The following is a 57671-nucleotide window of genomic DNA, read 5'->3' as shown; positions in this document are numbered from 1 at the left end:
ACTGGTCAGGCAACTGTGCCCTTTGCCCGCCGGGGTTATCGTATACTCTGCATTGAATTGGGTGAGAATCTTGCTACAGTTGCCCAAAAAAATCTGGCTGCTTATCCGCAAGTAGAAGTGCGTAACATCGCTTTTGAGGATTGGGCGATCCAAGAAAATGCTTTTGATTTAGTGATTTCGGCGACTGCTTTCCACTGGCTTGACCCAAGTATTGCTTACAAAAAAACGGATCTTGCCCTCACATCTAAAGGAGCGATCGCGCTATTTTGGAATGAACATGTATATAGTGATGCTAGTAATGGCTTCTTTGAAGAAGTACAGGAGCTATATCAAAGTTTAGCTCCTCAACTGGTTAAAGACGATGAGCCTCCTTTGCGCGAGCAGAAAGTCCCTAATAAAACAGGTGAGATTGAGCAAACAGGTTTGTTTGGTGAAGTAATTTATCGCTCTTATCGATGGGATACAACATACAACAGTGCAAGTTATCTCAATCTCTTAAATACTTACTCCGGTCATATAAATTTAGATCGCATTACAAAAGCGCGTTTTTTTGATGCGATCGCTGAATTAATTAATACCAAGTTCAATGGTAAAATTACTAAAGGTTACTTAACTACTTTATACGTAGCCCACCGATTGTAATCTTATCTAAATCATTTTGCAGATATGATTAAACAGTTACGTTTTGTAAGGGGGACTGTTACCCAAACACAAACACCTGTTGTGTATGGGATTTTAAATCCCTTGAGTAGAATATTCAGTTTTCGGTTCCTGTCACAGCTAACTCATCGGAATTGCAAACTCTGTTCGATTTCATTGCTATAGGAGCAAGTGAGCGCGATCGCATTTTGCCTTCAGCAACGCCCACAAAATTAATAAACAGAAGTCAACAATTTATCGATCGCAGCGCGAAACGCCGTTGCTGCACCTGCACTCATATCACGAGGAGCGCAGATGCGATTTCTCAAATATGCGAAAGTAATAGCACCCACAGCAGCGAAGATGGGATCAACGCTGCTATTTTTACCACCAGTCCTTCCACCCGGTAAAGTTTCGCCATTGCCATGAATGAGATAATCAGCTAGTTGTCGCAGGTGAAAATCAACAGCGTCCTTAATTGTGGTAATATCACCGTCTGCGGCTATTGCTTGGACTCCAGAATTTTTGATAATATCTGCGATCGCAACTTCCCGATTATCACTCAATCTCTCAGCTGCTTCGGCTCGATATTGAATTTGCTCACTATCTGCCACATCCAGAGGTAAGGGATTTCCAATCGGTTCTACACCCCATCTGCGACGCAACAGTAAATTATTGGTAATATTATCCGATTTAACTCTATGATAAGCAGGACGCTGATTAAGTGCGTCAAACCAAGCATTAATTCGAGGAAAGCGAGGATTTCCTTTGAGGTGATATCCCCGATATACAGGTAAATTAGCCGCCAATCTATCTAAATGGGGGCTATACAGAATGTCTACTAAGCTAAATGTACTGACAAAGTAGGGGCCGGGGTATTTAGCCAAAGCTTGCTCAAGTTCATCTAACTTCGCCTCAAATGCTGCTTGTAATGCCAACTCATCAGCATCTACAAGTGTTTCTCTCAGGAATTTGTACGCAATCTCTCTAAAACCGTTAGTCTCAGCTTCTTCAACCAACTGCCTAGCAACAGCGTTTTCCTCTGAATTCTCAGGCAATAATGCTGGATGTGGAAACCTTTCTTCTAAAGCTAAGAGAATATCCTTGGATTCATATACTAACTTTCCCTCAATTTTGGCTGCTGGGACAAGAGTTGTGGGAACTAAGTCAGTGTACCATTTGGGTTTATTACTTAAATCAATAAACTCCGTTGCAAAGGGAATTTCCTTTTCTTCCAGAGCAAACCAAACTCGTTCGCAGAAAGGACACCAGGAATTAGTATCTCGATAAAGCAAGACTGGCGGTTCTGCATTTGGAGGAAGTTTATGTAAACTGCTGGGTATTGGTGCAGTAGAAGGAGATTGTCCTGTCCTCTTTACCCTACGCGCAGAGGTATTTTTTCTAGCAGTTTCTAAAACTTCTTCCCAAGTTGACACTGTGTTTTGAATTGACATTTTTTACCTCGCTTTACTAGGAACGCCGGAAAACACAAATAACTGTTGTTCTTTGGGTTGAGGTAAATTCTCACCAAGGTATCGATGAAGACCAACACCCATATCTCCTGTAGCCGTAAGCTTGAAGTTTACTTCTTCAAATCCAGATGCACTTAAAATTTTCCGCACATTGTCAGAGTAGGTAATACCGTTGGAGTGTCCACGAGTCCAAATGACAAAAGCATCCGGTTTACTCAGAAAACTCAAGTTATCTAGTAAGCGATTGAGTTCAGCTTCCTCAAGATTGCCAAAGACACCACACACAATCACAATATCTGCTGGTACTGCTCCTACATAGTTAGTGGCAAGAGTTGCATCACCATTGATAATCTCAATTTGCTTGGCTAAACCCAAAGACTCTATAGTTGCTCGTCCACGCTCAACTAACTGGGGGCTGAGTTCAACAAGTCGTGCATATACGTCATTTCTTCGAGGGTGATTTTTTAAAGTTCCTAGTAAATCTCGTCCATCACCCGCGCAAACACTTACGACACGGATAGTTCCAGATGGCGACGCATTCAAGCTGTAAGCAATATATTCCTGCACGATTTCTAGACGCTGCTGCAATTTTGGCTCAGTGTCGTAGAGGTCGTGCCATTCATACCAATCTTTTGGCATAATGCGTGATTCCCGTTTAATGCACACTGTAAACTCAAAACTACGGTTAGTGTATCAGATAACTGTAGTTTAAGGATGAATGAAAGATTATCATAGACGTTTGCATAAAATCAAGTCTTATTCTGCATGATTACCTTTGGACTGTTAGAAATGAAAAAAGAGTTTGAAGTTGTGCTATCTTTACTATCGAGATATTATAACAGTACATAATTACTATTTAAAAGCATGGCTCAAGCAGGCTCCAAGCAATTAGGGTTATTTCAGAAGCAAAAAATAACTAGACAATCAGAGGTAAACATTCAACCCTATTACACTCAGACTTATGGAGCAGCGTACTTAGGAGATAGTCTTGAGCTTATAAAAAATATTAAAGATTGTAGTGTAAATCTCATTTTGACATCTCCTCCATTTGCACTTACCCGTAAAAAGGAATATGGAAACGAAAGTGCAGAGAAATATGTTAACTGGTTTCTTCCATTTGCATATGAATTTAAAAGAATACTTACTCAAAATGGTTCATTTGTTATTGATTTAGGAGGTGTTTATCTTCCTGGTAATCCAGTTCGTAGCATATATCAATACGAATTATTGGTTCGCCTTTGTAAAGAAGTCGGTTTTTTCTTAGCGCAAGAGTTTTATCATTACAATCCAGCAAGACTGCCAACTCCGGCAGAATGGGTTACTGTTAGGCGTATTCGAGTTAAAGATTCAGTTAACGTAGTTTGGTGGTTGTCAAAAATTGAAAATCCGAAAGCTGACAATAGGAAAGTCTTAAAGCCTTACAGTGAAAGCATGAAACAGTTAATCAAAAATGGCTATAAGGCTAAGTTGCGTCCTAGCGGTCACGATATTTCTACAAAATTTCAAAAAGATAATTCAGGAGCAATTCCACCTAATCTTATTGAGGCTGCTAACACAGAATCAAACAGTTCTTATCTGCGTAAATGCAAAGAAACAGGGATGAAACCTCATCCGGCACGTTTTCCCGCATCTTTTGCCGATTTCTTTATTAATTTCTTAACTGATGAGAATGATCTTGTACTAGACCCGTTTGCAGGTTCAAACACAACAGGGTTTGTTGCAGAAAATTTACAGAGACGATGGATAGCTTTTGAGTTAAACGAAGAATACTTGATCGGAAGCCAGTATCGTTTTGAAGAATAATCTGTCTCAGGGGAAACTGTGGCTAAACTCAGTAAGGTTAACCTTCTCAGTATCATTACTCTCTTGGAGCCTCATAGAATTAAGACAGATATTCAATATTGTATGTAACCAGTTCACAAAATTATAAGCAGTCGGCATTTCTAGCAGCTTCAACGATTTCTGAGTTTCATATTGCAATTAGACAATTTATTAATTAGCGATCGCTCTCACAGATGTACTAGTTTAATGTCTGATCCAGCCTTATCACTTGTTATAATTATTAGGACTTACGCACAGGTAACGGAAAACGAACCACAGAGGCCGCAAAGGTCACGGAGAAGAGATACCGCAGTCAACTTTCCTATTTCGGCAATTTTTTGACCCTGTAACTAGTAGTTATACTTACTTAATTGGCGATCGCCAGACAGGAGATGCTGTTCTAGTCGATCCTGTATTAGAGCAAGTTGACCGCGATTTAGGATCATTGGATGAACTGGGATTAAAGCTACGCTACTGACAAAAGCCGATCGCTCCCTTGTTGGTGGCGAAATCCTAGAGGTGGGATCGGTAATCATCGAAACAATTTCCACGCCAGGTCACACCGCCAGTCACATAGCATATTTGGCGAACAAAAGCCATCTGTTAACTGGTGATGCCTTATTTATTCGTGGTTGTGGACGCACAGATTTTCAGGGAGGCGATGCTGGAACTTTATACGATGTGGTGACACAACGCTTATTCACCTTGCCAGATGATACTTGGGTATATCCTGCCCATGACTATAAAGGACGTACAGTTCCCACCATTGGCGAAGAAAAGCGGCTTAATCCCAGATTTAGCGTTCGCGGAGCGACTCGGAACGAGTATCGCAGCCGCAGTCAATTCATTACCATCATGAATAATCTCAAATTGAGTTATCCCCAAAAGATGGATGCAGCTGTACCTGCGAATGAATACTGTGGTGATTTTATTCCTCAAGAAAGCTTAGACCAGGCTACGAGTTCGGCAACAGATGAAGAACAGAAACAAATAGAACTCACAGTCATGACTAATACAGAAATTTACAATGATTACTATGCTATGTATATCTAGAGCAGAGTGAAAATCAAAATTTTTCTACCCAAGGTCGCAATTCAACTTCCCAAGTCCAAGCATTGCGAGGTTGGCGGAGAATGCTGAGATAGGTTTGAGCGATCGCATCTGGATCGAGTAAACTATCTGGTTGATTATCTGGTTCTATCCGGGTGGCAGAACGAATTGCTCCATCAATCACGAAATGCGCCACATGGATATTCTGAGGAGCCAATTCACGGGCAATGCTTTGAGCCAAACCCCGTAAAGCAAATTTACCCATTGCAAACGGTGCAGACTGAGGATAACCCTTAACACTGGCGGAAGCACCTGTAAAAAAGATCGCTCCTCCACCCGCAGCTAACTGACGTTTTGCCGCCGCTTGTGCTACTAAAAAGCCACCATAGGCAGTAATTTCTAGTGTTTTGGCAACATCGGCTGGGTCAAGTTCCACAAAAGAACCCCGAACGCGCCAGCTAGGATTATACACAACTAATGTTGGTACTCCTAGTTTTTGTTCGACATCTGTAAATAGTTGTTCAACTTCATCTAGTTGAGAAGCATCAGCAGTAAAACTGACGGCTCCAATTTCATCAGATAATGCTTTGAGCTTATCAATTTGCCTTGCTGCTAAAGCAATAGTAAAGCCTTCTTTTGCCAATAAACGGGCTAGTGAAGCACTGAGTCCACTACCAGCCCCAACAATTAATGCAATATTTGCCATATCCTCAAGTTCTCCCTTGTGATTTGAACCATATGACTAAACGATCGCGAAATACTTCAAAAGCAGTTAGGACATTCCCCCTTTTCGAGGGTACATACAAAAAAACCTGTAAAGACATCAAGAATTGCAAAGGGTTAAAACAAAAGTAGAGCCAATAGCCAAAGGCAGACTTAATTTTTTTGTTGCAGTTGTTCTATGAAGCTTTCGGCATTAAATAATTAAGCTAATTCCTTGCCATAAGGGATATCAGTAAACTGCCTAGTATAAGCTACCATCAAAGCTGTTGGACTAATTGCATCAAAAGAGCTTGCTTGTGATTGAACCATCTGCTACCTCACATATAGTTTTTTATCCGATCTAATATTTGTGTATCTAATACATAATACGGTAAACCTATTGGTTTGTCGTATGTTACAAGCACATTTATTAGGGAGAGTTTCAACCCTCTACCTGTTTTATCTCTACACTTGTTCCTTGGTCTAATTCTATGAACTTTGGCCCGGCGATCAAAACTACGATCATCATTAAAATACTTGTCACCATGATGATGCTCACGACGCTGGGATCTTCAAAATTACTTGTAGCTACTAATAATGCTGCGGCAAAATTACGTTGAGCGGTTCCGACTCCTAGCACTCGTTGGGTATCGATACCAGGGCCGCCCAAAAGATAACCGACGCTAAAAGAGAAGACTATGAAAACGGCACAAACGAAAATTGCACCTGTTTGTAATAAGCCAATGATATCGTTAGTGTGAACTATCAGCCTGACTACTAGACCTAAAAGCAATCCAGCATTAGATAATTTGAACAAAATCGGCTGGATAATGGGGGCGATCGCACTCAATTTTGCTTTGATGAATAACCCAACGATCAATGGGCTAACCATCATTAACAATAAGGGTTTGGCAATGTCCCAAGAGTTAATTTGCACGCCTTCCACCACTAAGGGCAGTACAATCGGCATATAAAAAATTGTGCCCAGCATTAGCAACATCATTAATCCCACCGAGAAAGCTATATTGCCTTTGACTATATGGGCAAGTTTAGGTAATGCTGGAGGCCCTGATGCTACTGCCATGATCAGTAAGCCATCTCTGAGTGGTTCACTGAAATGTACTACTTGTAGTAACAAATATACAAAAACTGGCACTAGCACAAAATTTGTTAGCAGCGATGATATGACTAAGCGGAGGTTGCGGAGTGGTTCCCAAATCTGTTGTACCGTGAGACTTAACCCTGCACCCAGCATGGTGAACACGATAAATGTGAAAAGTGCGAGTTTATCAATTAGTGATAAGATTTCGTTCATGATTTTTTTTTCACGCAGAGGGCAAAGGGGCAGGGGAGCATACTTCGACTACGCTCAGTAACCAGGGGGGCAGCACTTCGGCTACGCTCAGTGACCGAGGGGCAGCACTTCGGCTACGCTCAGTGACCGAGGGGTAGGGGGGCAGAGGAGAATAACCAATGCCCACTTGCCCTGAGCGAAGCCGAAGGGATGCCCAATCCTTATTACTTCAATTCCAGGGTGACTTGCTGTAAGTTACCGGTGAATGCAAAGGGTGTTTGGTAAGTATCTACCGCAGGTGTGCCAGTATCTTGACCAACATCAAAGGTTTCATCTAAACCAAATCGATAGCCTACGGTTTTATCAATGCGGCCTTCGGCAACCTGTCGATCGTCGATCGAGAGCTTACCAGTACCGCCTGCTCCCGGAGCGCCACCGTCATAAGTAAAGTCAAATTTGATTTGGGATTTGCCGATCGCAATTGGTTGAGAAGATTGAATGATTGTGCGACTGCTATTTAAGAAGTTGTAAGCAAAGGTGGGTTTACCTTCTTGCAAGAAGAAACTCCAACCCGCAAAACGTCCGCCTTGGGTAACTAAAACGCCTTCAGTACCATCTTTGGCAATATCCACATCGGCAGTGATGCTAAAGGAGCGATTCTTGATATTGGGAGCGCTACCTTCGGGAATCCCTGCAACAGATGTGTAATAAGTAAAGCTATTGCGTCCTGTGATTAGGTTGGAACGGATTTTGACATCAAACCGTTGAAGTAAGCGATCGTCCAAAGGTAGAACTTTATATTTCTTTGCTTCCTTCAGAAATAGATTTTGTAGTTGCGCTAACTTGTCAGGGTTCTGCTTGGCTAAATCGTTGGCTTCACTGAAGTCTTTGGTAATATCGTATAGTTCCCAATTATCCTCATCGAAGGTGGTTTTGGAGACACGCTCCCAAGGTAAGCGTCCATGACGGGCGGCTGCTACCCAACCTCGATCGTAAATGCCACGATTGCCCAACATTTCAAAATACTGGGTTTTGTGATGGGATGCTACAGCCGGATCGTCAAAGCTATAAACAAGGCTAGTACCTTCGATGGGTTGTTGTTTTACACCGTTGACTACCTCTGGTTCTTCAATCCCCACAGCTTCTAGAATTGTAGGCGCAATATCAATTACATGATGAAATTGGCTCCGCAGTCCACCACGATTTTTGATGCGATCGCCCCAAGCTACAACTAAACCATTGCGAGTTCCGCCGAAGTGAGAAGCAATTTGTTTTGTCCATTGGAAGGGGCTATCCACTGCCCAAGCCCAAGCTGCATGAAAATGATTGAAGGTTTTTGGCCCACCTAAATCATCAAAAGCCGCGAGAACTTCTTGAGGACTTTCTGCTACGCCATTAAAGACTTTTAATTCATTAACACTACCTGTTAAGCCGCCTTCAGCACTCGCACCATTATCACCGGCGATGAAAAAGACTAAGGTGTTATCCAATTCACCCAGTTGGTCTATGGCATCAATAACTCTACCAATTTGTGCATCGGTATGGCTGAGGAAACCTGCAAAGACTTCCGCCTGACGCGCATAAACTTTCTGCTCGGTGGGAGTGAGGGAATCCCAAGCCGGGAGTTCCGCCGGGCGAGGAGTCAGCTTAGTATCGGCGGGAATTACACCCAATGCTAGCTGACGAGCAAAGATGTCTTCGCGTAATTTATCCCAACCTCGATCGAATTTACCCTTGTACTTGTCGATCCATTCCTTGGGCGCATGGTGTGGGGCATGGGTTGCGCCAGTGGCAAAGTAGGTAAAGAAGGGTTTATCAGGAGCGATCGCTTGCTGGGTGCGAATCCACTTAATCGCATGGTCTGCTAGATCGGGAGTGAGGTGATAATCAGGGCGATTTGGTTTTTGAATATGTTGGGTATTTTCCACCAAAGCTGGACTCCATTGATTGGTATCACCGCCCAGAAATCCATAGAAGTACTCAAAACCTAAACCTGTCGGCCAGCGATCGAATGGACCTGCTGCACTGGTTTCATAGTCTGGGGTATTGTGCCATTTGCCAAAGGCCGCTGTGTTATATCCATAATCTCGCAATACTTCAGCGATCGTTGCCGCACTTCTAGGTAAAATCGCTGTATAACCTGGATAGCCTGTGGCTAACTCCTCAACCACACCTGTATTCACAGAATGGTGATTGCGTCCCGTGAGCAATGCAGCTCTGGTAGGAGAGCAGAGTGCTGTAGTGTGGAATTGGTTATAACGCAATCCCCTTTCTGCTAGACGGTCTAAATTAGGCGTATCGATCGGCCCGCCAAAGGTGCTGGGTTGTCCAAAACCGACATCATCAAGCAACACCAGCAAAATGTTTGGTGCATTTTCTGGAGCCTTAATTGGTTTGGGGAAGTCTGGTTCGGATTCTTTGTAAGTAAGGCCAATTTTGCCTTGAAAAGATGGTTGGGGTAATGGCAATTTGTCGCCATAGTCCGCCCAAGCAGGTAGAGGTAAGAGACTGGAAAATATTAGCGTTAGGGCACTCAAAAAGGCGATCGCACCAGAAGTTAACTTCAGAGATGCATAAGATTTCTTGCAGAAGTGGGGGAAAGGGGAAAGGGGAAAGGGGAAAGGGTAAGAAATACCCAGAGGCTTTAACCTTTTTTCTTTCCCTATCTTACGCTCTCTTACTTTTGCAAGAGGTCTATACAAAGAATCTCTTTTGTGAGGATCAGTCATACAATTTTGGATTTTAGATTTGGGACTTCGGCTACGCTCAGTCGAACGATTTTGGATTTATGGCTAGTGTGCTGTCAGGCAAATTTTTAACTAGCCGAAACCCGATATGAGTAGTTCCCGTATCGGGTGATTCTGACTCCCGCGCCGCCGGACGGAAGCGGCTACAGTAATTGGGAGCGCAGAGATACGATCCCCCTTTAATTACGTGTAAGTTTGATTCATCTGGCTTTTTGGGATCAAAGCTTTGATTTAAGGCAATAGGATTAATTCGATCGGATTTGCGTAGGCGTAGCCCGCCGTAGGCATCGCGTCCAACTTGAAAGAAATCAGTAGTCCATTCCCATACATTGCCGGTCATGTCATAGAGTCCATAACCATTGGGCGCAAAAGAACCCACGGGAGCAATGCCCAAGTGACCATCGGCTTTGGTGTTGAAAAAGGGAAAAATTCCTTGCCAAGTGTTGGCTCTATGTTCAGAATATTCATTACCCCAAGCATAAATTGCACCATCCAAGCCACCACGGGCGGCATATTCCCATTGGGCTTCGGTAGGTAAGGATTTTCCTGACCATTTGGCGTAGGCTAGGGCATCTTCGTAAGCTATGTGAACAACTGGATAGTTGGATTTGCTAGCAATTGCACTGTCTGGGCCAAAGGGATGTTGCCAATTCGCGCCAGTAGTCCAATGCCACCAACTCAGAAAGGAAACTTGTTTGACACCCGGTTTTGCCATCTCAAACACTAAGGAACCCGGTAATCGCTGCTCATCGGGTAAATCGGGAAACTGTTCTTCAGATAAGGGACGCTCTGCAATTGTCAGATATCCTGTAGCTTTGACAAATTCACCAAATTGTGCATTTGTTACCTCAAATTTATCAATACAGAAGTTAGTCACCGTTACGTCTCCAGGCGATCGCTCTTCCACAAAACCGGAATTATCAGACCCCATTTTGAACGTTCCTCCTGAAATCATCGCCATACCTTGGGGACAGTGATTGACTGTGGCTGCCAATGCGGTTGTATTAATGAATAAGAGTGCGATCGCTATTCCTTGAATGAATATTAGTGTGAGAAAGTAATATTTTTTTACATCTCTAATATTCTCAATTTTGCTAGTTCTAATTGAATGCCTGTAGTTCATCAATAAGATTCAACTTTGCTTCAAACTTATATCATTTTGGTTTTAGATGAAAAATTCCCTTTTCGTTGTAGTTATCAGTAATCTATTTTTTGCATGGCATTAGTTGTGGTGAAAAAATCCATATTTTCAGAAGATTTTCAATGTTCGATCCTATGCAGAAACTGTTAGCTCTAAACTTCGGCTAATTGATAACAAAGATATTCATTTTTTCCCAAAATACTAAAAACCGATTAATTTACCGATGTTTTATCTAATATTGATAAATTACATCTTGTGAAAACATAAGTCAAGCACTATATATATTTAGCTACGAAAAAGCTTAATACCACCTCAGTCAGATATTGGTGTAGCCACAAAACCAGTTTTGATACCCTTCTTAAACCCAGTTTTTTCGTAAAACTGGAGTACTTCCTTGGTTTGCCTTCCACTTCAGAGCATTACTTTGTAACAATTATGACTCCATGCAGATTGGAACGCATGATGTATCAGGCGCTTTCCTACACCTTGGCGACGATAATCAAGATGAGTAATTACATTCTCAGTAGCCCATAGGGACAAGCGCCAAAATACAAAAGGCAATTAAGTTTCCCTTCCAGTTTGCTACAAAGCAATTAATCTTGCGATTAGCTACGCTGGGCAAAACGCCATCGCTCAATATTTCGTTCTATATTTTCTCAAGAGTTGATGCGTCAGGTAAGGGAGCATCCGTTGGGTTTTGTTAGGGTGACATTTACATAAATGCAAGGGATTTTTTCGATGACTTCAATCTTTCCTTGATGATGTAATTTTCACTAATTATCTGCTGAAAAAAAATGTAGAAACGTAACAGTGCTACGTTTCTACAAAGGTTCTGGATAATGCATATTTAATATTTGGAGATGTCTACTTTACAGCTAGGATCGGCAGCGAAGCTTTTATCAAAAATGAACTTAACATAGATATTCCCACCACCTCGTGAATAGCTGCCACCCAAGTAACGCCATTTATTATCTTGGACGCCTGCATCTCCGGTTTTAAATACTGTAGCGGGTAGATTTCCGTTGTCAACATACGTAACATTTGCTTTATTACCGCCGCGATTACTTCCCTTGTTAATTTTGTAGTTGATTCTTATTATTGAGCCTATTCTTCCTCCTAAGCCTTGATTGTAATCGATTTTAATTGTGCCTGTAAAACCTCCTTTACTACATGAATAGTCACGAATAACGGCATCAGCATTAGCTGGAGTGAAAGCAATGCTACTGCAAGCAATAGCCATTGCAGTAGTACCAATAACAAAACGGTTTGTTGTCTTTCTAATTTGACGAGCATTCAAAGTATTAACCATTAGAGACTTCCTTTTTGATTGAGTTATACTTTGCATTGAGTCAACTAAAATCTGATTTGCTGATTAAATGTCTTAATCTAGGGTCGAGACTAGCAATTACTATTCTCTACAAAGACTTTTAAATCACGCAAAATCATTTTTATACCTGAATTTCGCAACGCCTGAATTACACCTATTTTGGTCTAATTTTTGTTTGAAGTTAATGACACTCAATCTAACTTCTACCTATGACTCGGCTTAAAAAATACAAGTTTTATGCAAAACTCTCTATATGTTCACAAAACTTAATAATTGCTTATGCGATCGCCCAAAGCGGTATGTAGGCTATTGTAGCAAAGGTAGTAAGTGTAGAGGGACAAATTATTTGACCAAAACGACAGATTTTTTGTCAACAATCCAAATTCTTCTTGCTTGTTCAAGCAATTTCTATAGCTTTAGATCAGAAACGCACTCAAATCAGATTCCTTTAGAGCGAAGCTTACAAGCTTGAAGAACTTGATAAGTTATTTGTCGCTGTGGTCAAATAATTCGTCGCTGTAAAAAAACACTATTTTTTTATAGGGGATGGTGCTAGTAATCCTGATAAAGCACCCAAAGAACCGGTTCCAAGAGCGGTTAGAAGGTCAGGAATTGGTTGCTTGTTGTCCTTTGCTTGTAGACCAATTGCACCTATAAGGCAAATTAATACTGTAGAGGTAAGTGTACCAACAATTATGCGGTAAATCCAGGGGTCTGTTTGTATATAGGTTTGTGGCAGATTAAAAGTATTATTTACTGCCTCAGCATTTTGTTGTACACCTTGCTGACCTTTTGAATCATTGAGAGTTGATGGTTGTTTACTTTCCTCAACTAAAGACTGTGTTTCGACTAAAGAGTTTTTTCCATTCTCTGTACTCATAGTTAGTGCATCCTTTTTATTTAATAAAAATAAGCATTGGAAGTTTTCTATAATGGTAATCACATTACGATTCCTCTTTTTCGGAAAAGTAGGAACAATCAGCAAAGTTTTTTTGGCACTCAAGTGAGATCGCCCCTCTGTCCCTTGTGCCTCGATCGCTGTAGAGGATTGTGGAGTGTGTAGTAGGAGCGATCGCGCCCAATACCCAATGTCTCACTCCAAGATAAGTAATAAGCCATCTGAGTAATGGTAGCAGTCGGTTTTATCAATACAGTGGTTGAAAGTGTGATTTCAGTTAACCACCGCCAGTCAATCGCACATCTTATCATTGTTAACGCAGATTTACACTTGCCCAGATACCCTCACCATCAGCAATGCCGACAGTTCTGCTGATGTATGGGCTTCTTCCTGATGAAAGAGAATCTAGCCATAGCCATCAACGTTTTCTAAAGTGGGTTATATTTTTGTAGCTAAAATAACATTGAAGTCATAGTTTTTTTACTTACAGCACGGGGTCTGTGATTTGCTACCTCAGCCTCATCTAATGCCAGTTGCTCTGTGTCCAAACCTTGAGAGTGAGCTTTTCCACTTGTTCTGTGCGGTATTAAGGATAAATCTTTAACCGGACACTAAATGATAGATTAATGGTGCTGAACTACTCAAATTGATTTGAGTTAACCCGCAAATACACGTATGCAGCTAGATTAAAATTAGATTAGTATATAACCGAAATATTACTGTAATTTTTGCAGGTTTTTATATATGTAAGTGGTTGATTTCAGAGGATATACGGTAACGATAACCAAAGCGATCGCGGTACTTTAATTTTAATAAATCTTATATTATTCAGATTAAAAAACTCAGAAAAGATGACGAACACAGAATGTAGAAGCTCAAGCTAGTAATCAATTCTAGCCTAAAACTAGTACGGTAAAACTTTGACAAATGCCAAACGTAGTTCTCCTTGAGAATATGAGAGCCACTCTCTAGGTGTATACGCATTTACAAAAGGTCTGAGGCTAAAAACCTCTTCTTTCGCACTTCAGGCTTTGGTGAAGACTCGTGCAATATGTAGGTTTTTATGATGGAAATTTTAAATAATTTTTTCTCTACTAGCCAGTTTATTCCCCACGGACATTGCTATCTCTGGAAACCAGAATTGGTATGGTTGCATCTGATTTCAGATGTATTAACTGGACTTGCTTATTATTCAATTCCAGTGATGTTGGTTTATTTTGTTGGTAAACGGCGAGATATGCCTTTCGGCTGGATATTCCTAATGTTTGGCACATTCATCGTTGCTTGTGGCACAACTCATTTAATGGATATATGGACGCTTTGGTATCCTACCTATTGGCTATCAGGGTTAATCAAAGCTATCACTGCTTTTGTATCCGTATTAACCGCTATAGAGCTTGTGCCATTACTGCCACAGGTGCTAGCTTTACCGAGTCCTGCCCAACTAGAGGCTGCAAACTACCAACTAGCAAAAGAAATTGCTGAACGCATACGGACTGAGGAAGTGTTGAGGGAAAGCGAACAACGCTGGCAATTAGCTTTGCGAGGCAATAATGATGGAATTTGGGACTGGAATGTTAAAACCAATGAAGTTTTCTTCTCGGCTCGCTGGAAAGAAATGCTCGGTTACGAAAACCACGAAATTTCTAACCATTTAGATGAATGCGTGACACGAGTGCATCCAAACGATATTGAGCGGGTTAAACAAGCGGTTGAAGATCACTTTGCTCAGAAAACACCGTTTTACATTAGCGAGTATCGAGCTTTATGTAAAGACGGCACCTATAAATGGATTTTAGATCGAGGGCAAGCACAGTGGGATGAAAATGGTAATGTAGTACGAATGGCAGGCTCACATACTGACATTACCGATCGCAAGCAAGCAGAGGAGAGACTAAATAGCCTACTTAACCAATTAGAAAGCAAGGTTGAGGAAAGGACAGCAGAGTTAACAAAAATCAACGAATCGCTACAGACAGAAATTACTGAACGCCAGCGAATAGAAGAAGCATTGCGAGAGAGCGAACAGCGATTTCGGGCTGCATTCCATCAAGCTGCTGTTGGCATTGCCCATGTGGCAATCGATGGCAGCTGGTTGTTAGTTAATCAGAAGCTTTGCGATATTCTCGGTTACACACTCGAAGAACTACAGTTGTTAACTTTCCAAGATATTACTCACCCGGAGGATCTTAAGACTAACCTGAAATATGTTGAGCAGATTTTAGCAGATAATATTCAAACTTACTCGATGGAAAAGCGCTATTTCCGCAAAGATAATTCCTTAGTTTGGGTTAATCTTAGTGTGTCTTTAATGCGCGAATCTAATGGGGAGCCAAAATATTTTATTTCTGTAATCGAAGACATTAACGAACGGAAAGCTGCGCAGCGCGAACGCAAGCAGTGGGAGGAGCAAATTCAAGCATCACTATTAGAAAAAGAGGTGTTATTAAAAGAAATTTACCATCGGGTCAAAAACAATTTACAGGTTATTTCTAGTCTGTTAAACCTGCAATCTGCTTATATCAAAGACAAAGATGATTTGGTAATATTTCAACAAAGCCAGCAGCGGATTGCATCAATGGCTCTCGTTCACGAAAAATTGTATCAGTCTCAAGACTTAGCAAGGATTAATTTTGGTGAATATATTCGAGATTTGGTAACAAGTTTATTTACTGCTTATGAAGTCAATGAAGATGCGATCGCTTTGACAATAAATACGGAAGATTGTATTTTTCTCGGTTTAGATACAGCAATTCCTTGTAGCTTAATTATCCATGAACTTGTATCTAATTCTTTAAAATACGCATTTACCAAAGGTAGGACTGGTGCGATCGATATTGAAATAAAAAAAATAATTAATCATCATTTAATGCTCATAGTTCGTGATAATGGGATTGGCTTACCACCAAACTTTGATTTTAAAAAAATCGCATCATTAGGATGGGAGTTGGTAGATGCTTTAACCCATCAGTTAGCAGGAAATATAAATATTACAGGCTCCACTGGAGTAGAGTGTCAGGTGACATTTCCTTTACCATAAATACACAATTAATCAAAGATGACAAAGGCAAAAATTTTAGTTGTCGAAGATGAAGCTATTGTTGCTAAAGACTTACAATATCGGCTTAATAAATTTGGTTATATAGTGCCTGCTATTGCTTCTTCAGGAGAAGAAGCGATTAATATAGCAATAGAAATATCTCCAGATTTAGTACTGATGGATATCAAGCTTAAAGGCTCAATGGACGGGATAGAAGCTGCTGAAGAAATCTATAAGCGTTTGGATATTCCAGTAATTTATTTGACTGCTTATGCAGATGAGAACACATTGGAACGAGCTAAGATAACTGAGCCGTTTGCCTACCTACTGAAACCTTTTAAAGAAAGAGAACTACAAACAAATATTGAAATAACTTTGACTAAGCATGGTTTGGAAAAGCAATTAAAAGTTAATAAAAAATGGCTGGATGCACTGTTAAAAAGTATCAGCGATGGTGTAATTGCTAGCGATTTACAAGATTTAATTACTTTTATGAATCCGGTTGCGGAAAATCTGACTGGATGGAAACAAGAAGAAGCTTGTGGCAGAAATTCCTCAGAGATATTTAATATTGCTAATGGCGAAACTCATAACTCTATTGAAAGTCCGATTATAAAAGTTCTTCAAGATGGTACTATCTTTCATCTCCCCCCAGAAACAATTCTGATTAATAAAGATGGTGCCGAAATACCAATTGATGACAGCGCTGCACCAATTAAAGATGACAAAGATAATATTACAGGTGCTGTATTAGTGTTTCGAGATATTACTGAGCGCAAACGAGCGATTGAGGCGCGTCAAAAGCAAATCGAGCAAGAGCAACTTGTGGTGCAATGGGAAGAGATAAATCAACTCAAAAATGACTTTTTGAATTTAGTTTCTCACGAACTGCGATCGCCTCTGAGTAATATCAAGATGATGATTCAAATGATACAACTATCTAATAGTACTGAGGATACTCAACGCTATCTAAAATTAATCGAAAGCGAGTGCGATCGCGAACTAGAATTAGTTAACGATCTACTAGACTTACAACGGCTAGAAAGCTCATCCTATCCAGTTATTACACCTGATGCGTTGCTCTTACAACAGTGGTTACTTTGGGTTATCGAGCCGTTTCAAATTCGTGTTCAACAACATCAGCAAACTCTACAGACGAATCTCCCTGCAAATCTCCCGCCGCTATTGTCAGATGGCATTAGCTTGGAACGCATTATAGTAGAATTGCTCAATAATGCCTGTAAATACACACCGCCAGGTGGTGAAATTGTCTTAAGTGTAAGTCACAATTCCTCGGAAACACCTGCAAAAACAATTATTACTGTTAGTAATTCAACAGAAATTCCGATAATAGAGTTACCACGGATATTTGATAAATTTTATCGTATACCCAATGCAGATATCTGGAATCAAGGTGGTTCGGGTTTAGGTTTATCTATAGTCCAGAAATTAGTGGAACAATTACAAGGAAACATTCAAGTAGAAAGTGGCAAAGGATGGACTACATTCACTCTTACATTAATTGATTTATAGTACTCAATAATCCAGAAATTGCTATAGTAATCCTAAATGAGATTGTAAAAATTTTTGTTATGGTTGTCCTTGGTCATTTGTCATTACAAAGGACAAATGACAAATACTTCGACTCCCAACTCTTGGAGAGGCTGCGCCCGAAGCGTAGCTATGCCGCAGGCTTTACGACTACGCTACCTCGACTCCGCTCGGCACAAGTCAGGGCAAGTCGCTCAGTACAAGTGACAAATGACTAATGACTGAACTTGATATGAGATAATTAAACCAAATTATTAAATATCGAAAAATGTCATTAACTATATCTTCTACACCTCAAGGTTTTAGTGCATTCATCACGAATTTAGGAATACGAGATACAACTGATGATTTTGTATTGATTAAATCATCAGTTCCTTGTGTTGCAGATGGAGTTTTCACTCAAAGTCTTTTTGCTGGGCCAAGTGTTACTATTAGCCGCGATAATTTAAAAGATTCACAAGCACAAGCAATTGTCGTTATATCTAAAAATGCAAATGTAGCTAATGGTTCTGTTGGCATCGCTGACGCCCAAGAAGTTCTACAATTAGTGGCAACTGAAACTGGAATTGCTGCACATAATATCGCGATCGCTTCTACAGGTGTAATTGGCAGACGTTACCCCATTGAAAAAATCCGGGCTGGTTTATTGGGATTGGGCAAAAAATTGACTGATGCTGATTTTCATGCCGCCGCTCGTGGTATTATGACCACCGATACAGTAGCGAAACTAGCTACACGACAAATAGGAAATGCCAAGCTAGTAGGAATTGCTAAAGGTGTTGGCATGATTGAGCCAAATATGGCTACTCTCCTAACTTTCTTTTTTACTGACGCTGCAATTTCTGCAAATAGCCTTCGTTCTATTTTTCGTTCTACTATAGATAAAACTTTTAATTGCCTGAGTGTAGACACTGACACTTCTACTAGTGACTCTGCTGTAATTTTAGCTAATGGTTTAGCTGGTGAAGTTTCAGAACCAGATTTTGCTAAGGCATTGCAAGAAGTTGCACAGGAATTAGTGCTGAAAATTGCACGAGATGCAGAAGGTGCTACTAAAATAATTGAAGTAACAGTAGATTCAGCGATTAACTATACACAAGCTAAAACAGTAGCGAAAGCAATTGTAAATTCCCCATTAGTAAAAACTGCTGTTTATGGAGCAGATCCGAATTGGGGAAGAGTTGCTATGGCTATAGGCAAATGTGAAAATGAACAGCAGATAAATCCAGATAAAGTAGTTATTAGTTTTGATAAGATAAAAGTTTATCCTAGTAGCTTAACTGAAGAAAATCTAGAACAGTTACGGCAAATTATGTCTCAAGATAAAGTAGATATTCATGTTAGCCTGAATATTGGCGATGCCTCTGCAACTGTATGGGGTTGCGATCTTTCAGAGGGTTATATAGAAATTAATGGTAAATACTCAACTTGATTAAACTTCTTGCACAAATGTAAAATTTGCCCTCATCCCCCAACCCCTTCTCCCAATTTTGGGAGAAGGGGAGCGAATTTCAAAGTCACTCTGTCAAACTTGGGAGACTTCTTGGATAAGTCGAATAGACCCCCCTTAATCCCCCTGATATATTGGCTACCGTGTATACACAAGTCAAATTACCCCCCTTAATCCCCCCTTATAGAATCCACGTCCATTTCACCCGACTCTTCCCAAACACGTATACACCAGCCATCAATCGGCTGTTGTTTTCTTTCACTACCCGTTGTAGGTGGTTGAATTGTTAGGGCTGACCAAGCAACTTGTAAATCCACACAACGTTTAGGTTCACCATTGCGACCACGTAGCACGAGCGTCTTGGTTGACATTGGTGACAAGGCACGAGCGAAAGCTTTGAGGTATCCTTTTGTACCGTCTGGTTTAGTAATTACACGATTTTGAGTTACCCGCAGTAAGCAGTGCCAGCGTAGTCCAATCACACGTCGGATATATGAAAAAATATCACTGCCTCTGTCTCCAACACTTACCCACATTGAATCTAGCTGTGGAGCTTCTCCGATTGATTCGACCATCTGCGACCAAATTTCACCCTCACTTTCGCTTCTGAGTAATTCCTGTGAAATGTTCTCGATTTTTTGGTTCTGGCTATCACTGCCACGTACCCAAGGTATTTGTCCTGCCAGTCCCAATATCTCTGGGTTTCCTGGTACTGGTACTACTGCCAAGCAATTGTGCAGCATAATTCCTCGCCCTTTCCCATCGCCTATATGTCCTAACCCCTTGATATTTCGCGCTGATGTGTAGTCTAGTTCTGATGTGTCTTGGATAAATAGGACGACTGAGCCTGAGCTATTTTTAGCGATCGCTTTTGTTGCTGTTGTATGGGGCTTAATCAACTCACTGTGAGTCACCTCTTCTTCTGCAAATAGTCTGTAGGCTGCTCTGACTTCATTCCAACCTGACATAATATTTGGCAGACTTGCTTCGGGGTTGGCGGCAATTGCTGCTCCCACTGCGATCGCTCTATCTGTACGACGACTATCCCCTAATTCGGTATCTCCCCATTGCTCAACTGCCCAAGCATTGAGGTTTCTGAAATTTTTCAACTTCATACTCTGACTCTATTACACCTCTACCTCACTTTAAAATATGTTGGTAATGACAAGCCTTTATAAGGGGAGGGTTAGGGTGGGGTAAAACCGTGATTTATCAGCTATTTCAGATTTGTGTATACACCGTAGCTCCGAGGCGGAGAGGGGCAAAAATATTCTTAGTTGACAACGAAAAAATTAGGGTTTTGTCTCGTTCTCATGCTCTGCATGGGAATGCTCTTCGTTGAGGCTCTGCCTCCAATTTAGCATTGAGTCAGAGACTCAATGAAATGCATTCCCAGTCGAAGACTGGGAACGAGGAAAGTCTTATCAAGCTAGGTTTTTAGGAGTTGTGTATACACGGTAGCCGCCTCGGAGAGGGGTTGGGGAGAGGTTCATCGAACTCACGTTAATATCAATAAGAAACATTGGAATATTCCTGGCAAACATTGCAATATTCATGACAAACATTGCAATATTCCTGACAAACATTGCAATATTCCTGGCAAACATTGCAATATTTCTGGCAAACATTGCAATATTCCTGGCAAACATTGCAATATTCCTGACAAACATCACGATATTAATACGAAATATTGCAACATAACTAATTAGGCGGACATGATATTACAGCTATTTTCAGCTAAATAGACCGCGCGGTAGGGGCGCAAGGGCTTGCACCCCTACAACAGATGTGGTTCAAATAGATGATTTCTGCTGTAATTACCAACCGATTCATTCACAACAACTTATCTGGTGTAATTGGCAGATCGCGAATCCGCTTACCTGTGGCATGATAAACTGCATTAGATACGGCAGCCGCTACCCCCACAATCGGCAGTTCCCCCAAGCTTTTGGTTCCTAGTGCATTCACATAAGGATCGCGTTCTTCAATAAATTGCACTTCCATATTGGGGATATCTGCATGAACCGGAATCAGGTAATCGGAAAGGTTAGCACCAACTATTCTGCCCTGATTAGCATCTATTACAGTTTTCTCCATCAGCGCCATACCGATTCCCCAGGTAATTCCGCCGATAACTTGACTGCGTGCTGTCTTGAAGTTGAGAATTCGCCCTGCATCATAAACGCCTACGCAACGTCTAACTTTGATTTCTCCTAACAATTCATCAACTGCAACTTCCACAAATATCGCCCCAAAAGAATGTTTGGCATATTGTTGGCTCTCTGGGTTGAGTGACGATTCCTCTGTAACTTCTAAACTTTCTAATCCATGACGGCACAGAATATCGGTGTAGCTGTCTCGCTTCGATGGATCTTGTTTTAAAAATATTTGCCCTGACTCAACGGCAATATCTTCTGGTTGCGAACCGTAAAGCAAAGAATTTGCATCTGCGATCGCCATTTTAATTATCTTATCCCGTGCGGCGATCGCAGTTTGATGCACCGCCGGCGAAACACTCGCAACGGTAACTGAGTTCCCTGTAATCGGGGCTTTGGGAAGATTAGTATCACCTAATTCAAACTGCACTGGTAATCCCAAGACTTCAGCAGCTACCTGCGTCATCACTGTGTAAGTACCAGTACCGATGTCTTGAGTACCACTTTGTACTTTCACTTCTCCAGTGGCAAAAATTTCTACCTTGACTGATGCAGTTCTAGCATTGGTGGGAAATGTCGCACTTGCCATTCCCCAACCAATCAGGAAATGATTGTCTCGCATGGAACGAGGAACTGGATGGCGTTGTGCCCATCCAAAAATTTCTGCTCCTTTCTGGTAACATTCTTTCAGGGATTTACTTGACCAAGGTAATCCTTTGTGCGGGTCGATATCTGCATGATTTCTCAGTCTTAGTTCAATTGGGTCAATATTTAAGGTATGTGCCAATTCATCCATTGCCGATTCTAAGGCAAACATTCCCGGCGCTTCTCCTGGCCCCCGCATAAAGGTTGGTGTGCCGGCGTCGATCCGTCCCAAACGGTATTTAATTTTTAAATTGGCACAGGCGTACATCATGGTTGTTGCTGCACCCACTGGTTCGGCAAAGTCATCAAATGTGGAAGTTAAAGATGTCCCAATTTGCTCGATTACAGTTAGTTTACCTTCTTTAGTTGCACCTAATGTTAGCTGCTGCTGAGTTTCAGAACGGTGGCCGCAAGCAGTGTACATTTGCGATCGCGTTAGCACAATTTTTACAGGGCGTTTTACTTGCCGAGCGGCGATCGCTGCTAAAATCGTATGCGATCGCAGCAGCGCTTTACAACCAAATCCGCCGCCTAAATATTTGGAGATGACGCGGACATTTTCTTCGGGAATATTCAGAATAGATGCGATTCGGCCTTGGGTTGCAGAAACGCCTTGAGTAGTTTCATACAGCGTCAAGTTATCCCCTGACCAAATTGCGATCGTTGCAGAAGGTTCTAGGGGATTATGATGTTCTACTGGCGTGGTATAAACTTGCTCTACTAAGACATCAGCTTGGGCTTTCCCCGATTCAATATCGCCTCTGGTGGTTTTAGCTGGCATCATGCCAAAAAATATTGATTCGGGTTCAAATATCTCTGTATGTGCCATTGTGACTGTCGGAATGGCTTCTTCGTAGATAATTTTTATCATAGAGGCAGCAGTTTCGGCTTCTTCTAAAGTTTGGGCAATTACAACCCCCAGATGTTGGCCATCGTAGTAGATATTATGGTCTTTTTCAGTTGACTGAGGTTGTGGAGGCCCAAAGAAAGGTATTTTTACCAGAGATGGGGTTTGTTGGTAAGTAACGACATCTAGTACACCAGGAGAGACTGCGGCTACGGATGTGTCTATTTGGATAATTTTACCGCTGGCGATCGCGCTTTGAAAAATCACTCCATAAGTTAAATTCTCGATTGGCACATCGGCTGTGTAAGGCGCTTCTCCCGTTACTTTCAGCTTACCATCAACGCGATCGAGTGGTTTCCCAATAATTTTATTCATATCAATTAATTATTACTCCTCTTCCTTGTCTCCCTTGTCTCCCTAGTCCCCCTAGTCCCCCTTGTCTCCCTTGTCTCCTTGTCCCCCTTGTCCCCTTGTCCCCTAGTCCCCCTAGTCCCCTACTCCCCTTCTGCTACAACTGAAAGTGCGCGTACCAAAGCGCGTTTGACTAACTCAATTTTAAATTGATTGTGCGTTTGCGGTTTTGCTGCTTTGACGGCTGCTACTGCTGCGGCTGTAAAGATATCTTCGTTAATTGCTTTTTCTTTGAGAAATTCCTCAGCTTCCCTTGCACGCCAAGGTTTGGGTGCTACTCCTCCAAAAGCGATACGTGCTGATTTGATCGTGTCTTGTTCTATATCTAAAGCAACAGCTACGGAAACGAGAGCAAATTCGTAGGAAGCTCGATCTCTTACTTTTAAATAATGGGATTTATAGGCAAAATCTGGAACTTCAATCGCCACAATTAATTCTCCAGGCTGTAATAGAGTTTCTTTTGCTGGTGTGTCGCCTGGTAAGAGATAAAAATCATGAATTGAAATTCGCCGTGATGTTTCTATTCCTTGGATGCAAATCACTGCATCTAATGCCGTCAAAGCTACAGCTAAATCGGAAGGATGAACGGCTATGCAATGTTCGCTAGCTCCGAAAATGGAATGCATTCGATTGTAACCTGTAATTGCCGAACAACCTATACCGGGAGTGCGTTTATTACAAGGAAAAACCGGATCGCGAAAGTAAGCGCAGCGGACTCGTTGCAGTAAATTACCGCCTACTGTTGCCATATTTCGCAGTTGCGGTGAAGCGCTTTGTAATAAAGCTTGGCTAATTACCGGATAACATTCCTGAATTTGGGGATGAAAAGCCACATCGCTCATTCGAGAAATCGCACCAATGCGGATTCCCTGAGGTTGAGATTCAATATCTGCTAAGGGCAAACTATTAATATCAATTAATATATTCGCTGTTTGGACTCCATCCTTCATTAACCCCAGTAAATCTGTGCCACCAGCAATAAATGCAGCAGTTTTGTCTTGCTCAACTGTGGCGATCGCCACTTCTTCTGAGGTAACTTTAGCATAACTAAATGGCTGCATCTTGCTTTTCCTCTAGCACATCCCGAATAGCCGCAATAATATTTGGATATGCTCCACAACGGCAAAGGTTTCCACTCATATTTTCTCGAATTTCTGCTTCAGATTTTGGTAATTCTTCTAATATCATCCCTACGGCTGAGATAATTTGACCTGATGTACAGTAGCCACATTGAAAAGCATCATGGGTAATAAAGGCTGTTTGCATAGGATGGAGTTGACCATCTTGTGCTAATCCTTCAATTGTGGTAATTTCAGTACCGATATGCATGATTGCCAAAGTCATACAAGAGTTAATTCGTCGATTATTAACTAATACAGTACATGCACCACATTCACCGCGATCGCAAGCTTTTTTAGTGCCCATCAAACCCAGCTTTTCTCGAAGTGCATCTAGTAATGTAACACGAGGTTCTATTTTCAAGGAGTAAGATGTATTATTAACATTCAGTGATAATTCTACTTCTTCTGAAGCGAATATTTTCACTTCCTGGGTAAGTGAGTCTGAAGTTCTTGAAGCTAAAGAATTTTCTTTCATATCTCATGTAGATAATAATTACATCATTTACTATACTAGCGATAAAAGTCTGCGGTGGTTCTAGCGTTACTTCCTGACATTTAGAATCCAAGGTAACGGCAATAACGGATGGCAAAAGGCATAAAGTCAGATTTGGTAAATGAATCTCCTATAGGACTAGTATTTGATTTTTGAAATTACTCGTAGAGGCAGGGAACAGGGAACAGGCAATAGGCAATAGGCAATAGGGAAGAAGAGGATTATAAGTGTACGGATTTTTTTCAGAAATAAAACCGGATTCCTCTAGTTATACTAAACTCCTGATAAATTCTGACTTCTGACTAACTTCGGCTCATTTCGGCTACGCGGTAATTGAGCGTAGTCGAAATTCAATGACCAACGCTCGGCGACTACCTGGGTGCTGAATTATTACGTCAAATTTAATGAATTTATCGCTCAAATCGGCGTAATGGTATTTATTTGCGTTTGTCGAATTAGGAAAAAATGCTGAAGCGTGCAGTTTTTGTTACTACCAGCAACCGCAAAATCGATCGCAATCCATTAGAATACGAATTCAGGTTGATTCTTAAGGAAGATTGACTAAAAAACTATTTAGGAGTCAAAGTAATAACTGTGGATCTAGCCAAAAGATCGAGTTGCCTTCAGGCATGGAATAAGTGTATATATTCACGGGAATATTCAAAATTCTGACTGAATAATATGAACACAAACACTCAGAAATTCTCTCAACCCATAGTAGAGAAAGTTGCTATTGTCGGTGCTGGCCCAGGCGGTTTAGCTGCGGCGATCGCACTGAGAAGCCAAGGGATAGAGGTGCAAGTATACGAAAAAGCCCAAGAATTTCGTCCGGCGGGAACTGGACTCGGACTAGCTCCCAACGGCTTGAATTCTCTAGATGCGATCGCGCCGGGAATTGTCGAAACTCTCAAAAGTTCGGGATGCGAAGTTCACCACACGGTTTTAAAGAGTATTCAAGGAGAAACAATTCGGACTAGCGCCACTAAATATTTAGAGCAATACGGACAACCGTTATTGACTGTTTGGTGGTATCGTCTACAACAAGTCTTAGCATCGAGATTGCCGTCTGATATCGTTCACCTCAATCATCGCTGCATCGGTTTTGAACAAGATGCAAACGGTGTAAAAATTCATTTTGATGGCAAAAAATCGGTAGATGCAGATTTGCTGATTGGGGCTGATGGCGTTAACTCTGTCATCAGAGAAACTTTATTTGGCGAGGGTAAGCCTAATTATATCGGTAGTATGTGTTGGCGTGCTGTCATTGAGTATCGCCACGAGCTATTTAATGACTATGAACTAGTTTTTGCCAAAGGCAATCAACAGTTTATGTACCTTTTGAATGTGGGTGGCGGCTATACCAGTTGGATTAGTCGCAAGTTCTCGCCTGAGTATTCCCTTTCGCACAGCGCTGATGAAGTGAAGTCTCGTATTCTCCATGAATTAGCCGACTGGGATAAATCTTTCCGGGAAGTGGTAGAAGCGACACCCGCCGAGGAAATTTGGGAAGGGCCGATTTGCGATCGCCCACCGTTAACTCAATGGAGTCAAGGCAGAGTCACTCTCTTAGGCGATGCTGCTCACCCAATGGCACCTGCAATGGGACAAGGAGCCAATACCACTTTTGAAGATGCATACCAACTACGAGAGTGTTTTTCTGATTCAGCTAATCTGCAAGAAGCTCTGACTAGCTACGAACAGTGTCGCATCGAGCGGACAAAACTCATTCAAGCTCGTAGTGCCTTGGGTGAAATGCGGTACTACGACATTAACACCGTGGCATCTACTGGGCAGACGCAAGAGCGGCAAATGAGTATGAATGATGATTTTCACAAATGGGTGTACGAATTTAAGCCATCTGTAAAAAGTTAAATTCTAGTCTGGTATTAGTAAAAAGTTACTTCGTTCGCAACTAGTGTATAAACCTACAGCAAACCCTAATCTTATCGAGTAATTTGAGACTAGCAGAAGTAACTGTTTTTAGTCAAGCCCTCAAACACAATAAATTCGTTGAATAATTGGGAATTAGTCGCACAAAATCAATATAACTTAATCAAAGTGTTAATTTTTGTGAAAAGCTAATAGCTATCCAATACAGTTCAGAATGAGCAACAAAATCCAGATGTAGAGACGCGATTTCTCGCGTCTTGAAAAACCAATTATCTACACAAATGACCTTTAACTCAAGTGTATTGGATCGCTATCAGCTTTTTGGGGTAAATTGAAGTATTAAATCTCGCTTTGGAGTTGCTAATTTACCCCTATTTCCGGTCGACATTAAGCGCAAGTAATCAGTTTAGCGTGTAGTTTTCAGTTCTTGAAAATTCTCAATTGTCAAAAAGATTTCTTCATCAGCTATTTGACTATTGTAATCGATATTAATTTTAGTGGGATAGCCAAGTTTAGCATTGTATTCTACATCCAGGTTGAATGCCTTACGGTTGATAGCATCTTGAATCACATTAAAGAGTTCGGGAATTGTATCGTATTTTTGAAAGAATTCTGGATTAACTGGTTTACCAGTTGCTACAGAAGTGACTGAAATTGGTTGACCATTACGTACTCGAATAACTACTGGCCCTCTAGCATCTGGTATGCAGAAGCAACTGTTGCTAACCGTAATACTATAGTTATAAATATTTGCCCGCTCCCACAAACGCTTATTAAATTTCAATCGTCTTGAATTCAAGCTATTATTCGCTTGCGTTTGATATTGTGCTTTCTCTACGCTAGTTTCGGATATAGCTGGTAGGTTCATACTTAAAGAAAGCAATAGGGTTGCACTGATGATGGTAGGTAAACGCATATTAATCGATTTATTAGGTTACAAAATCTTCCTATTATTATGTTACAGCAAATTTTAACTTATTTACAAAGATGATATTTGAATAAACTTTATCTTAGAATTAACTTTTTATGTAGATAAATAAAGCTGTATTTTGAAAAATATCCATTTATAATCTAACTTTCAATACATAAATTAGGAACTTTTTTGGAATATTTTAGATCGCCCAAAATTGCCTCATTTTCCAAAGCAATAGACTTCTTGGTTGGCATTTGTCAGGATAAAGGGCAAGGGGAAAAGGGTAAAGAAACTCAAAATCCTTTCCCTTTAACCAAAACCTTTTCCCTAAAAGTGCAAAAACATATTTTTGCAAGAGGTCTAATGTCTACGGCTGACTACGCCTTTGCAGCCTCGTACTTCATGCAAAGAAAACTGCTGTATAATCCTCCTCATCCTTGAAGTATGAGGAGGATTCAATTATTTTTAATTAGCAATCATCAATGTTGCTAATTAGAATTTCGCTGTCAGCTTGCAGACATACCTTAGCTTCTATGGATTTTGAGAGATGTTTACGCAACAATCTCAAAGTTTGTCGCTGATAATAATGGTGGGGCTGTGAATTGATTGTTATCGTTATCAATGTTGGCAAACAAACTACCTGTCCCATAGCCTGGTGATGTCAAGTTTTGGTTGAAGAACAAGTTGCCAGTTCCAAGACTGTAAGTAATGAGTCCAGAGCTAGTTGCAGCTGCTGCATCATTAGCTACTATCTTAATTTGGGACAGATTATTGAGTCCGGTAAAAGTTGTCTTATCAAGGACAATTTTATCGCTAAAGTAGCTGAAGTCAGTAATTTTATCTACACCGAGATCGGCACCATTGTACCCAGCACCTGAGTTGAATACAAAGCGATCGCTACCAGCACCACCAGTCAGAATGTCATTACCTTTACCACCTCGTAAAATATCATTACCAGCATCTCCATAGAGTAAGTCATTGCCAGCACCACCATAGAGAACGTCATTCCCCTCACCACCGAAAGCTCTCAACGGTGTCGTTGTGCCACTACCATCAAGGAAGTCATTGCCAGCCCCGCCTGTGAACCAGACTGCATTTACAGAAGTTCCTGACAGGTTGTTGACATCGAGGATGTCATCACCGCCACCACCATTGATTTCAAACCTCTCTGCACTGTCTACAGTCAGAGTGAAGGGAACCAAGTTCAGGCGATCGAAGATTGCTCTGCCTTGAGCATCTTGTTCTAGGCGGAAGTTGTCTCCCACACCTGCGCCGTTGACCTCAACCACGTCAAAGCCAGCATTGCCACTGATTCTATCGCTACCGTCACCATTGTTCCAGATCAGGCGATCGTTGCCGTTTCCGCCAGTAAAGGTGTCGTTGCCACGATTTCCGAGTATAGTATCGTTGCCGTCCCCACCAGATAGAAAGTCGATACCATCCCCACCTCGTAACAGGTCATTACCTGTATCACCATAGAGGTTATCATTGCCAGTACCACCTGTCAGGCTGTCATTATCCTCACCACCCAAGGCTCTTAACGGTGTCGCTGTACCACTACCATCAAGCAAGTCATTTCCAGCCCCGCCTGTGAACCAGACTGCATTTACAGAAGTTCCTGACAGGTTGTTGACATCGAGGGTGTCATCACCACCCCCACCATTAATTTCAAACCTCTCTGCACTGTCTACAGTCAGAGTGAAGGGAACCAGGTTCAGGCGATCGAAGATTGCTCTGCCTTGAGCATCTTGTTCTAGGCGGAAGTTGTCTCCCACACCTGCGCCGTTGACCTCAACCACGTCAAAGCCAGTATTACCGCTCATTCTATCGCTACCGTCACCATTGTTCCAGATCAGGCGATCGTTGCCGTTTCCACCGATGAAGGTGTCGTTACCACGATCTCCGATTAGGGTATCATTCCCGTTCCCACCGGATAGAAAGTCGATACCATTCCCACCTCGTAACAGGTCATTACCAGCATTTCCGAAAAGGCTGTCATTTCCATCCAAACCATTGAAGTTATCAGAAGCGCCATTACTAATACCTACATCTGCACCATTAGTCGGGCCTGGGCCTGGAATCCAAGTTACTGCCATGATTAATACTCCTAATTCTTAATTTATTTAAGTGAACAATGAGTTACTAATACTTCATTTATAGGAAAAGTATAGAAGTACTAGTTTCTCTCTATGAACTAGAAAACTTATAGTTTTTAGCTGCTAAGTATTAATCAGAGATATTTTCTTCTTTTATGCAGAAATTAGTTTTTGTAAAACTTCTTCACTATGAATTTTAGAGACATACCTGACTGTATCCTGACTTTTCACGTCATTTCAAAAAGAAAGATTAACTCGTGAATGCCTTTTGCAAACTAGCTTTCAACTGATTGAACGATTTTCACTAAAGTTCAAACAAATGTAAGTAACGTTGAACAAATGACAAGATTAAATACTAATCCGTATTCATATTGTGACTTTGCTGACAACTGCTTAATTCGGTGGCTAGCATTAATAAGTGGGTGTTGATATGTAAAACATGGTAAGTTTTTATTCAAATATTTGTAGGTATTAGTGATTTTAAAGTATCTAATAAAAATCAATTCATTTAGCGATCGACCTGGATTTTTGTTGAAGTTTGAGCATTTTTTTTACATTTACTCTCAAACAATTATTTATCCAGTGAGTAAAATGTAATACTTTAATCTGATTCAATATTTTGGTTCTAGATTTACGTAAATTCGACGGCTTATATCGTGTCCGCAAAATTGCCCATAATAAAAGAACCTCACCCTGGTTTTGCTAGGCAAAGCCTGTCCCTCTCCTTGAGCAGAGGGATGTACCATAGGACAGGGTGAGGCTTAGGACTTTTGGGTAATCAGATTACTTGTGTGTACACCGTAAGCCTACTAAGAGAAAGTCCACGCAATACGATTTGGTTAAAGACCGACTGATTATTGTAGAGAAGGCGATTCATCGCGTCTCTTGCCTTAACCAAATAATATTTAGAATCTACACAGGAATCACAAGTAATTTATCGAAGATGATATCATTCCCTGCCTGTCAGTCAGGGAATGAGAAAATACTAACTCGCGGCTAAATTACCCCAACTGACGTAGGGTAATTTTGTAGCTGTTGCTCGAACTTGGTCAGCGTTAGCTACTAACTGACCGCAAGCATCCCAAGTTCCAGAAATGAAGGTGCTTCTTGTCCCTTCTTCGATCGCAACTGAAACAATATAATTATCAATTTGCACTTGCAAGGTTTCCAGATTCACTGTCACGGCGGCTTGGGGATTGGCAGCAACTAACTCTTGTAGTTGTTTAACATCAGCAGCATCGGCTGTTAGACAAGGTATGCCCATTGCCACACAGTTACCAAAAAAGATTTCCGCGAAGCTTTCACCGATTAAAGCTTGGATTCCCCATTTGGCGATCGCTTGGGGTGCATGTTCTCGTGATGAACCACAGCCAAAGTTACGGTTGACTATTAAAATATTCGCCCCTTTGTATTGGGGTTGGTCAAAGGGATGTTCGCCTTTGAGTGCTGTCCGATCATCAATAAATGCGCCTTCGCCTAACCCATCGAAGGTAACGGCTTTCAAATATCGCGCGGGAATAATGCGATCGGTATCTATATCATTGCCTACTAAGGGGATACCGCGCCCTGAAACTGTTTTAACTTCACTCACCATAAATTTTATATCTATTCTTTCAATGACAGCCTGTTGAAAAAGGGACTGGAGACTAGGGGAGGTGAGGGGCAGGGGAAAAGGTTAAAGGGTAAAGGGTAAAGGGTAAAGGCTAAAGGGATAAATTTAACCTTTCCCCCTTACCCCTTTCCCTTTCCCCAATGCCCAATGCCCCTCTATAATTACAAGAGTTCACGGACATCAGAGACTTCGCCTTTAATGGCAGCAGTGGCGACCATCGCCGGACTCATTAACAATGTCCGACCGGAGGAGGAACCCTGTCTTCCTTTAAAGTTGCGGTTGGAGGAAGAGGCGCTGATTTGTCTTCCTTGTAGCTTATCGGGGTTCATCGCCAAGCACATAGAACATCCCGGTTCGCGCCACTCAAATCCGGCTTCTTGAAAGATTTTATCCAGTCCTTCCGCTTCCGCCTCTTCTTTGACCCGTTCGGAACCAGGGACAACGAAGGCTTTGATTCCCTCTGCTACGTGGCGACCTTTGGCAATTTTCGCAGCTTCTCGCAAATCACTAATTCTGCCGTTGGTGCAACTCCCAATAAAGCAGACATCGATTTTAGTACCCTTGATCGGTTGACCGGGATATAAATCCATGTAGCGGTAAGCTTCTTCGGCAATAAATCGGTCTTCTTCTAGCAGTTCTTCTGGCTGAGGCACTGACTGGTGGACACCGATACCTTGACCGGGAGTAATCCCCCAGGTGACGGTAGGGGGAATTTCGGCAGCATTGAATATCACCACATCATCATATTGGGCATCAGCATCGCTCTTGATGGAATCCCACCAAGCTACTGCTTTATCCCAATCTGCATCTTTGGGTGCAAAATCTCTTCCCTTAAGGTAATCGTAAGTGACTCGATCGGGATTGACATAACCGCATCTAGCACCGCCTTCGATCGCCATATTGCAGACAGTCATCCTCTCTTCCATATTCATTTGCTCAAATGTAGTCCCTGCAAATTCGTAAGCATAGCCTACGCCACCTTTCACGCCAAGGGTGCGGATGATATGCAGAATGACATCTTTGGCGTAAACACCAGGGTTGAGAGTGCCGTTAACTTCGATTCTGCGGACTTTCAATTTCGAGAGGGCGAGGGTTTGGGAAGCGAGAACATCCCGAACTTGGCTAGTACCGATACCAAATGCGATCGCACCAAATGCACCATGACTGGAAGTATGGCTATCTCCACAAGCGATCGTCATTCCGGGTTGAGTCAGTCCGAGTTCGGGAGCGATCACGTGAACTATACCCTGGCTACCAGAACCAATATTGTAAAAAGTTATGTTATTTTCTTGACAATTTTGTTCGAGCGCCTGAATCATTTCTTCTGCCAAGCTATCCACAAAGGGACGCGCCTGGTTTTCTGTGGGCACAATATGATCGACTGTGGCGACGGTACGCTCTGGAAATAGTACTTTTAGACTTCTCTCGCGTAACATAGCAAAGGCTTGGGGACTGGTGACTTCATGAATTAAATGAAGCCCGATAAATAGTTGCGTCAGCCCTGAGGGAAGTGTACCGACGGTGTGTAAGTCCCAAACTTTATCAAACAGGGTACCTTTGCTCATACGTCAATCAGTATTTAAAGAGTCCGGTCTTAAATAGTATCAAAAAATAGTCTGGATTTTTGCAGATCGCTTCATATAGTTACATCTTATTTCTCTGTGCCCTTTGTGCCTCTGTGGTTTTATTCTTTTTTAACGAACCGCAGAGGCGCAGAGAACACAGAGTCAGAGAGAAAATGTCACTTTTGACGCAGTAAATCCGAAATATTGAGGTGCAAAGATGTAAATAACTTTATCCTTTTTCACAAGGATATGTTAAGACAATACGAGATAATTGCACTACCAGATTATGCCCATAGATTTACGGGAATTTTATCAGGCTAGCGATCCTAGTAGAACTCTGTTTGTCAGCAATAGCTCTGATGGCAAGTATTACATAGATTTTTCCTCAGTCCGGGGTGGTGATATTCTTGGCAAGCTGAAGCAGAAAATTACTTTTTTTAAGCCAAATGAACCCACCTGCACTTTATTTACTGGGCATATTGGTTGTGGAAAATCAACGGAACTATTACGGTTGCAGGCCGAATTGGAAAAGTTAGGTTTCCATGTGGTCTATTTTGAGTCTAGCGATGACCTGGAAATGACCGATGTTGATATTGCCGATGTGCTGCTAGCGATCGCTCGGCGTGTAAGTCAAAGTTTGGATAAAATTATACTGGAGTCACCCAACAAGTTTAATGAGTTGCTGCAAGGTGCTTGGAAAGTTTTAAACGCTGAGGTGACGGCGGGAAAAGTTAAGCTTCCGGGGGTTGGTGATGTCGGTTTATCGGGAGATAAAGATAAGTTTTCTCTGTCTGTGGGTATTGGTGAAATCACCGCGAAGATGAAAAATGACCCAGCGCTGCGAGAAAAACTCAATCAGTATTTAGCACCGCAAAAAACTAAGCTACTGGAAGCGATTAATCAAGAATTATTGGAACCTGCGATCGCTAAACTCAAACAGCAGGGTAAAAATGGTCTGGTGGTAATTGTCGATAATCTTGACCGCATAGATAATCGTGCCAAACCTTGGGGTCGTCCGCAGCAGGAATATTTATTTGTCGATCAAGGTGAGTTTTTGACGAAGCTGAATTGTCATCTCATCTACACCATGCCCTTATCTTTGAAGTTTTCCAATGATTACGGAATGCTGACTCAGCGTTTCCCAGAAGACCCCAAGGTGTTACCAATGGTTCCTATCCAATGGGCTGATGGCAGCGTTCATACACAGGGAATGTCACTCATGCAGCAATTGGTACTAGCTAGAGCTTTTCCCGATCTGAAACCAGAGGAGCGTTTAAATCAAGTTACCGAGATTTTTGATAGTGCTGCTAGCCTTGAGCGGTTATGTCAAATGAGCGGTGGTCATGTGCGGGACGTGCTGAGGCTGCTGAATACTTGGATTATGGAAGAAATGAGTCTTCCCTTAACCCGTGAAACCTTAGAGCAAGTGATTCGTTCGCGGCGGAATGAAATAATGTTGCCGATTTCTGAGGATGAGTGGCAATTGTTACGTCATGTCAAGGAAAGGAAAAAGGTTAGTGATGACCAAGGATATCAAAAACTGATCCGCAGTCGGTTTGTCTTTGAATATCGCGATAGTGGCGAGTCTTGGTTTGATGTTAATCCGGTTTTGGCAGAAGCAAGAGAGTTGAACCTTTCTTAAGAGTAGGGTGTGTTACGGCTTCCGTAAGCACCATCTCCGGTTTCCGGTACGTTATGCTTCGCGTTACACACCCCACATCTACTATTCGCCCTGGCTCTTTTAATCCCAAATCCCAAATTCCAAATTGGTATGACAGATTCACAGCAACCTGAAAATGAAAAGGGACTGCGACAATTAGCTTGGGCGATTGAGTCCTCGGCGGGACAGTTTAAGTTGATTTTGGCCCGGTGTAATTATGTTAGCTTGCGCGATCGCTTAATCTCCAGACTGCAAGAAATTTGTCAAGTCGAAATTTGTGTCTTGGCGGTGCAGCAATCGAACAGAACTCTTTATACTGCGATTCAGGAAGAATTCGGCGAACAAATACCAGCCTGTGTAATGGTTGTGGGTTTAGAATCAGTGCAGAATTTGTCTGTAATGTTAACTTCTGCAAATCAGGTGCGGGAAGAGTTTCGCAAGAATTTTTCTTTTCCCTTAGTATTTTGGATTGACGATGAAATCTACAAGCAACTAATACAGCTTGCGCCAGATTTAGAAAGTTGGGCAACTACGAGAAATTTTGATATATCAACACAACAATTAGTAGATTTTGTTATCCAAACGGCTAATCAATGGTTTAGCAATAAATTAAATTTTAGCATTAATATATATCTTAAATTGGAAGATGAGCTAGAAACAGCACAAAGAGAATTACTTAAAAAACCAGATGTTTATAATTTAGAAATCCAAGCTAATTTAGAATCTTTATTAGGTTTTATCAAACAAATAAATAATCAAAAAGATTTGGCGCTACAGCATTATCACAAAGCTTTTGAGCTATGGCAGCAAAGTAATAATATAGAACATCAGATAAAAATCCTCGGTGAAATTAGCTTTTGTTATTATCTCAAAGCTTTTAAACATCAAGATATCAATCATCCCGATTGGCAAGTGACTTGGCATTATCTTCAAGAGTATATAAATTTTATTAATCAGTTCCGAAGTCCAGATTTAACTGAGTTTTCACCTAATCTAGAAAAGTTAACGCGAAATCTAACCCCCCGACCTCCTTCCCTACTAGGAAATGGGGAGAATTCAAAGCCTCTCTCCTTCCAGGAGAGAGGTTTGGAGAGAGGTTTTCCATATTCTCAGCCAGATTTAATTGCTAATGCAGTAGTTAAATTCGGCGATATCTTGCGAGACTTACAAAAGTGGGAAACTTTGCAGAGTCTTACAGAAAAAGCTTTAGTAGTACATCAAACTAACAACCAGCCAAGAGAATTAGCCAAAGATTACGGCTTTTTAGCTGAGGTGGCTTTGGCTAAAAAAAACTGGATTGAAGCAAATCGGCTAGTTCAGCAAGCCTTGAAAGTTTTTACTACAATTCCCAATGTGGAATCAGCGAGTATATCAGGGGTTGGATCTGAGATTTCCGAAATAGATTTAAAATCAAAAGATTTGAGTTTATATCGATTTATATTAGGTCGTTCTCAATACCATTTAGGTCAACTTCAACAGGCAACTCTCAACTTAGAAACTGCAAGAGATGTGGGTAATCCTTTAAAAGATGTCAGACTTTACTTGGATATTATCAGATTTTTGCAGCAGTTTTATTTTGAGCAGAAAGAATATCTCAAAGCATACAAAATCAAACAGCAACAGCGTTCCATTGAACAACAATTTGGCTTGCGGGCTTTTATTGGTGCGGGTAGGTTAGAAGCGACAAAGCAGGCATTTGTAGAGACATTGCGCTCAAACTCTCCTCAAGGAAACATTGCCCCAGAAATTGCTGCATCTGGTCGCCTGTTGGATGTAGAACGTTTGATTGAACGCATGGGTCGCCCTGATTATAAGTTGATAGTAATTCATGGGCAATCAGGTGTAGGCAAAAGTTCCCTGGTGAATGCGGGACTAGTGCCAGCTTTAAAGGATAAAGCGATCGGTGTTCAAGATTATATGCCGGTGGTAATGCGGGTTTATACTAACTGGGCGGAAGAGTTGGGGAGGCTTTTGGGGAATGAAGGGGATGAGGGCAGGGGGCAGGGGGCAGGGGGCAGGGGAGAAGGGGATGAGGGGGAGTTAGAACTGCAAGTTTCGACCTTTGAACTTGGAAGTTCACCCTCAGAAGGTCAACGTTCACCCTCAGAAGGTCAACGTCCACCCTCAGAAGGTCAACGTTCACCCTCAGAAGGTCAACTTCCACCCTCAGAAGGTCAACTTTCACCCTCAGAAGGTCAACGTTCACCCTCAGAAGGTCAACTTTCACCTTCAGAAGGTCAACTTTCACCCTCAGAAGGTCAACTTCCACCCTCAGAACTCGGAACTACGCAATATTTAATATCCAAACTCAAAGAAAACGAACAGTGTAACCTCCGCACGGTGTTAATTTTCGATCAATTTGAGGAATTTTTCTTTGTTTACACCGAACCTGCACAAAGAAAGCAATTCTTTGAGTTTCTGGGAGAGTGTCTGAATGTTCTATCGGTGAAAGTTATTTTATCGCTGCGGGTGGATTACATCCATTACTTGCTGGAGTGCAATGATTTATCCAGTCTCAAGATTATTGGCAATGACATTCTCAGTAATAATGTGCTTTACAAGTTGGGGAACTTCTCACCTGCTGATACCAAGTCAATTATTCAGCGTTTAACTGAAAATACTAGTTTTCATTTAGAACCTGCTTTAGTTGAACAACTGGTACAAGATTTAGCTGGGGAATTGGGCGAAGTTCGTCCTATTGAGTTGCAGGTTGTAGGGGCGCAACTGCAAACGGAGAATATTACAACTCTGGCAGAATATCGGCAGCGTGGCACTAAGGACGAATTGGTTAAACGTTATTTGCATGAAGTTGTTAATGATTGTGGTGAAGAAAATCAGCAAGCAGCAGACATATTACTGTATTTGCTGACGGATGAAAAAGGAACGCGCCCTTTAAAGACTCGCGCTGAATTGAAAGCAGATTTTGAGCCGTACTTTTCGGAGATCCCCCCAACCCCCCTTAAAAAGGGGGGCTTTATTCTTTCAACCCCCTTTTTAAGGGGGTCGCCGCAGGCGGGGGGATCGGAAGCTAGGGCGAAACAAGCTTCTGAAATCAGTAAATTAGATTTGATTTTAGAAATTTTTGTCCAATCCGGCTTAGTGGTTTTGTTACCAGAAAACCCCGCCGACCGTTATCAACTGGTACACGACTATATCGCCGCCTTTATCCGCCAGCAACAGGAACCGAAGTTAAAGCAGGTGATGGCGGAACTTGAAAAGGAACGAAAAGAAAGAAAACTGAGTGAGGCGAAACTAAATAGCTTTCTCAAACGCGCCCTTTTTGGTACTGTGGCCGCAGGTTTAGGATTTGCTGCTTTAGCAGCAGCAACATTCCAGTGGTCACTAGAGGCAAATGTTAATCAAATTAGCGCCATCAATACTTCTTCTGAAGCCTATCTTGTCTCTGGAAAACATCCAGATGCTTTAATAGCAGCCTTAAAAGCAGGTAGCAAACTCAAGCATACAATTTGGGCGCAGCACAGAAGCGATATCTTAATGCAAACTGTGGCAACTTTACAGCAAGCGGTTTATTTAAAGCCAAAGGAGAAGAAAGAAAACCGTGCCATAGAAGTGAATACTTTAGAAGGTCATAGTGATAGGGTCATTAACGTCGCCTATAACCCCAATGGACAACAGTTAGCTTCTGCTAGTTTTGACACCACTATCAAAATCTGGGATGTTGCCAGTGGCCAACTCCTCAACACTCTCAAAGGCCATGGAGATGACGTCAAAAGCGTTACCTACAGCCCTAATGGACAACAGTTAGCTTCTGCTAGTGCTGACAAGACCATCAAAATCTGGGATGCCCACAGTGGTCAACTCCTCAAATCCCTGAGCGTGAGCGATGTCGTCATTAGCGTTACCTACAGCCCTAATGGACAACAGTTAGCTTCTGCTAGTGATGACAACACTATCAAAATCTGGGATGCCCACAGTGGTAAACTCCTTAAATCCCTGACTGGTGCTAACAGTTCGGTCATTAGCGTCACCTACAGCCCTAATGGACAACAGTTAGCTTCTGCTAGTGCTGACAAGACCATCAAAATCTGGGATGTTGGCAGTGGTAAACTCCTTAAATCCCTGACTGGTCATAGCGATGTCGTCATTAGCGTCACCTACAGCCCTAATGGACAACAGTTAGCTTCTGCTAGTGCTGACAAGACCATCAAAATCTGGGATGTTGATAGTGGTAAACTCCTCAATACTCTCAAAGGCCATAGCGATGTCGTCAGTAGCGTCGCCTACAGCCCCAATGGACAACAGTTAGCTTCTGCTAGCCATGACGACACCATCAAAATCTGGGATGTTGATAGTGGTAAACTCTTCAACACTCTCAAGGGTCATAGCAATATGGTCTTTAGCGTAGCCTACAGTCCCAATGGACAACAGTTAGCTTCCGCTAGCGCTGACAGCACTATCAAAATTTGGGATGTTGGCAGTGGTCAGATCCCCAACACTCTCAAGGGTCATAGGGATGGGGTCAGTAGCATTATCTACAGCCCTAATGGACAACAGTTAGCTTCTGCTAGTTATGACAAGACCATCAAAATCTGGGATGTCCGCAGCAGTCAACTCGTCAAATCCCTGAGCGTGAGCGGTCAGGTCAATAGCATCGTCTACAGCCCCAATGGACAACAGTTAGCTTCTGCTAGTAATGACAACACTATCAAAATCTGGGATGTCAGCAGTGGTCAACTTCTGAAAACCCTGACGACTGGTGATAGCACTACGGTCAACAGCGTCGCCTACAGCCCCAATGGACAACAGTTAGCTTCTGCTAGTGATGACAACACTATCAAAATCTGGGATATCAACAGTGGTCAACTCCTCAACACTCTCAAAGGCCATGGAGATGAGGTCAGTAGCATCGCCTACAGCCCCAATGGACAACAGTTAGCTTCTGCAAGTTGGGACAAGACGATCAAAATCTGGGATATCAACAGTGGTCAACTCCTGAAAACCCTGACTGGTCATAGCAATATGGTCAGTAGCATCGCCTACAGCCCCAATGGACAACAGTTAGCTTCTGCAAGTTATGACAATACGATCAAAATTTGGGATGTCAGCAGTGGTCAACTCCTGAAAACCCTAACTGGTCATAACAGTTATGTCTTTAGCGTCGCCTACAGCCCCAATGGACAACAGTTAGCTTCTGCAAGTTGGGACAAGACGATCAAAATTTGGGATGTCAGCAGTGGTCAACTTCTCAAAACCCTGACTGGTAATACTGATAGGGTCAATAGCATCGCCTACAGCCCCAATGGACAACAGTTAGCTTCTGCTAGTAATGACAAGACAATAATTTTATGGGATTTGGATTTCGATAATTTATTACACAGTGGTTGCAATTTGCTAAATAATTACTTCATTGCCCATCCAGAAGTGTTAGAAGAGTTGCAATCATGCCAAACTCCATCTCGGTTAGCGCAAGGGGCGACAGCGTTAGTCATCCAAGGTGAGAAGTTAGCGCGAAATGATGATATTAATGGCGCTGTTGAAAAGTTCAACAAAGCAAAGCAGTGGAATAATAAATTAAAGTTTGATTCCCAGGCGAGAGCGAAGGAGTTGGCGAATCAAGGTAAGAGGGAATAGGAGACAAGGGGACAAGGGGACAAGGGGACAAGGGGACAAAGGGACAAGGGGATGGGAAAAGAATCTATCAAGACTCATGAAAATTTAGAGGTTTATCAACTGGCGTTCTCCGCAGCGATGAAAATATTTGAAATCTCGAAAAAATTTCCTGTTGAGGAGCGATATTCCTTAACTGACCAAATTTGTGACTTTACCCATAAGTTTGCCGCGACTGGAACCATAACTTTGCCGTCAACAACACTATAACCCTCATTCTTGCGTCAGCTAATTTTGGATGAAATTGACAGTTTAGAACCATAAATTTGCCGCTAGTCCAAATTGGAAGGATAAGCTTGCCGTGAGTCCAATCAAGCATAGAAAGCAGGAAAGCACCGAATTTTTCTAAAATAGAGCAGAAGCGGTTCATGCTGGTATGGGATAGAAACTTTTGGCTATCCCTCTGTTCTGAGTAATTACTGGAGTATTGGAAGCTCCTCCTAATCAGTGAGAACATTGCGAACAATAGCCTAAGCTGCCACTCTAACCAAAGTAGTTGGCGATGAGGGCAATTTTGCACAAGAGGATGTTGATGTATTAAACAAACTCTGACATTTTTAAATTTTTCTGGGAATTTCCATCTATGGTAGCCATATTACTTCATAGTGAGGAATATGTAGACTTAACGTTTAAGCTGAGAGGCGCACCGATTCCTCTTGATAATGGTTATGCTATCTATAGTGCTTTGTCCAGGATTTGTCCTAGCCTTCACGAACTAAAGTCTATTGGTATTCATCCGATTGCTGGAATACCGGACAGGAACAATTTGCTTGAACTCACTGCTCAATCTCGTCTAAAAATTCGGATTTATCATCAACAAATTCCTTTAGTTTATCCTTATTTAGCGGGTCAAGCTTTTCATATAGATCAAAATTCCTATCAACTAGATATTCCCGACTACAAACCGTTAATTTCTTCAGAAAGTGTCTATTCCAGATTAGTCATAATTAAAGGGTTTCAAGACTCTACTAACTTTCTTGAAGCTGTGCAACGGCAACTGGATAATTTAGGAATACAAGGAAAAATTGAACTTCTTACCCGACAAGATGGAACGCCTCAACGAAGACAATTAACCATCAATAAACAAGGAAAACAGTTTAAAGTTAGAGGATTTGGCATAAAAATCAGCGAACTCAACCCAGAAGATTCCTTAACCTTGCAAGAACAGGGAATTGGCGGGAAACGAAAGATGATGTGTGGAATATTTGTCGCAGCGACTCGCCGCAAGGAAGAAGAGGAGACCTGATCATGGTTGCTACCCAACCCAAAATTTCCTTATCTCTCGACGCTGCGGATACGACAATAATGCACCGCGTGGGAATGACGGGACTTTACATGACTTTAAAGCGATTAGAGAAGCAATATCCCTCATCTCGTCAACGGGGAGGACATGTATCATGGTCTTTGACTGCTGATACTATTGAATTATTCTGGCAAGGAAGTGATTTTGTCGCCCTATCTTGGTTAATTAAGGAGTCTTTTCAATTAAATCATACAGGTTTAATTCATTTAACAGGATTAGACAATGATCTAATAGATTTAAGGCACAAAATCCATATTCATGAAGGAATATGCGCTATTTTCCTGCGTCTTAATAAGTTTTATCAAGCGGGAGAGATAGTTAACACTGAACTAACAGTTGAAGAACAAAAAGTCGAGTATCAATACAAATCCCTAACTTGGTACGCACATCAAACCTTTGCAGAGAAGTTATGCGAGGCAGATACCCAAAAACTCAGACAGGATTATGTTCAAATAACCAGTTGGTTATATTTAGGGGGAATTGTCCGCCATGCTAGGACGCAGAATACTACAAAACTGGAAGAGAAACCTGAATACGCCTTAGCATTATTATTTATACCAGTAGTTTGTCATTATTGCTTACTTCATATTTCATCAGAAGACTTGAAGGAAAGGAAACCCCATCGCTACCTAGTGGTGATTCCGGAAATCAAGGATTTTGAAGATGCTTCTCAAAGGAGATGGCGATTACAGCAATTAGAAACTAAACAACTTCATGTTAGTAGCCTTGGTGAAGCAGGATTACTTTATTACAGCTTAGACGATATTCAGCCTGAAGCCGACTACTATCAAGCTTGTCAAGTTTGGTTATATGAAAAAATGAATCAAGCTTCTCGTCAAAGGACATTGATGAGTATAGAAGAAATTAAAATTGATAAAATTACTTTAATCACTTATCAACAGGTTCAAAAATACTTTCAAACCAATTATCAGAAGATTAGACCTCAGCAAATTTTTATTAAAGTGAATCCGATTCGCTCCCTGATTGCTGATAATTTAGTGAAAGGAATCCATTGGTGGTCTAACTTTTGGGAAAAATTGGTGATAGAGGATTCAAAAGGATATTTATTTAACCAGTTATTTTCCAATGGAGAAGGATTCATCATAATGGCTGAGAACAGTGAAGAAGACAAGCAGTATCTTATTTTTATTAAGGTATTTCAGCAAGCTATGAAGGGTAACTTTGCTAAAATGTACGCCAAAGCAGAGTCAGGAAAAGAGCCTCCAATTAAGAAGAAAGTTGAACGATTAAGGGCAGAGTTAAACTATTGTTATGATGAATTGTCGTTTAAGGAATATTTGTCTGACTTTTTAGTAAGAGGGGGATTGAATAAGTATTTTAATGAGCATCAGGAAGAGATTACACTACTAATTAAAAAATCACCTTGGCAAGAAATAAGAATTTGGTCATTGTTAGCGATCGCCAGTTATAAGCCCAAAGATAAACCCACTAATAGGGATGATAGTTCATTGCCAAACAATCAAAAACTAGAAGAAGTGAATGATGGCTCAGAAGAAGAATGACAGTAATATCCCAAATTATTATCTTTACGGAACAGTCCTCACTCGTTATGGTTTAGCGTCCTTAAATCATGACATTAGACGAGGAAATAAGACTATTCTGCAAAAAGGCTATTGGAATAATGGTAAAATTCATTCTTTTGTAGGTTCAAGTGCAATTCGTTGGGCGTTACGTTTTTATCTTCAAAAGCAAGGTTGTTTGGTTAATCGAGTCTGGGATGAGGAAGAACATATTAATCGGTTAACAAGTGAAGATTTCGATCCAGAAAAATTTTATGATGATGATATTTTTGGGTTTGCTTTATTAGAGTCTGCTGAAACAGAGGAGGACACTTCAACAACAAAGAGAAAAAAGAAACAAACAAAGACCAGCACTCCTAATCAGCGAATGGGTGCTTTAGGGATGAATATGGCTGTTTCGCTAACGCCTTATGATGGTGCAGTTAAGTTAGGGGCAAAAAGTGGCAGAGAGAAGGATAGTACATCTCTCCATTTTACAGAATATCATGCAACTCGATATCAATATTATTTTGGAATTAATGCCACTCATCTCAAAGATTTTTCGCGGATTTTACCTCTGATAGATGGGATTATGAACCTGCCCAAGGTAGGAGGGAGTAGTAATATTTTTAATTATCCTTTCTGTCCAGATAGTTTGGTATTTCAATGGACGAATCATTTTGCTTCCTATATTTCCTATTGTTTTGAATATTGCGATCCTAAGAGTAAGGAAGCAAAACTTACAAAAGAGTTTATAGATGAAGTGGAATGTGGACAGATTGACCCTAGTCAATTGTGGATTGGGGGAACAATTGTTAAGGAGTTACAGCAATTGGATAATTTTGATAATTCCCCTTTTAATAAGGCGCATATTTATCGTAATCGAAATGAACTGATTGAAGCTTTGAAAACAGTCATTAAAAGAGATTTGGGCTTAGGAGAATCAAAATGATTGCACCATTAATTCTCTATTTGGATGTTCCGTTTGCGACTTTTCGGGAGTCCCATGCAAGGGAAATGGGAAAAACCTATCCTGTCCCTCCTCCAGCGACAGTGTATGGGATGTTGTTGTCTTTGGTAGGGGAAACGAATGTCTATCGCCACTGTGGGGTAGAATTAGCGATCGCGATGTTATCTAGCCCCAAAAAGTCACAAATTTTGCGTCAAATGAGACGGTTTAAGAATGCTGATTTTAGCCATCCAGAGAATGTTATTCCCTGTTATCAAGAAATCTTGTCTAATGTGAAGTGTTTGATTTGGGTTCGTTCTGACGAGGAAAAGATACAACCAAGCTTAAGGGACAGGATACAGTTAGCGTTTGACCATCCTGAGCTAGTAAGACGGTTTGGTTGTTTATTTTTGGGAGAAAGCGACCAGTTGATTAAAACGATCAAACTTGTCTCGGAAGATTATCTAGAGGGGGTGAGACAGTGGGCGATTAGAGATAATCGTGGCAGGTTAACTTTACCCTATTGGGTTGACCATGTGGGGTCAAGAAATACCCGATTTTTGAGGTATCGGATTGAGGAAATGGATAGATTATCACCTCCTGATTTAGCCTGGACAATGGTTCAATCTCCGATTTGACAAGTACCCCTGCTGGCGAGGAGAATTGAGGGTAAAAAATGACGGAAAGAATTACAGCATTAAGGGATATAGCAATTTAGATAAAGAAAAAGGTGCTTGTAAATCCTTGAAAAAGTTAGGGAAATTGAGTTTTAGAGGTTGAAGAAATACAAGAAATTGATAAGTTTTGTCTTTTTGGGATCTCCGGCTGAGGGGTACTTGTAAAATTGTGAGTGAGCCTTCATCACTCAAGGGTTTTAGCCTTTGCTGTGAGTCGTGGCTTTATGCCGTTAGGCGTTGCTCAAAATTAATCGAGCAACAGTATAAGAATATACTTGATGTTGTGAGTCGTGGCTTTATGCCGTTAGGCGTTGCTCAATCGGCTCTCCCTCCGTTAGATCCAACCTCTAGTTGTGAGTCGTGGCTTTATGCCGTTAGGCGTTGCTCAAGTTGTTGGCAATAGCGGCAGTGGTAAAACTTCTGTGTGAGTCGTGGCTTTATGCCGTTAGGCGTTGCTCAAAGTTCGTCGAATCGCATAGGTTTAAAAAATTGTTATAGTGTGAGTCGTGGCTTTATGCCGTTAGGCGTTGCTCAATGTTGTGAAAGCCGCGTTTAAGATGGCGGTTCTTAGACGCGGCTTTATGCCGTTAGGCGTTGCTCAATCTTGCAAGATGAAGCGGCTAATGTTATTAGCCAGGCGATCGCCTGAACAACCTTTGCAATTGGCAGAGTTTGACAGGCAAGTAGCGCTAGAAGCTCTTTGTCAGAGGCAGACTGTAATTCCTTTTTGGTGCGATGCCTGCGGCGGACTACGCCAACGCATTCACGAAGTCTTACACCAAAACCTCAAACGCTTTAGCAAATAATATTAAGTACTATTACGCTGCATAAGGATGCTTATTAGCACTTTTATATTGCTGATAGATATGGAGAAATACTATATTACTCAGGTTGTCTACATCGCTATCATCGTAGGCATCTACAGGTAATCCTGTATCTTCGCTGTACAAGTAATCATAAATAAAACTCTTAATTGTGGCTCTTGTAGATTCCTTATCCCGCCAGTTTTCTAGTTGCTGTAATTGTGATTTCACGGCTTCAATTAGCGACTGAGAAACTTGTTTGACGCGGTTTCTAATTCTGGTATCCAAATTATCTTTAGATGAGCAAAGCAAGTCAAAAACGGCAAGGTGTTCTTCGCTTAAACCTTCGCGGACAGCACGGGTGTCTTCTTCGGAGAGGTCTTTTACTAGTTGCAGAAGTTCCTCAAACGTTTGTTCGATCGCTACTCGGTCAGTTTCGCGGTTATAGTTTTGGATAACTTGTTGATAGCGCGTGTAATAGTCAATGCGAGATGGGTTTCGTTGTACCATTCGCTGGAGTTGGCGTTCGACGGCTTCTTTGAGGGTTTGGACTGAGGTATTTTTGGTCTGGGAATTAGCAAATTCTGCTTTTAATAACTCAAAGTCTATATTACTAATATCGTAAGTTTTGCCTGACTCTGCGCCTGGAAGACGGGAAGTATCAACATTGATGAACTCGCTAACAACACCTTGTAAGGAACGGAGGACAGCGTTGATATCTAAAGATATTTTGTGCTGTTCGTGTAAGTGTTTGTAAATTTGCTCAATGGCGTTATATCTACCTTGGTAGGGTGCTGTTAATTTCGGTTCAGTAATTAGTGCCTGTTTCTTTTTGAAGACTTCCCTTGCTAATACTTCAAAGCGTGCGCGAGATTCATCGTTAGTAGAAACTGCATTAACTGCACTTGGCAAAGCAGCAATTTTATCAAATCCTTCTGTTTCAAGCAGTTCTTGCAGGTCAAACCCCAGATTGGCTATGTGGTCAATACAACTTTGAAGTGCGATCGCATAATCTTCTTGTAATTGGTTCAGGTCGTTGTAAGGTGTTATACTTTCATCTTCGCTTCCTACTTCTGCACGAGAGTATCTTGCAAGGGCGGCACGGAGACTTGTTAAAATACCGTTGTAATCAATTAATAAACCGTTATTTTTACCTTCATGGACACGGTTTGCACGGGCGATCGCTTGCATGAGAGTATGTCCTTGTAGGGGTTTATCTATATATAGTGTGGCAAGGCTGGGGACATCAAAGCCTGTTAACCACATGGCGCAGACAATCGCCAAGCGGAAAGGGTGTTTTTCGTTCTTAAATTCTTCCTCTAGATTGCGACTTTTGATAACTTGGCGATGGGGAATTATATCTAAACCCCAATCTTTGAAAGTTTTAACTTCGTTTTGGGCTTCGCTAATCACAACTAAATATTCGGTTGACTCCAGCCATTGCAGATGTTGCTGGTGTTCCACTTCCTCTTGTTCATCAGCAGCTTGTTTGACTAATTGTTTCTGTGCTTGTATTGCTTGTTTCCAGTATTTATCGATAAGTCCGTGCATTCGCACGGCGGTAATTTTATCTAGACAAACAAGCATGGCTTTTCCTGTTTGCCAACGTTGGGTATAGTGAGCTACTAAGTCTTGGGCAATTCGATTCTAAACGTTTTTCGGCGGTGAGGATGAGATATTCTCCCCCCAACCGACGACGGACAGCTTCTTCCTGTTCAGCGTCGAGTTCAAATTGTTCAATCGCAGTAGCGAGGCGTTGATTTAGTTCCTCGGAAGTTGCAACCTGGCGTTGACTACCTTTGTCGTCATAATATAATTCTTCGCCTCGATTGTCGTAATAGAGGGGAACAGTTGCACCATCTTCAACAGCACGTTGGAAATCGTAGGTGGAAACGTAGCCGCCGAAAACTCGACGGGTAAGTTGGTCTTCTTCTGACTCCATCAAGGGTGTACCAGTAAAGCCGATGAAAGACGCATTGGGTAAAGCTTGGCGCATATTTTCTGCAAGTTTACCGTATTGGGTACGGTGCGCTTCGTCGGAGATGACGATAATATCGGGACGGAGGGAGTAAATCTCACCTGGTTTGTTGAATTTGTGAATAAGCGTGAAAACGTAGCGATGGTTGTCTTTGAGTAATTCAGCTAATTGTTCACCACTGGCCGCTTGAGTATTAGTCTCTTTGATAGCACCAACGCCAGCGAAGGTTTTTACGATTTGATTATCTAATTCTTGGCGATCTGTGACGATGACAAAGGTAAAATTACCTGGTAATTGGCGGTGGGCTTTGCGAGTGAGAAATGCCATCGAGTAAGATTTACCGCTACCTTGAGTATGCCAAAAAACGCCAAGTTTACCTTCTCGAACTTCCCGTTGTTGAACGGCGGTAAATGCGCGGTTGACACCAAGAAATTGGTGATTACGAGCTAGAATTTTGATAGTTTTACCGCTACTGTCATCAAAAAGAATGAAGTTTTCGATGATGTCGAGGAAATTGTCTTTACGGCACATCCCCATTAACATTGTTTGGTAGTCAACTTTGCCTTTTTCTTCTTCCTCTAGACGTTTCCATTCTTGAAAATGGCTGTAACGACTGGTGATGCTACCAACTTTCCCTTCTATTCCATTACTCAACATGACTATGGCGTTGTGATGGAAAATTTCCGGGATAGTGTTTTTGTAGTCGGTGTAGTTGTCTTCGTAAGCGACTCTGACGTTGCGGTGTGTGGCTTTAAGTTCAATAAATAGTAAAGGAATACCATTAACAAAGCCGATGATATCAGGCCGTTTGGAATAGAGAGAACCTTTAATAGACAATTCCCGCACAACCAGGAAATGATTATTTTCGGGGTTTTGAAAGTCAATCACTTTGAGGCGGGGATTGATGGTTTCACCCTCTGGATTTTTGTAGGGTTTCTCTAAGATACCTTCGCGGATCAGTTGGTATTTTTTCTGGTTGATGGTAACTAATTGGTCTGAAATATTGGATGTGGTGAATTGTTGAATGGCATCCTCGTATACTTGCTGTGGATGACCAGGATTAAATTTCTCTAATGCTTGGCGAAGATAGCGTGTAAGGACAACTTCTCGTTTATCTTTGCGTCCTAGTGTACCGTTAGTGCCGAAGGTTTCTTTTTTGTACGCGTAAACTGAGTGCCATTTCAGGGTTTGTTCAAAGAAGTTAGCGGTAGTTTGTTGCACCAGGCGGTCTTCGGAATATTCGGCACTCATGGGTGTGATAGGTAATACAGGTAGCTATTCTATTGATAGCTTTGAGATTGGGAAAGTAGCAAGTATCACTTATAATGTCTGAAGAAAATGGTTTTTTGCTGATCAAAACCTTAATGATTACTTAATTAGTATTACTTAAGAGCAAAAACAGCTTATCAATAATATTTACTTGTTATTATGCGATCTAAAGCTTTGCAATTAGTGTTGTGAGCCTCATTCTGGAAATTCCCACTATTAATGACAAACCAAAGGATTTTGACTGCTTGTCCCAACTATGGCAGAAAGTTCAAGCAGAAACAGAAGAGGTCATTTTTGATTTTTCCCGTTGTCACTTTTTAAGGCAAAACGCCGTTGCATTTTTAGGGGGTTTGGCTCGACTAATTGAGTCACGCGGCGGTAAAGTTACCTTTAACTGGGAGACGGTAAAAAAGCACGTTTGCATGAACCTAAAGCAAAATGGCTTCATGTACGCATTTAACGCTGGTGAGAAACCGTGGCTAGGTAATTCCATTCCTTACAGAGAAGATTTATCTGAAGACAGAGATGGTTTAATCCACTACTTAGCGGAAGATTGGCTGGGTAGAGGCTGGGTTCATGTGAGCGATATTTTAACAGCTGTAATAGTTGGGATAACTTGTGAAATCTATGCAAATGCTTTTGAACATGGAAAAACTGATATCGGTGTTTTTAGTTGCGGACAGCATTTTCCCCGGTTAAGAGAACTTAATTTGACTGTAGTTGACTTTGGGGTTGGAATTCCCCAGAATGTACGTGATTTCCAGAAAAATTTTAACTTACGAGCAGACGAAGCCTTAAAATGGGCTTTTCAAAAAGGAACAACTACTAGAGGTGGACAGGTGACGGGTGGTATCGGTCTTGACTATTTAAAACAATTTGTTCATATAAATAAGGGTAAACTTCAAATTTTAAGCCATGATGGATGTGCGACAATAGATGAAAATGGAGAAATTTACGAAAATAAACAAAGTTTTTTTGGAGGAACGCTGGTAAACATTACGCTCCTATGCGATGAGTCACTGTATGCTTTGGACTTTGAAGCCGATGACGAGCTGTTGTTTTAAGGGAGAGATTTAAGTATGAAGCACGAAATCCTTACCTTAATAAGCAAAAACTGTATTACACCGAGCGATGGTCAGAAGGTGTATGATTTGGTTTATCCAGAATTATTAGCAGAGCATCAGGTTGAGCTAGACTTTGCAGGAGTAGAAATATTTGCTTCCCCCTTCTTCAATTTTGCCATTGGACAATTACTTCGAGATATTGAGCCAGATAAGCTAAATCGTCTACTAAAGTTTTCTAATCTCAATGCAGTTGGTAAGCAGATACTTAAGTTAGTAATTGAAAACTCAAAGCGTTATTATTCCGACCCTAATTTTCGTAGTCGGTTAGACCAAGTTATCAGCGAACAAGCAAATACATATTAATGGCTGTTAATTATACAGTTCAGGCTGAGGTGGTGGATATCCAGTCTGATAATCCCAAGCAGGATGATATTTTTTTAGTGGATACAAATGTCTGGTATTGGTACACTTATACTAATGCCAGTATTTCATCTCGCCCTTATCAGATTACAGAATATCCTTCCTATGTAGCCAAGGCTATTTCTGCTAGTTCTTTGCTGCTATATTGTGGTCTTTCTTTTGCAGAATTAGCTCATCAAATTGAGAAGACAGAAAGAGAAATATTTTCTTCTACTATAAAACCAAAAGATTACCGTCATAACCACCCAGCAGAAAGAGCAAAGGTAGTAGCAGAAGTAGAAATTGCTTGGAAACAGGTTACATCAATTGCTGCTTGTACGGAAATATTGATAGACGAAACTAAAACTAATACTGCGCTTATTAGGTTTCAAACTCAGTTACTTGATGGTTACGACTTGCTGATATTAGAAGCGATGGATAAAGCAGGGGTAAAACAAATAATTACTGATGATGGTGATTATTTGACTGTCCCAGGAATTAAAGTTTTTACAGCTAACAGTGGGGCGATTTCCGCAGCCAGAAGTCAAGGTAAGCTTTTGGTAAGGTAATATTTAACCTTATAAAGGATTTTTTACACGGCGATGCTTCCGTTCATCAGGCGAGGAAGGATTAAATCACGGGCTTGGCGAAGATTCTCATTTGTTACAAGTAAGTTTTTCATCTGCAAGAACATAGGGTTAGTTATTCTAGTAAAAAGTTGCATTGTTTCTTTATCAGGAACTAAAAAATCAAATATCCTTATTTTTTCTAAACTTAAATTGTCTTGAGCAGCACCAGTTGAAACATTCCGCATTCTTACTTTAATAGTATCGATAGAGTACTTGATAAATTCCGTGCTTACTTGATTAGAATCAGCTATAAAACCTACTAAACTATCTGGGAAACAAGCTGAAAAAGTTAATATAGCTGTCTCTGCAATGTTTGCAGCTATAGTAATTAATAATGTTCCAGCGTCCCACAGCTTACTTTGAGCTAAACCTCTTTCGTTATATGTTTGACTGTAGTTTGTAATGTATAAAGATGCTTCTTTAACCTCTCCTGTTTGAATAAATGGAAATTTTCCTCCATATAAGGAAGGATCATTTCTTGGGCGATGTTTAGATTTACCTCTACCAAGTAATCCAAGTTCTTCAAGCTTTTTCAACTTCCAACCCTCTGGAATGCCATCAACTACTTTCACTGACTCATAACCAGGGAAGTGCAGATGTACAAACCATTCTTTGTAAAGCTGGTGGATGGACTCTTCCAGCAGTGCTATTCGGCGGTTGTTATTGTCGATGAGGAGATCGTAAGTTGAGAGAATCTCAGCTATACGTTGTTGAGTTGCAAGTGGTGGAGTTAATATTGGAAAAGTAAGCAGTTTTTGCAGACTCAAATTATCCTGAGCAGCACCTTGTGCAATCTGTTTGTAGCGTGTTTGCACAGTATCAAAAAAATATTTGATATATCTCACATCACATATATGAGGATTAGCGATAAATCCAATGATACTATCTGGAAAACAAGCATCGAATGAAAGAATAGCTGTATCAGCGATATTCGCTGCAATTGTTATACATAAAGTACCTGCTGACCAGAGGCGACTTTGAGCTAATCCTTTTTCATTGTATGTTTGTGTATAAGACCTAATGTAAAATTGAGAGTGCTTTACATCTCCAGTCTGAATAAAAGGATAATTTCCTCCATATAAAGACGTGTGATCGCGCGGTCTATGACGAGACCTACCTCTAGAGACATATCCTAATTCATCAAGTCTACGTTCAATCCACGTCATATCCCTAACTCCTCAAAGTTCGCTGCGATAGCTGCCGCTAACTCCACAGCTTCCTCGTTCAAACTCGCCAACTCTAAATGAATTTCCCTCATTCTCTCCTCGAAATCTTCCTCATCTTCCCCATCCAAAGCGGTCACACCCACATAACGCCCAGGTGTTAAACTACTATCCTGCTGGGTTATTTCATCCCGCGTTACCACCTTACACAACCCTGGTACATCCACAAACACCGCTTCGGGAAAGCGAGATTCTAACCAGGTAACTTGTGCTTTCATATACAGCGTAGACTTAATAGCAAAAATAGCCTGATCTCGTACTATATCCAGTGCATCACGTTGTTTTTTAACTTCCTTCCCATCCCAAATATTCTGTTTCCGCGCTTCTAGCTTTTTCTCCGCCAGTTCCATAGCGCGAGTAACGACTTTATGCACTTCGTTAATGTGCTTTTGCAGAGTTTTTAATTGGGGAATAAAAAGTGCAAACCTTGCTGCACATTCTTTTTGCGCTTCATTAGTAGAAAGTGACTCAGCTTGAGTTGCAAACCATGCAAGATGCACTTGTAACTCACTAATTAAACCAACTCTTAGCGCAGTAAATTCTTGAATCCCCGCTTCTAACTCAGCCAAAGTAGCGCGGAAAGTCTCTATATTCTGATTAGCGATATCTTCAGCAACTAATCCCTCAACTTCCGGTAAATCTTTTAATAAAGGAAGGGAAGCCCCAAGACTATCACTAAAAGTCTGCAATAATTGTGTCAACTTAGCTAACGGTGACTCTAACTGTGTCAACGTGTCCTCAATAGTCGCCGCTTCCTGATGCGTCTTGTTTAAATATTCCCCCACCAACCCTAAATAACGTTCCTGCTGACCGCGATACAACCAAGCGATCGCCGTGATATTCTGGAGTTGTTCTTCACTAAAATCGCGGATTTTGCGCGTCACTACCCGGTAGACATTCCGCGCATCAATCATCAACACCTTGTCTTTGCGTTCTGCTGGTTTTCCCTTGTCAAAAAACCACAATGTACAAGGTAGAGATTTTGTGTAAAAAAAGTTTGTGCCAATAGAGATAATCATATCCACTGCTTGGGTAGCGATTAACTCTTTCCGAATCTCCTTTTCTCCATGTCCCGCATCCGATGCAGAACTCGCCATCACAAACCCGGCTCTACCTCGCTCATTTAAATAACTGTAAAAATACTGTATCCACAGGTAATTTGCATTGCTTACTACTTTTGTTTTCGTCGCAATTCCCGGCATCTTTTTCTTAGTAAACAGCCGGGGGTCAGTCTTTACTTTCTCTGGACTCACCCCATCGACATTAAACGGCGGGTTAGACATGACAAAATCACATTGACCCAGCAACTCTTCCCAGCGATCGTAAAAAGTATTACCCTGGCGAATTATCCCTTCTAAAGCGTGAACCGCCAAGTTCATCCGCGCTAAACGGGTGTTAGTATCCGATTTTTCCTGTCCGTAAAAAGTAATTTTTGCAGACGCATCCTCACCGCGATTTTCCACAAAATGTCCCGTCTGCACAAACATACCCGCACTACCGCAAGCAGGGTCTAAGATATTTCCCCGGTCAGGTTCAATCATATTTACAATCGTCCGTACCAAAGAAGGCGGTGTAAAAAATTCTCCTCCTTCCTGTGCGCCACTCATGGCAAATTTATTCAGAAAATACTCATAAATTCGCCCAAACACATCGCCCGTAGCTGTACGTAACTCCTCCCGGTCAAAAATTCGCACCAAACTATACAGCAAATCCGGCTCAAAACTAGTGTATTCCTTCGGTAACACTCCCTGCAACATCTTGGCTTCATTCTCAATCGCTTTCATCGCCGCATTGATAGCCTTGCCAATATCTGCGTTTTCTGCCAAGTTCAAGATGCGATCATATTGAGCTTCTTCTGGTAAAAAAATTGCTGACTTTCCTTTAAAGTCATCTTTGGTAATCGGGCGTTTTTTTCCACCCCGCGAGGATAAACCCTTTTCAATCTCAGCCTTTACAGCATTGAAGCGATTTGTTGCATGGCGCAGAAAGATTAGCCCCAGTACGGGCATACTGTATTCATTAGCATTGAGTTTTGAGTTAGCGCGGAGTTGGTCTGCGGCTTCCCACAGGGAAGATTCAAGTTGACTGATATTGAGCATAGTTTGTTAGCGATGCTTAGGCGAAATTGTGACTGTCTACTTCGCCTAAAAAATTATGAGTTTACATATTAACTGTTTTGGCAACGAGGGAATCTGTTATCCTTTCGCCTAGCCCAAACAAATATACTTAGCACGTTTAATTCCTATATAGGAATTTTTTAACCTAAAATAACGTCCCAACAACGATCGCTTGGAGGCAGACACGATAAATCGCTGTCTCTACAGCAAATCTATTCGTTAATTATTTCTTGACACACTAGGCGATCGCAACTTAAACCCACTAAGCGTTTACACCTTATTTACCCTGACTTGGTGGAATTTTGCCCTCATTCTGAGCTTGTTTAATCGCTCGTTTCACAATTAACACCGCCATTTGAGACAAAGAACGCTCTTCTGCATCAGCTAACAATTGCAGGGCCTCTTTGTCTTCTTCTTCCATATAAATAGTTACAGTTACTTTTGCCATGTCATCATCATAAGCAATTTTAATTACTTTTATGTTAAACGCATTAAAACACACTAATTAACACAAAAACACCTTATTTTAGCGTATAATTACTTATAAGTCAAAAGCCAGCCATCAACTTTCTCAGGGCGGATGCTGGCTTTTGGCCCCCATATCACAGGAGACATATACAATGTTAAAGCCTGTTAGCTACAAAACAGATGAACACAGAGCTTATCAACAAGCTTTAGATGATTTCGGCATTATAGAATTACTAGCAAAGCTCAACAACTACTCTGACGCAGACTTTGATAGCACTTGGATGCAACTTCAGCCGCAAGAAATAGAAAGTCTAGCTGCGATTCTGATTTCACAGTTAACTCACAGCATCAATGGTAAATTGATTGCCGCTTATCTCAATCTCATCCGCCACAATCACCAAGATATAGCCCCAGGCTTGATTACCCTCAAATACCCAGACGCATCTATTCAGCTTCCCGCCAACTTTCCCGACGTAACGAAGACACCCAGATTTTTATATGGCGATCGCTTGCGTTGGCTCTCTACTGAAAGTGATACTGACTGGGGTATTGTCATAGGTCGATTTTATAGCTTTGCTTGCGATCGCTGCTGCTGGAGTTGGTGCTACCTAATTTGGTTGAGCAAAGATTGCCCTAGTGCTGCTTGGACATCTGCCGATATTGCTTGGGAAGAAGATTTAGAACCAATCAGCGAGGAGACACATTGATGAATCCTCATCCACTCAAGCAGCGAGAGCAAGATTTGATGCAATTCTATAGTTATTGTCAATTGGGAATGACTCCCAAGCAGTTTTACACCAAGTGGCAGGTGAACCACGAAGAAATTGCTCAGATTTGCGATCGTTCCCTTTCCACCGTTCGACGCTGGTTTGCTAGAGGTAAAAACTACCGCCGTCCAATGCCAGCCGATTTACGCCACCTGGCGCTGATGAACTTTTTGCTGGAACACTTTGAGGAGATTCCCGAAGAACTGTTACAGAAGCTGTGTTTTCTAGATGAAAGTGAGTAGAAACTGCATCTAATTTCAATATCAATTTGATATTTCTTGCCAGCCACCGTCACAGTAGGCTGGCTTTTGTCTTGGAAGTTACAGATTTTACCACGAGAATTCGATGACCTACCTTGAAAAGCTCAGTCCTTGGTGTATAGTCCGGCTTAAACCTAATATGCAGAACCAGATTGTAGCTCGTTTTCGTCGCCGCAGTGATGCAGAAGCTCATCTACAAGTTTTACGCCGACTCATCCCCAACGTGAGTTTTACACTAATTTTCAATGTGCTGTTAGAGCAACAAGATTTGAATAGTGTAAAGTAAGTTGCGATGCCTGCGGCGGGCTACGCCAACGCATTTTACTGTTACCTGACATTCTCACACAGACGGAAACTTGCTCTGCCACATCCTTAATCGCCGAAATAACAAATATGATCGCAAAAATAACAAATGCGAACGCCGAAATAACAATTGCGATCGCAAAATCAGTATATTGTCTGTTCACAAGTAAAAAACACTCATCCACGAGGTTCTTTCATTGTCAGAAACACATCATTTGTGATGAAATTGTACGTTTTTCTGGAATTTAGGGCGTTGGTGTTGAGTTTATCTCATCATAAAATTACTTCTCACGCCCTTACCCATGAAAGAACAGCGTCAGCAAGCTTATCTCAACCTTATTCGCAGCCTGTTAGATTCCCCCAGTGGTGAAGAACCAGAAATTTTAGCAGCAAACCAAGAATTACTTGATGCTGGCTTTGTGCAGACGCTAGAAGAAGTATCACAGATGTGTTCCCAACGCGGGGATGAGAATACAGCGAATTGGTTGCAAAGTTTGGCAATGCAACTAGGAGAAGCGTTGAATCTAGATAATGAACTAGATTTGCAATCTCTCAGTGAGGAGGAGATACAGAGATATTACCAATTATTGATGGAGGTACTACAAGCAACCGCCGACAGTAGTGGTAATTCCCAGGTAGTTTACCCCTTGCTGGCAGAGAATACAGACAAGCTTGACGGAGTGTTAGCAGAAATATTGCGCCGTTGGGGGACAAATACACTGGGGGAAGCAAAAGCAGATGAGGCGGAATACCTAGCAGCAGTTATTGATGAATTTAGCAATCTAATTCAGCAATTCCCCTTGGGTCGCAAAGCCATCAATATAGAAATTGCCATTACTGGCTATGAAGTCGCGTTAACTGTCTACACCAGGGAAGCTTTGCCTCAACAATGGGCAACAACGCAAAATAATCTCGCAATTGCCTACAGCGATAGAATTAAAGGAGACAAGGCAGAGAATATCGAAAATGCCATCGCTGCTTATACTGCTGCTTTAACTGTCAGAACCAGAGAAGCTTTGCCTGAAGATTGGGCAGCAACGCAAAATAATCTCGCAGATGCCTACAGGGAGAGAATCAAAGGAGACAAGGCAGAGAATATCGAAAATGCCATCGCTGCTTCTACTGCTGCTTTAACTGTCAGAACCAGGGAAGCTTTGCCTCAACAATGGGCAGCAACGCAAAATAATCTCGCAATTGCCTACAGCGATAGAATTAAAGGAGACAAGGCAGAGAATATCGAAAATGCGATTGCTGCTTCTACTGCTGCTTTAACTGTCTACACCAGGGAAGCTTTGCCTCAATATTGGGCAACAACGCAAAATAATCTCGCTGCTGCCTACAGCGATAGAATCAAAGGAGACAGGGCAGAAAATATCGAAAATGCGATTGCTGCTTCTACTGCTGCTTTAACTGTCTTCACCAGAGAAGCTTTGCCTCAACAATGGGCAACAACGCAAAATAATCTCGGAGCTGCCTACAGCGATAGAATCAAAGGAGACAGGGCAGAGAATATCGAAAATGCGATCGCATCTTCTACTGCTGCTTTAACTGTCTTCACCAGAGAAGCTTTGCCTCAACAATGGGCAACAACGCAAAATATTCTCGCAAATGCCTACAGCGATAGAATCAAAGGAGACAGGGCAGAGAATATCGAAAATGCGATTGCTGCTTCTACTGCTGCTTTAACTGTCTTCACCAGAGAAGCTTTGCCTCAACAATGGGCAATGACACAAAATATTCTCGGAGCTGCCTACAGGGATAGAATCAAAGGAG

44 protein-coding genes, 2 pseudogenes and 1 CRISPR repeat array (2 of these 47 only partly in view) are annotated in these 57671 nt (G+C 41.5%); of the genes and pseudogenes, 22 read left to right on the top strand and 24 right to left on the bottom strand.

The window, feature by feature from the left end; genetic code table 11:
• Positions 1 to 642 carry the 3' portion of a class I SAM-dependent methyltransferase gene (locus NSTC731_RS09540; protein ID WP_445630599.1) on the top strand. The gene continues 156 nt to the left of window position 1, outside the view, so only the last 642 of its 798 coding nucleotides appear in the window; its start codon lies off the left edge, out of view; its stop codon occupies positions 640 to 642.
• A 230-nt stretch (positions 643 to 872) separates the two neighbouring features.
• Here NSTC731_RS09540 and NSTC731_RS09535 read toward each other — a convergent pair whose 3' ends face one another.
• Both NSTC731_RS09535 and NSTC731_RS09530 read right to left on the bottom strand, forming a co-directional pair.
• Positions 873 to 2093, bottom strand: coding sequence for a glutathione S-transferase family protein (locus NSTC731_RS09535; RefSeq protein ID WP_445630598.1), 1221 nt, complete (start codon positions 2091 to 2093; stop codon positions 873 to 875).
• A 3-nt stretch (positions 2094 to 2096) separates the two neighbouring features.
• Positions 2097 to 2750 (bottom strand): class I SAM-dependent methyltransferase family protein, encoded by a 654-nt coding sequence (locus tag NSTC731_RS09530; RefSeq protein WP_445630597.1) that lies wholly within the window; start codon positions 2748 to 2750, stop codon positions 2097 to 2099.
• Between the two features lie 225 nt (positions 2751 to 2975).
• On the opposite strand from NSTC731_RS09530, the gene NSTC731_RS09525 reads away from it, so the two are divergent.
• Together NSTC731_RS09525 and NSTC731_RS09520 are read left to right on the top strand one after the other, a co-directional pair.
• Positions 2976 to 3914, top strand: a complete 939-nt coding sequence (locus NSTC731_RS09525; protein WP_445630596.1) for a DNA-methyltransferase — start codon at positions 2976 to 2978, stop codon at positions 3912 to 3914.
• 322 nt (positions 3915 to 4236) lie between these two features.
• Positions 4237 to 4985: pseudogene (locus NSTC731_RS09520) on the top strand (MBL fold metallo-hydrolase).
• Positions 4986 to 4998: 13 nt separating this feature from the next.
• Here NSTC731_RS09520 and NSTC731_RS09515 read toward each other — a convergent pair.
• The 8 genes from NSTC731_RS09515 to NSTC731_RS09480 all read right to left on the bottom strand — a co-directional run bounded on the left by NSTC731_RS09515 (position 4999) and on the right by NSTC731_RS09480 (position 13402).
• Complete coding sequence (locus NSTC731_RS09515) at positions 4999 to 5688, bottom strand: SDR family NAD(P)-dependent oxidoreductase (protein ID WP_445630595.1); 690 nt, start codon at positions 5686 to 5688, stop codon at positions 4999 to 5001.
• 438 nt (positions 5689 to 6126) lie between these two features.
• On the bottom strand, positions 6127 to 6999 hold the full coding sequence (locus NSTC731_RS09510) for a bile acid:sodium symporter family protein (RefSeq protein ID WP_445630594.1): 873 nt from the start codon (positions 6997 to 6999) through the stop codon (positions 6127 to 6129).
• 203 nt (positions 7000 to 7202) lie between these two features.
• A complete protein-coding gene (locus NSTC731_RS09505; protein WP_445630593.1) occupies positions 7203 to 9707 on the bottom strand; it encodes an arylsulfatase in 2505 nt (834 codons plus the stop codon).
• A gap of 37 nt (positions 9708 to 9744) precedes the next feature.
• Complete coding sequence (locus NSTC731_RS09500; protein WP_445630592.1) at positions 9745 to 10848, bottom strand: formylglycine-generating enzyme family protein; 1104 nt, start codon at positions 10846 to 10848, stop codon at positions 9745 to 9747.
• A 429-nt stretch (positions 10849 to 11277) separates the two neighbouring features.
• Positions 11278 to 11406 (bottom strand): GNAT family N-acetyltransferase, encoded by a 129-nt coding sequence (locus NSTC731_RS09495; protein ID WP_445632051.1) that lies wholly within the window; start codon positions 11404 to 11406, stop codon positions 11278 to 11280.
• 307 nt (positions 11407 to 11713) lie between these two features.
• A complete protein-coding gene (locus tag NSTC731_RS09490) occupies positions 11714 to 12175 on the bottom strand; it encodes a hypothetical protein (RefSeq protein WP_445630591.1) in 462 nt (153 codons plus the stop codon).
• Positions 12176 to 12722: 547 nt separating this feature from the next.
• Positions 12723 to 13196, bottom strand: coding sequence for a hypothetical protein (locus NSTC731_RS09485; RefSeq protein ID WP_445630590.1), 474 nt, complete (start codon positions 13194 to 13196; stop codon positions 12723 to 12725).
• Positions 13193 to 13402, bottom strand: coding sequence for a hypothetical protein (locus NSTC731_RS09480; protein WP_445630589.1), 210 nt, complete (start codon positions 13400 to 13402; stop codon positions 13193 to 13195). Before NSTC731_RS09480 ends, NSTC731_RS09485 begins: the two co-directional genes overlap by 4 nt.
• A gap of 752 nt (positions 13403 to 14154) precedes the next feature.
• On the opposite strand from NSTC731_RS09480, the gene NSTC731_RS09475 reads away from it, so the two are divergent.
• The 3 genes from NSTC731_RS09475 to argJ all read left to right on the top strand — a co-directional run bounded on the left by NSTC731_RS09475 (position 14155) and on the right by argJ (position 19114).
• Positions 14155 to 16131, top strand: a complete 1977-nt coding sequence (locus NSTC731_RS09475; protein ID WP_445630588.1) for a PAS domain-containing sensor histidine kinase — start codon at positions 14155 to 14157, stop codon at positions 16129 to 16131.
• Positions 16132 to 16149: 18 nt separating this feature from the next.
• A complete protein-coding gene (locus NSTC731_RS09470; RefSeq protein WP_445630587.1) occupies positions 16150 to 17664 on the top strand; it encodes an ATP-binding protein in 1515 nt (504 codons plus the stop codon).
• Between the two features lie 286 nt (positions 17665 to 17950).
• Complete coding sequence (gene argJ / locus NSTC731_RS09465) at positions 17951 to 19114, top strand: bifunctional glutamate N-acetyltransferase/amino-acid acetyltransferase ArgJ (RefSeq protein ID WP_445630586.1); 1164 nt, start codon at positions 17951 to 17953, stop codon at positions 19112 to 19114.
• A 188-nt stretch (positions 19115 to 19302) separates the two neighbouring features.
• Here argJ and NSTC731_RS09460 read toward each other — a convergent pair whose 3' ends face one another.
• From NSTC731_RS09460 to NSTC731_RS09440, 5 genes are all read right to left on the bottom strand, one after another.
• Positions 19303 to 20247 (bottom strand): IS4/Tn5 family transposase DNA-binding protein, encoded by a 945-nt coding sequence (locus NSTC731_RS09460; RefSeq protein ID WP_445630585.1) that lies wholly within the window; start codon positions 20245 to 20247, stop codon positions 19303 to 19305.
• Positions 20248 to 20556: 309 nt separating this feature from the next.
• On the bottom strand, positions 20557 to 20781 hold the full coding sequence (locus NSTC731_RS09455) for a hypothetical protein (RefSeq protein ID WP_445630584.1): 225 nt from the start codon (positions 20779 to 20781) through the stop codon (positions 20557 to 20559).
• Between the two features lie 184 nt (positions 20782 to 20965).
• Positions 20966 to 23155: a xanthine dehydrogenase family protein molybdopterin-binding subunit gene (locus tag NSTC731_RS09450; protein WP_445630583.1), complete on the bottom strand. Its 2190-nt coding sequence runs from the start codon at positions 23153 to 23155 to the stop codon at positions 20966 to 20968.
• Positions 23156 to 23274: 119 nt separating this feature from the next.
• Positions 23275 to 24252 (bottom strand): FAD binding domain-containing protein, encoded by a 978-nt coding sequence (locus NSTC731_RS09445; protein ID WP_445630582.1) that lies wholly within the window; start codon positions 24250 to 24252, stop codon positions 23275 to 23277.
• The gene (locus tag NSTC731_RS09440) at positions 24239 to 24787 is read right to left on the bottom strand and encodes a (2Fe-2S)-binding protein (protein ID WP_445630581.1); all 549 of its coding nucleotides are present in this window, start codon (positions 24785 to 24787) and stop codon (positions 24239 to 24241) included. Before NSTC731_RS09440 ends, NSTC731_RS09445 begins: the two co-directional genes overlap by 14 nt.
• Positions 24788 to 25486: 699 nt before the next feature.
• Here NSTC731_RS09440 and NSTC731_RS09435 point away from each other — a divergent pair.
• Entirely contained in the window at positions 25487 to 26677 is a 1191-nt protein-coding gene (locus tag NSTC731_RS09435) for an FAD-dependent oxidoreductase (protein ID WP_445630580.1), read from the top strand.
• A gap of 424 nt (positions 26678 to 27101) precedes the next feature.
• On the opposite strand, the gene NSTC731_RS09430 is transcribed toward NSTC731_RS09435, so the two are convergent.
• The 4 genes from NSTC731_RS09430 to leuC all read right to left on the bottom strand — a co-directional run bounded on the left by NSTC731_RS09430 (position 27102) and on the right by leuC (position 32881).
• Positions 27102 to 27611: a DUF6174 domain-containing protein gene (locus NSTC731_RS09430; RefSeq protein ID WP_445630579.1), complete on the bottom strand. Its 510-nt coding sequence runs from the start codon at positions 27609 to 27611 to the stop codon at positions 27102 to 27104.
• Positions 27612 to 28159: 548 nt separating this feature from the next.
• Positions 28160 to 29704, bottom strand: a complete 1545-nt coding sequence (locus NSTC731_RS09425) for a calcium-binding protein (protein ID WP_445630578.1) — start codon at positions 29702 to 29704, stop codon at positions 28160 to 28162.
• Positions 29705 to 30689: 985 nt separating this feature from the next.
• Entirely contained in the window at positions 30690 to 31298 is a 609-nt protein-coding gene (gene leuD, locus NSTC731_RS09420; protein ID WP_445630577.1) for a 3-isopropylmalate dehydratase small subunit, read from the bottom strand.
• Positions 31299 to 31477: 179 nt separating this feature from the next.
• Positions 31478 to 32881, bottom strand: coding sequence for a 3-isopropylmalate dehydratase large subunit (gene leuC / locus NSTC731_RS09415; RefSeq protein WP_445630576.1), 1404 nt, complete (start codon positions 32879 to 32881; stop codon positions 31478 to 31480).
• 286 nt (positions 32882 to 33167) lie between these two features.
• Here leuC and NSTC731_RS09410 point away from each other — a divergent pair, with 286 nt between their 5' ends.
• From NSTC731_RS09410 to NSTC731_RS09375, 8 genes and pseudogenes are all read left to right on the top strand, one after another.
• The gene (locus NSTC731_RS09410; RefSeq protein WP_445630575.1) at positions 33168 to 34523 is read left to right on the top strand and encodes an ATP-binding protein; all 1356 of its coding nucleotides are present in this window, start codon (positions 33168 to 33170) and stop codon (positions 34521 to 34523) included.
• 129 nt (positions 34524 to 34652) lie between these two features.
• The gene (locus tag NSTC731_RS09405; protein WP_445630574.1) at positions 34653 to 40133 is read left to right on the top strand and encodes a WD40 domain-containing protein; all 5481 of its coding nucleotides are present in this window, start codon (positions 34653 to 34655) and stop codon (positions 40131 to 40133) included.
• Between the two features lie 51 nt (positions 40134 to 40184).
• Positions 40185 to 40316 (top strand): annotated as a pseudogene (locus NSTC731_RS09400) (four helix bundle protein); the annotation flags it as partial.
• Positions 40317 to 40752: 436 nt separating this feature from the next.
• Positions 40753 to 41415: a type I-MYXAN CRISPR-associated protein Cas6/Cmx6 gene (cas6, locus tag NSTC731_RS09395; protein ID WP_445630573.1), complete on the top strand. Its 663-nt coding sequence runs from the start codon at positions 40753 to 40755 to the stop codon at positions 41413 to 41415.
• A gap of 2 nt (positions 41416 to 41417) precedes the next feature.
• Positions 41418 to 42995 (top strand): type I-MYXAN CRISPR-associated Cas8a1/Cmx1, encoded by a 1578-nt coding sequence (cas8a1, locus tag NSTC731_RS09390; RefSeq protein ID WP_445630572.1) that lies wholly within the window; start codon positions 41418 to 41420, stop codon positions 42993 to 42995.
• Positions 42973 to 43944, top strand: coding sequence for a CRISPR-associated protein (locus NSTC731_RS09385; protein WP_445630571.1), 972 nt, complete (start codon positions 42973 to 42975; stop codon positions 43942 to 43944). Before cas8a1 ends, NSTC731_RS09385 begins: the two co-directional genes overlap by 23 nt.
• Positions 43941 to 44579: a type I-MYXAN CRISPR-associated protein Cas5/Cmx5/DevS gene (gene cas5 / locus NSTC731_RS09380; RefSeq protein WP_445630570.1), complete on the top strand. Its 639-nt coding sequence runs from the start codon at positions 43941 to 43943 to the stop codon at positions 44577 to 44579. The genes NSTC731_RS09385 and cas5 overlap by 4 nt, the downstream gene beginning before the upstream one ends.
• Positions 44580 to 44826: 247 nt before the next feature.
• Positions 44827 to 45220: direct repeats of the CRISPR family, unit length 37 nt; unit sequence TGTGAGTCGTGGCTTTATGCCGTTAGGCGTTGCTCAA.
• Between the two features lie 9 nt (positions 45221 to 45229).
• Positions 45230 to 45424 carry a hypothetical protein gene (locus NSTC731_RS09375; RefSeq protein WP_445630569.1) on the top strand — a complete coding sequence of 65 codons (195 nt, stop codon included), beginning with the start codon at positions 45230 to 45232 and terminating at the stop codon, positions 45422 to 45424.
• 12 nt (positions 45425 to 45436) lie between these two features.
• Here NSTC731_RS09375 and NSTC731_RS09370 read toward each other — a convergent pair whose 3' ends face one another.
• Entirely contained in the window at positions 45437 to 47008 is a 1572-nt protein-coding gene (locus NSTC731_RS09370) for a type I restriction enzyme endonuclease domain-containing protein (protein ID WP_445630568.1), read from the bottom strand.
• A complete protein-coding gene (locus tag NSTC731_RS09365) occupies positions 46989 to 48650 on the bottom strand; it encodes a type I restriction endonuclease subunit R (protein WP_445630567.1) in 1662 nt (553 codons plus the stop codon). Before NSTC731_RS09365 ends, NSTC731_RS09370 begins: the two co-directional genes overlap by 20 nt.
• 206 nt (positions 48651 to 48856) lie before the next feature.
• On the opposite strand from NSTC731_RS09365, the gene NSTC731_RS09360 reads away from it, so the two are divergent.
• Genes NSTC731_RS09360 through NSTC731_RS09350 form a run of 3 tightly spaced genes read left to right on the top strand, consistent with a single transcriptional unit; the run spans position 48857 to position 50700 of the window.
• The gene (locus NSTC731_RS09360; protein WP_445630566.1) at positions 48857 to 49732 is read left to right on the top strand and encodes a hypothetical protein; all 876 of its coding nucleotides are present in this window, start codon (positions 48857 to 48859) and stop codon (positions 49730 to 49732) included.
• 15 nt (positions 49733 to 49747) lie between these two features.
• Positions 49748 to 50095 carry an STAS-like domain-containing protein gene (locus NSTC731_RS09355; protein WP_445630565.1) on the top strand — a complete coding sequence of 116 codons (348 nt, stop codon included), beginning with the start codon at positions 49748 to 49750 and terminating at the stop codon, positions 50093 to 50095.
• Entirely contained in the window at positions 50095 to 50700 is a 606-nt protein-coding gene (locus tag NSTC731_RS09350; protein WP_445630564.1) for a hypothetical protein, read from the top strand. The genes NSTC731_RS09355 and NSTC731_RS09350 overlap by 1 nt, the downstream gene beginning before the upstream one ends.
• A gap of 23 nt (positions 50701 to 50723) precedes the next feature.
• Here NSTC731_RS09350 and NSTC731_RS09345 read toward each other — a convergent pair whose 3' ends face one another.
• From NSTC731_RS09345 to NSTC731_RS09335, 3 genes are all read right to left on the bottom strand, one after another.
• A complete protein-coding gene (locus NSTC731_RS09345; protein WP_445630563.1) occupies positions 50724 to 51926 on the bottom strand; it encodes a restriction endonuclease subunit S in 1203 nt (400 codons plus the stop codon).
• Positions 51923 to 54082, bottom strand: a complete 2160-nt coding sequence (locus NSTC731_RS09340; RefSeq protein WP_445630562.1) for a type I restriction-modification system subunit M — start codon at positions 54080 to 54082, stop codon at positions 51923 to 51925. Before NSTC731_RS09340 ends, NSTC731_RS09345 begins: the two co-directional genes overlap by 4 nt.
• A 295-nt stretch (positions 54083 to 54377) precedes the next feature.
• Positions 54378 to 54548 carry a ribbon-helix-helix domain-containing protein gene (locus NSTC731_RS09335; RefSeq protein WP_445630561.1) on the bottom strand — a complete coding sequence of 57 codons (171 nt, stop codon included), beginning with the start codon at positions 54546 to 54548 and terminating at the stop codon, positions 54378 to 54380.
• Between the two features lie 172 nt (positions 54549 to 54720).
• Here NSTC731_RS09335 and NSTC731_RS09330 point away from each other — a divergent pair, with 172 nt between their 5' ends.
• From NSTC731_RS09330 to NSTC731_RS09315, 4 genes are all read left to right on the top strand, one after another.
• Complete coding sequence (locus tag NSTC731_RS09330) at positions 54721 to 55275, top strand: hypothetical protein (protein ID WP_445630560.1); 555 nt, start codon at positions 54721 to 54723, stop codon at positions 55273 to 55275.
• Positions 55275 to 55577 (top strand): helix-turn-helix domain-containing protein, encoded by a 303-nt coding sequence (locus tag NSTC731_RS09325; protein ID WP_445630559.1) that lies wholly within the window; start codon positions 55275 to 55277, stop codon positions 55575 to 55577. Before NSTC731_RS09330 ends, NSTC731_RS09325 begins: the two co-directional genes overlap by 1 nt.
• A 103-nt stretch (positions 55578 to 55680) precedes the next feature.
• Entirely contained in the window at positions 55681 to 55881 is a 201-nt protein-coding gene (locus tag NSTC731_RS09320) for a hypothetical protein (protein WP_445630558.1), read from the top strand.
• Between the two features lie 319 nt (positions 55882 to 56200).
• A protein-coding gene (locus NSTC731_RS09315) for a CHAT domain-containing protein (protein ID WP_445630557.1) crosses the window boundary here: on the top strand, positions 56201 to 57671 show its beginning. The gene runs 2774 nt beyond the window's last position; 1471 of the gene's 4245 nt are visible here — the first part of the coding sequence; it begins with the start codon at positions 56201 to 56203; its stop codon lies beyond the right edge, outside the window.

This window comes from Nostoc sp. DSM 114167 (genome assembly GCF_052692655.1).
The sequence above is the reverse complement of the archived record's forward strand: the minus strand, read 5'-3'. Positions and strand labels throughout refer to the sequence as shown.

Bases quoted from the DNA above. Each gene is read 5' to 3' on its own strand.
- cas8a1 (WP_445630572.1), top strand. From the start codon at position 41,418: ATGGTTGCTACCCAACCCAAAATTTCCTTATCTCTCGACGCTGCGGAT.
- NSTC731_RS09325 (WP_445630559.1), top strand. From the start codon at position 55,275: ATGAATCCTCATCCACTCAAGCAGCGAGAGCAAGATTTGATGCAATTC.
- NSTC731_RS09335 (WP_445630561.1), bottom strand. From the start codon at position 54,548: ATGGCAAAAGTAACTGTAACTATTTATATGGAAGAAGAAGACAAAGAG.
- NSTC731_RS09500 (WP_445630592.1), bottom strand. From the start codon at position 10,848: ATGAACTACAGGCATTCAATTAGAACTAGCAAAATTGAGAATATTAGA.
- NSTC731_RS09430 (WP_445630579.1), bottom strand. From the start codon at position 27,611: ATGCGTTTACCTACCATCATCAGTGCAACCCTATTGCTTTCTTTAAGT.
- NSTC731_RS09510 (WP_445630594.1), bottom strand. From the start codon at position 6,999: ATGAACGAAATCTTATCACTAATTGATAAACTCGCACTTTTCACATTT.
- cas6 (WP_445630573.1), top strand. From the start codon at position 40,753: ATGGTAGCCATATTACTTCATAGTGAGGAATATGTAGACTTAACGTTT.
- NSTC731_RS09355 (WP_445630565.1), top strand. From the start codon at position 49,748: ATGAAGCACGAAATCCTTACCTTAATAAGCAAAAACTGTATTACACCG.
- NSTC731_RS09345 (WP_445630563.1), bottom strand. From the start codon at position 51,926: ATGACGTGGATTGAACGTAGACTTGATGAATTAGGATATGTCTCTAGA.
- NSTC731_RS09525 (WP_445630596.1), top strand. From the start codon at position 2,976: ATGGCTCAAGCAGGCTCCAAGCAATTAGGGTTATTTCAGAAGCAAAAA.
- NSTC731_RS09350 (WP_445630564.1), top strand. From the start codon at position 50,095: ATGGCTGTTAATTATACAGTTCAGGCTGAGGTGGTGGATATCCAGTCT.
- leuC (WP_445630576.1), bottom strand. From the start codon at position 32,881: ATGAGCAAAGGTACCCTGTTTGATAAAGTTTGGGACTTACACACCGTC.
- NSTC731_RS09385 (WP_445630571.1), top strand. From the start codon at position 42,973: ATGATGGCTCAGAAGAAGAATGACAGTAATATCCCAAATTATTATCTT.
- NSTC731_RS09530 (WP_445630597.1), bottom strand. From the start codon at position 2,750: ATGCCAAAAGATTGGTATGAATGGCACGACCTCTACGACACTGAGCCA.
- NSTC731_RS09470 (WP_445630587.1), top strand. From the start codon at position 16,150: ATGACAAAGGCAAAAATTTTAGTTGTCGAAGATGAAGCTATTGTTGCT.
- leuD (WP_445630577.1), bottom strand. From the start codon at position 31,298: ATGGTGAGTGAAGTTAAAACAGTTTCAGGGCGCGGTATCCCCTTAGTA.
- NSTC731_RS09480 (WP_445630589.1), bottom strand. From the start codon at position 13,402: ATGATAAGATGTGCGATTGACTGGCGGTGGTTAACTGAAATCACACTT.
- NSTC731_RS09445 (WP_445630582.1), bottom strand. From the start codon at position 24,252: ATGCAGCCATTTAGTTATGCTAAAGTTACCTCAGAAGAAGTGGCGATC.
- NSTC731_RS09320 (WP_445630558.1), top strand. From the start codon at position 55,681: ATGACCTACCTTGAAAAGCTCAGTCCTTGGTGTATAGTCCGGCTTAAA.
- argJ (WP_445630586.1), top strand. From the start codon at position 17,951: ATGTCATTAACTATATCTTCTACACCTCAAGGTTTTAGTGCATTCATC.
- NSTC731_RS09340 (WP_445630562.1), bottom strand. From the start codon at position 54,082: ATGCTCAATATCAGTCAACTTGAATCTTCCCTGTGGGAAGCCGCAGAC.
- NSTC731_RS09460 (WP_445630585.1), bottom strand. From the start codon at position 20,247: ATGAAGTTGAAAAATTTCAGAAACCTCAATGCTTGGGCAGTTGAGCAA.
- NSTC731_RS09425 (WP_445630578.1), bottom strand. From the start codon at position 29,704: ATGGCAGTAACTTGGATTCCAGGCCCAGGCCCGACTAATGGTGCAGAT.
- NSTC731_RS09490 (WP_445630591.1), bottom strand. From the start codon at position 12,175: ATGGTTAATACTTTGAATGCTCGTCAAATTAGAAAGACAACAAACCGT.
- NSTC731_RS09475 (WP_445630588.1), top strand. From the start codon at position 14,155: ATGATGGAAATTTTAAATAATTTTTTCTCTACTAGCCAGTTTATTCCC.
- NSTC731_RS09505 (WP_445630593.1), bottom strand. From the start codon at position 9,707: ATGACTGATCCTCACAAAAGAGATTCTTTGTATAGACCTCTTGCAAAA.
- cas5 (WP_445630570.1), top strand. From the start codon at position 43,941: ATGATTGCACCATTAATTCTCTATTTGGATGTTCCGTTTGCGACTTTT.
- NSTC731_RS09405 (WP_445630574.1), top strand. From the start codon at position 34,653: ATGACAGATTCACAGCAACCTGAAAATGAAAAGGGACTGCGACAATTA.
- NSTC731_RS09535 (WP_445630598.1), bottom strand. From the start codon at position 2,093: ATGTCAATTCAAAACACAGTGTCAACTTGGGAAGAAGTTTTAGAAACT.
- NSTC731_RS09330 (WP_445630560.1), top strand. From the start codon at position 54,721: ATGTTAAAGCCTGTTAGCTACAAAACAGATGAACACAGAGCTTATCAA.
- NSTC731_RS09370 (WP_445630568.1), bottom strand. From the start codon at position 47,008: ATGCTTGTTTGTCTAGATAAAATTACCGCCGTGCGAATGCACGGACTT.
- NSTC731_RS09375 (WP_445630569.1), top strand. From the start codon at position 45,230: ATGAAGCGGCTAATGTTATTAGCCAGGCGATCGCCTGAACAACCTTTG.
- NSTC731_RS09440 (WP_445630581.1), bottom strand. From the start codon at position 24,787: ATGAAAGAAAATTCTTTAGCTTCAAGAACTTCAGACTCACTTACCCAG.
- NSTC731_RS09435 (WP_445630580.1), top strand. From the start codon at position 25,487: ATGAACACAAACACTCAGAAATTCTCTCAACCCATAGTAGAGAAAGTT.
- NSTC731_RS09455 (WP_445630584.1), bottom strand. From the start codon at position 20,781: ATGTTTGCCAGGAATATTGCAATGTTTGCCAGAAATATTGCAATGTTT.
- NSTC731_RS09450 (WP_445630583.1), bottom strand. From the start codon at position 23,155: ATGAATAAAATTATTGGGAAACCACTCGATCGCGTTGATGGTAAGCTG.
- NSTC731_RS09365 (WP_445630567.1), bottom strand. From the start codon at position 48,650: ATGAGTGCCGAATATTCCGAAGACCGCCTGGTGCAACAAACTACCGCT.
- NSTC731_RS09515 (WP_445630595.1), bottom strand. From the start codon at position 5,688: ATGGCAAATATTGCATTAATTGTTGGGGCTGGTAGTGGACTCAGTGCT.
- NSTC731_RS09410 (WP_445630575.1), top strand. From the start codon at position 33,168: ATGCCCATAGATTTACGGGAATTTTATCAGGCTAGCGATCCTAGTAGA.